The sequence below is a fragment of the Microbacterium trichothecenolyticum genome (assembly GCF_041938625.1).
GTDB classification, from domain to species: domain Bacteria; phylum Actinomycetota; class Actinomycetes; order Actinomycetales; family Microbacteriaceae; genus Microbacterium; species Microbacterium trichothecenolyticum_D.
Window position 1 is genome coordinate 1 of record NZ_CP169427.1, and the last position, 56714, is coordinate 56714.

52 protein-coding genes and 3 tRNA genes (1 of these 55 running past the window's edge) are annotated in these 56714 nt (G+C 69.5%); 26 read left to right on the plus strand and 29 right to left on the minus strand.

What is annotated here, in order from left to right; all coding sequences use genetic code 11:
- The 7 genes from dnaA to ACEYYH_RS00035 all read left to right on the plus strand — a co-directional run bounded on the left by dnaA (position 1) and on the right by ACEYYH_RS00035 (position 10170).
- The gene (dnaA, locus tag ACEYYH_RS00005) at positions 1 to 1452 is read left to right on the plus strand and encodes a chromosomal replication initiator protein DnaA (protein WP_374976282.1); all 1452 of its coding nucleotides are present in this window, start codon (positions 1 to 3) and stop codon (positions 1450 to 1452) included.
- 482 nt (positions 1453 to 1934) lie between these two features.
- Entirely contained in the window at positions 1935 to 3089 is a 1155-nt protein-coding gene (dnaN, locus tag ACEYYH_RS00010) for a DNA polymerase III subunit beta (protein WP_374976283.1), read from the plus strand.
- Between the two features lie 50 nt (positions 3090 to 3139).
- On the plus strand, positions 3140 to 4354 hold the full coding sequence (gene recF, locus ACEYYH_RS00015; protein WP_374976284.1) for a DNA replication/repair protein RecF: 1215 nt from the start codon (positions 3140 to 3142) through the stop codon (positions 4352 to 4354).
- A complete protein-coding gene (locus tag ACEYYH_RS00020; RefSeq protein WP_374976285.1) occupies positions 4347 to 4907 on the plus strand; it encodes a DUF721 domain-containing protein in 561 nt (186 codons plus the stop codon). Before recF ends, ACEYYH_RS00020 begins: the two co-directional genes overlap by 8 nt.
- A 121-nt stretch (positions 4908 to 5028) precedes the next feature.
- Complete coding sequence (gene gyrB / locus ACEYYH_RS00025; RefSeq protein WP_374976286.1) at positions 5029 to 7071, plus strand: DNA topoisomerase (ATP-hydrolyzing) subunit B; 2043 nt, start codon at positions 5029 to 5031, stop codon at positions 7069 to 7071.
- Between the two features lie 52 nt (positions 7072 to 7123).
- Entirely contained in the window at positions 7124 to 9769 is a 2646-nt protein-coding gene (gyrA, locus tag ACEYYH_RS00030; RefSeq protein WP_374976287.1) for a DNA gyrase subunit A, read from the plus strand.
- On the plus strand, positions 9766 to 10170 hold the full coding sequence (locus ACEYYH_RS00035) for a DUF3566 domain-containing protein (RefSeq protein ID WP_116195107.1): 405 nt from the start codon (positions 9766 to 9768) through the stop codon (positions 10168 to 10170). Before gyrA ends, ACEYYH_RS00035 begins: the two co-directional genes overlap by 4 nt.
- Before the next feature lie 63 nt (positions 10171 to 10233).
- Here ACEYYH_RS00035 and ACEYYH_RS00040 read toward each other — a convergent pair whose 3' ends face one another.
- Positions 10234 to 10959 carry a VIT family protein gene (locus ACEYYH_RS00040; RefSeq protein WP_374976288.1) on the minus strand — a complete coding sequence of 242 codons (726 nt, stop codon included), beginning with the start codon at positions 10957 to 10959 and terminating at the stop codon, positions 10234 to 10236.
- A gap of 74 nt (positions 10960 to 11033) precedes the next feature.
- Here ACEYYH_RS00040 and ACEYYH_RS00045 point away from each other — a divergent pair.
- From ACEYYH_RS00045 to ACEYYH_RS00055, 3 genes are all read left to right on the plus strand, one after another.
- A tRNA-Ile gene (locus ACEYYH_RS00045) sits at positions 11034 to 11107 on the plus strand.
- An 11-nt stretch (positions 11108 to 11118) separates the two neighbouring features.
- Positions 11119 to 11191: transfer RNA gene (locus tag ACEYYH_RS00050), tRNA-Ala, on the plus strand.
- Between the two features lie 73 nt (positions 11192 to 11264).
- Positions 11265 to 11696 carry an NUDIX hydrolase gene (locus ACEYYH_RS00055; protein ID WP_374976289.1) on the plus strand — a complete coding sequence of 144 codons (432 nt, stop codon included), beginning with the start codon at positions 11265 to 11267 and terminating at the stop codon, positions 11694 to 11696.
- Between the two features lie 9 nt (positions 11697 to 11705).
- On the opposite strand, the gene ACEYYH_RS00060 is transcribed toward ACEYYH_RS00055, so the two are convergent.
- Positions 11706 to 12203, minus strand: a complete 498-nt coding sequence (locus ACEYYH_RS00060) for an aminoacyl-tRNA deacylase (RefSeq protein WP_374976290.1) — start codon at positions 12201 to 12203, stop codon at positions 11706 to 11708.
- Positions 12196 to 12711: a DNA helicase gene (locus tag ACEYYH_RS00065; RefSeq protein ID WP_116195103.1), complete on the minus strand. Its 516-nt coding sequence runs from the start codon at positions 12709 to 12711 to the stop codon at positions 12196 to 12198. The genes ACEYYH_RS00060 and ACEYYH_RS00065 overlap by 8 nt, the downstream gene beginning before the upstream one ends.
- A gap of 96 nt (positions 12712 to 12807) precedes the next feature.
- Here ACEYYH_RS00065 and ACEYYH_RS00070 point away from each other — a divergent pair, with 96 nt between their 5' ends.
- Both ACEYYH_RS00070 and ACEYYH_RS00075 read left to right on the plus strand, forming a co-directional pair.
- Positions 12808 to 13380, plus strand: coding sequence for a peptidylprolyl isomerase (locus tag ACEYYH_RS00070; RefSeq protein ID WP_374976291.1), 573 nt, complete (start codon positions 12808 to 12810; stop codon positions 13378 to 13380).
- An 88-nt stretch (positions 13381 to 13468) separates the two neighbouring features.
- Entirely contained in the window at positions 13469 to 14362 is an 894-nt protein-coding gene (locus ACEYYH_RS00075; RefSeq protein WP_374976292.1) for a rhomboid family intramembrane serine protease, read from the plus strand.
- Positions 14363 to 14527: 165 nt separating this feature from the next.
- Here ACEYYH_RS00075 and ACEYYH_RS00080 read toward each other — a convergent pair whose 3' ends face one another.
- A complete protein-coding gene (locus tag ACEYYH_RS00080) occupies positions 14528 to 14767 on the minus strand; it encodes a cell division protein CrgA (RefSeq protein ID WP_045301992.1) in 240 nt (79 codons plus the stop codon).
- Between the two features lie 55 nt (positions 14768 to 14822).
- On the opposite strand from ACEYYH_RS00080, the gene ACEYYH_RS00085 reads away from it, so the two are divergent.
- From ACEYYH_RS00085 to ACEYYH_RS00095, 3 genes are read left to right on the plus strand one after another with little or no spacing between them, the layout of a single operon-like run.
- The gene (locus ACEYYH_RS00085; protein WP_374976293.1) at positions 14823 to 15614 is read left to right on the plus strand and encodes a class E sortase; all 792 of its coding nucleotides are present in this window, start codon (positions 14823 to 14825) and stop codon (positions 15612 to 15614) included.
- Positions 15614 to 15802: a hypothetical protein gene (locus ACEYYH_RS00090; protein ID WP_374976294.1), complete on the plus strand. Its 189-nt coding sequence runs from the start codon at positions 15614 to 15616 to the stop codon at positions 15800 to 15802. The genes ACEYYH_RS00085 and ACEYYH_RS00090 overlap by 1 nt, the downstream gene beginning before the upstream one ends.
- Positions 15799 to 16440 (plus strand): anthranilate synthase component II, encoded by a 642-nt coding sequence (locus ACEYYH_RS00095; protein ID WP_374976295.1) that lies wholly within the window; start codon positions 15799 to 15801, stop codon positions 16438 to 16440. Before ACEYYH_RS00090 ends, ACEYYH_RS00095 begins: the two co-directional genes overlap by 4 nt.
- A 24-nt stretch (positions 16441 to 16464) precedes the next feature.
- Here ACEYYH_RS00095 and pknB read toward each other — a convergent pair whose 3' ends face one another.
- The 7 genes from pknB to ACEYYH_RS00130 all read right to left on the minus strand — a co-directional run bounded on the left by pknB (position 16465) and on the right by ACEYYH_RS00130 (position 25497).
- The gene (pknB, locus tag ACEYYH_RS00100) at positions 16465 to 18159 is read right to left on the minus strand and encodes a Stk1 family PASTA domain-containing Ser/Thr kinase (protein WP_374976296.1); all 1695 of its coding nucleotides are present in this window, start codon (positions 18157 to 18159) and stop codon (positions 16465 to 16467) included.
- A 94-nt stretch (positions 18160 to 18253) separates the two neighbouring features.
- The gene (locus tag ACEYYH_RS00105; protein WP_374976297.1) at positions 18254 to 19963 is read right to left on the minus strand and encodes a serine/threonine-protein kinase; all 1710 of its coding nucleotides are present in this window, start codon (positions 19961 to 19963) and stop codon (positions 18254 to 18256) included.
- A complete protein-coding gene (locus ACEYYH_RS00110; protein WP_374976298.1) occupies positions 19960 to 21420 on the minus strand; it encodes a peptidoglycan D,D-transpeptidase FtsI family protein in 1461 nt (486 codons plus the stop codon). The genes ACEYYH_RS00105 and ACEYYH_RS00110 overlap by 4 nt, the downstream gene beginning before the upstream one ends.
- A gap of 143 nt (positions 21421 to 21563) precedes the next feature.
- On the minus strand, positions 21564 to 22958 hold the full coding sequence (locus ACEYYH_RS00115) for an FtsW/RodA/SpoVE family cell cycle protein (protein ID WP_374976299.1): 1395 nt from the start codon (positions 22956 to 22958) through the stop codon (positions 21564 to 21566).
- A complete protein-coding gene (locus tag ACEYYH_RS00120; RefSeq protein WP_374976300.1) occupies positions 22955 to 24193 on the minus strand; it encodes a PP2C family protein-serine/threonine phosphatase in 1239 nt (412 codons plus the stop codon). The genes ACEYYH_RS00115 and ACEYYH_RS00120 overlap by 4 nt, the downstream gene beginning before the upstream one ends.
- 18 nt (positions 24194 to 24211) lie before the next feature.
- Positions 24212 to 24757, minus strand: coding sequence for an FHA domain-containing protein (locus tag ACEYYH_RS00125; protein WP_374976301.1), 546 nt, complete (start codon positions 24755 to 24757; stop codon positions 24212 to 24214).
- Positions 24754 to 25497: an FhaA domain-containing protein gene (locus tag ACEYYH_RS00130; protein ID WP_374976302.1), complete on the minus strand. Its 744-nt coding sequence runs from the start codon at positions 25495 to 25497 to the stop codon at positions 24754 to 24756. The genes ACEYYH_RS00125 and ACEYYH_RS00130 overlap by 4 nt, the downstream gene beginning before the upstream one ends.
- A 157-nt stretch (positions 25498 to 25654) precedes the next feature.
- Between ACEYYH_RS00130 and ACEYYH_RS00135 the strand changes: the two genes are divergently transcribed.
- Positions 25655 to 25738: transfer RNA gene (locus ACEYYH_RS00135), tRNA-Leu, on the plus strand.
- Between the two features lie 62 nt (positions 25739 to 25800).
- Here ACEYYH_RS00135 and ACEYYH_RS00140 read toward each other — a convergent pair.
- The gene (locus tag ACEYYH_RS00140) at positions 25801 to 26292 is read right to left on the minus strand and encodes a GNAT family N-acetyltransferase (RefSeq protein ID WP_374976303.1); all 492 of its coding nucleotides are present in this window, start codon (positions 26290 to 26292) and stop codon (positions 25801 to 25803) included.
- A gap of 45 nt (positions 26293 to 26337) precedes the next feature.
- Positions 26338 to 26970: a GntR family transcriptional regulator gene (locus ACEYYH_RS00145; protein WP_374976304.1), complete on the minus strand. Its 633-nt coding sequence runs from the start codon at positions 26968 to 26970 to the stop codon at positions 26338 to 26340.
- A 388-nt stretch (positions 26971 to 27358) separates the two neighbouring features.
- Between ACEYYH_RS00145 and ACEYYH_RS00150 the strand changes: the two genes are divergently transcribed.
- On the plus strand, positions 27359 to 27565 hold the full coding sequence (locus tag ACEYYH_RS00150) for a cold-shock protein (RefSeq protein ID WP_109208752.1): 207 nt from the start codon (positions 27359 to 27361) through the stop codon (positions 27563 to 27565).
- Between the two features lie 91 nt (positions 27566 to 27656).
- Here the strand turns inward: ACEYYH_RS00150 and ACEYYH_RS00155 are convergent, their stop codons facing one another.
- The 5 genes from ACEYYH_RS00155 to nucS form a co-directional block, all read right to left on the minus strand.
- A complete protein-coding gene (locus ACEYYH_RS00155; RefSeq protein ID WP_374976305.1) occupies positions 27657 to 29771 on the minus strand; it encodes a bifunctional lysylphosphatidylglycerol flippase/synthetase MprF in 2115 nt (704 codons plus the stop codon).
- Positions 29772 to 29855: 84 nt separating this feature from the next.
- Positions 29856 to 31139 carry a hypothetical protein gene (locus tag ACEYYH_RS00160; RefSeq protein WP_374976306.1) on the minus strand — a complete coding sequence of 428 codons (1284 nt, stop codon included), beginning with the start codon at positions 31137 to 31139 and terminating at the stop codon, positions 29856 to 29858.
- Positions 31132 to 31851 (minus strand): HAD hydrolase-like protein, encoded by a 720-nt coding sequence (locus tag ACEYYH_RS00165; RefSeq protein WP_374976307.1) that lies wholly within the window; start codon positions 31849 to 31851, stop codon positions 31132 to 31134. Before ACEYYH_RS00165 ends, ACEYYH_RS00160 begins: the two co-directional genes overlap by 8 nt.
- A gap of 10 nt (positions 31852 to 31861) precedes the next feature.
- Complete coding sequence (locus tag ACEYYH_RS00170; protein ID WP_374976308.1) at positions 31862 to 32428, minus strand: MarR family winged helix-turn-helix transcriptional regulator; 567 nt, start codon at positions 32426 to 32428, stop codon at positions 31862 to 31864.
- A 131-nt stretch (positions 32429 to 32559) separates the two neighbouring features.
- Positions 32560 to 33255 (minus strand): endonuclease NucS, encoded by a 696-nt coding sequence (gene nucS / locus ACEYYH_RS00175; protein ID WP_045302045.1) that lies wholly within the window; start codon positions 33253 to 33255, stop codon positions 32560 to 32562.
- Positions 33256 to 33396: 141 nt separating this feature from the next.
- Between nucS and ACEYYH_RS00180 the strand changes: the two genes are divergently transcribed.
- The gene (locus ACEYYH_RS00180; protein WP_374976309.1) at positions 33397 to 34716 is read left to right on the plus strand and encodes a MinD/ParA family protein; all 1320 of its coding nucleotides are present in this window, start codon (positions 33397 to 33399) and stop codon (positions 34714 to 34716) included.
- A gap of 68 nt (positions 34717 to 34784) precedes the next feature.
- On the opposite strand, the gene ACEYYH_RS00185 is transcribed toward ACEYYH_RS00180, so the two are convergent.
- Positions 34785 to 36014, minus strand: a complete 1230-nt coding sequence (locus ACEYYH_RS00185; protein ID WP_374976310.1) for an MFS transporter — start codon at positions 36012 to 36014, stop codon at positions 34785 to 34787.
- A 62-nt stretch (positions 36015 to 36076) separates the two neighbouring features.
- Between ACEYYH_RS00185 and ACEYYH_RS00190 the strand changes: the two genes are divergently transcribed.
- The 7 genes from ACEYYH_RS00190 to mnhG all read left to right on the plus strand — a co-directional run bounded on the left by ACEYYH_RS00190 (position 36077) and on the right by mnhG (position 43591).
- Positions 36077 to 37144, plus strand: coding sequence for a LacI family DNA-binding transcriptional regulator (locus ACEYYH_RS00190; RefSeq protein WP_374976311.1), 1068 nt, complete (start codon positions 36077 to 36079; stop codon positions 37142 to 37144).
- A gap of 155 nt (positions 37145 to 37299) precedes the next feature.
- Positions 37300 to 40233 carry a Na+/H+ antiporter subunit A gene (locus ACEYYH_RS00195; RefSeq protein WP_374976312.1) on the plus strand — a complete coding sequence of 978 codons (2934 nt, stop codon included), beginning with the start codon at positions 37300 to 37302 and terminating at the stop codon, positions 40231 to 40233.
- Positions 40230 to 40775, plus strand: coding sequence for a Na(+)/H(+) antiporter subunit C (locus tag ACEYYH_RS00200; RefSeq protein ID WP_374976313.1), 546 nt, complete (start codon positions 40230 to 40232; stop codon positions 40773 to 40775). Before ACEYYH_RS00195 ends, ACEYYH_RS00200 begins: the two co-directional genes overlap by 4 nt.
- On the plus strand, positions 40772 to 42355 hold the full coding sequence (locus tag ACEYYH_RS00205) for a Na+/H+ antiporter subunit D (RefSeq protein WP_374976314.1): 1584 nt from the start codon (positions 40772 to 40774) through the stop codon (positions 42353 to 42355). Before ACEYYH_RS00200 ends, ACEYYH_RS00205 begins: the two co-directional genes overlap by 4 nt.
- Positions 42352 to 42972, plus strand: a complete 621-nt coding sequence (locus tag ACEYYH_RS00210; protein ID WP_374976315.1) for a Na+/H+ antiporter subunit E — start codon at positions 42352 to 42354, stop codon at positions 42970 to 42972. Before ACEYYH_RS00205 ends, ACEYYH_RS00210 begins: the two co-directional genes overlap by 4 nt.
- A complete protein-coding gene (locus ACEYYH_RS00215; RefSeq protein WP_220288949.1) occupies positions 42969 to 43235 on the plus strand; it encodes a monovalent cation/H+ antiporter complex subunit F in 267 nt (88 codons plus the stop codon). The genes ACEYYH_RS00210 and ACEYYH_RS00215 overlap by 4 nt, the downstream gene beginning before the upstream one ends.
- The gene (gene mnhG, locus ACEYYH_RS00220) at positions 43235 to 43591 is read left to right on the plus strand and encodes a monovalent cation/H(+) antiporter subunit G (protein WP_116195070.1); all 357 of its coding nucleotides are present in this window, start codon (positions 43235 to 43237) and stop codon (positions 43589 to 43591) included. The genes ACEYYH_RS00215 and mnhG overlap by 1 nt, the downstream gene beginning before the upstream one ends.
- Positions 43592 to 43624: 33 nt before the next feature.
- Here the strand turns inward: mnhG and ACEYYH_RS00225 are convergent, their stop codons facing one another.
- The 9 genes from ACEYYH_RS00225 to ACEYYH_RS00265 all read right to left on the minus strand — a co-directional run bounded on the left by ACEYYH_RS00225 (position 43625) and on the right by ACEYYH_RS00265 (position 55072).
- Complete coding sequence (locus ACEYYH_RS00225; RefSeq protein WP_374976316.1) at positions 43625 to 46279, minus strand: penicillin acylase family protein; 2655 nt, start codon at positions 46277 to 46279, stop codon at positions 43625 to 43627.
- A 194-nt stretch (positions 46280 to 46473) separates the two neighbouring features.
- Complete coding sequence (locus tag ACEYYH_RS00230; RefSeq protein ID WP_374976317.1) at positions 46474 to 48327, minus strand: YhgE/Pip family protein; 1854 nt, start codon at positions 48325 to 48327, stop codon at positions 46474 to 46476.
- Positions 48324 to 49013: a hypothetical protein gene (locus tag ACEYYH_RS00235; protein WP_374976318.1), complete on the minus strand. Its 690-nt coding sequence runs from the start codon at positions 49011 to 49013 to the stop codon at positions 48324 to 48326. The genes ACEYYH_RS00230 and ACEYYH_RS00235 overlap by 4 nt, the downstream gene beginning before the upstream one ends.
- A complete protein-coding gene (locus ACEYYH_RS00240; protein WP_374976319.1) occupies positions 49010 to 49651 on the minus strand; it encodes a TetR/AcrR family transcriptional regulator in 642 nt (213 codons plus the stop codon). Before ACEYYH_RS00240 ends, ACEYYH_RS00235 begins: the two co-directional genes overlap by 4 nt.
- A 52-nt stretch (positions 49652 to 49703) precedes the next feature.
- Positions 49704 to 51146, minus strand: coding sequence for an argininosuccinate synthase (gene argG / locus ACEYYH_RS00245; protein ID WP_374976320.1), 1443 nt, complete (start codon positions 51144 to 51146; stop codon positions 49704 to 49706).
- Between the two features lie 66 nt (positions 51147 to 51212).
- A complete protein-coding gene (locus ACEYYH_RS00250) occupies positions 51213 to 51947 on the minus strand; it encodes a Pr6Pr family membrane protein (RefSeq protein WP_374976321.1) in 735 nt (244 codons plus the stop codon).
- A gap of 254 nt (positions 51948 to 52201) precedes the next feature.
- Entirely contained in the window at positions 52202 to 52957 is a 756-nt protein-coding gene (locus ACEYYH_RS00255) for a Pr6Pr family membrane protein (protein ID WP_374976322.1), read from the minus strand.
- Positions 52958 to 52961: 4 nt separating this feature from the next.
- Positions 52962 to 54401, minus strand: coding sequence for a DUF222 domain-containing protein (locus ACEYYH_RS00260; protein WP_374976323.1), 1440 nt, complete (start codon positions 54399 to 54401; stop codon positions 52962 to 52964).
- Positions 54402 to 54460: 59 nt separating this feature from the next.
- A complete protein-coding gene (locus ACEYYH_RS00265; protein WP_374976324.1) occupies positions 54461 to 55072 on the minus strand; it encodes a nitroreductase family deazaflavin-dependent oxidoreductase in 612 nt (203 codons plus the stop codon).
- Between the two features lie 226 nt (positions 55073 to 55298).
- Between ACEYYH_RS00265 and ACEYYH_RS00270 the strand changes: the two genes are divergently transcribed.
- Positions 55299 to 56690 (plus strand): D-alanyl-D-alanine carboxypeptidase family protein, encoded by a 1392-nt coding sequence (locus ACEYYH_RS00270; protein ID WP_374976325.1) that lies wholly within the window; start codon positions 55299 to 55301, stop codon positions 56688 to 56690.
- Between the two features lie 12 nt (positions 56691 to 56702).
- Here the strand turns inward: ACEYYH_RS00270 and ACEYYH_RS00275 are convergent, their stop codons facing one another.
- A protein-coding gene (locus tag ACEYYH_RS00275; protein ID WP_374976326.1) for a DUF1990 family protein crosses the window boundary here: on the minus strand, positions 56703 to 56714 show its 3' end. The gene runs 498 nt beyond the window's last position; 12 of the gene's 510 nt are visible here — the last part of the coding sequence; its start codon lies off the right edge, out of view; the stop codon is at positions 56703 to 56705.

Genomic DNA, 56714 nt, shown 5'->3' on the forward strand with positions numbered 1-56714 from the left:
ATGACACCGCACGAAGTTCCAGATGTACCGGTCTGGACGGCCGTTCTGGACGAGCTCGTGCGAGACGATCGCATCACCCCGCAGCTGCACGGCTTCATCAGTCTGGCGGTTCCGCAAGGGGTGATGGGTGGAACGCTCTACCTCGACGTTCCCAACGATCTGACCGCGGCCCAGTTCACCAAGCGCATGCGTGCGCCGATCCTGGAGGCGCTCACCCGCGTCGCCCAGGACGTCCAGGATCCCGCGTCGAACTTCCGCGTAGTCGTGAACCCGGATCTCGCGGACGTGCACCTCACGGCGCCCATCCCCGTCCAGTCGGTCGCCGCGCCCGTCGCGCCGGCGATCGGACTGCAGACCGCTTCGCCCGTCGGACGCCCGCCCCTCGACGAGCCGGGGGACGCAGCATCCGTCTCGCGCAGCGATACGCGACTGAACCCGAAGTACACGTTCGACAACTTCGTCATCGGGCAGTCCAACCGCTTCGCGCATGCCGCGGCGGTCGCGGTCGCCGAGGCGCCGGCGAAGGCGTACAACCCGCTCTTCATCTACGGCGACTCGGGTCTCGGCAAGACGCACCTTCTCCACGCGATCGGCGACTACGCGCTGAGCCTCTATGCCGGCATCCGCGTGCGCTACGTGTCGAGCGAGGAATTCACCAACGACTTCATCAACTCGATCGCCAACAACCGCGGCTCGGCGTTCCAGGCTCGGTACCGGGACGTCGACATCCTGCTGATCGACGACATCCAGTTCCTGCAGGGTCGCGCCGAGACGCAGGAAGCCTTCTTCCACACGTTCAATCAGCTGCACGACCACGACAAGCAGGTCGTGATCACGAGCGACGTGCCGCCGAAGCACCTCACCGGCTTCGAGGACCGCATGCGCAGCCGGTTCGAGTGGGGCCTCATCACCGATGTGCAGGCGCCCGACCTCGAGACGCGTATCGCGATCCTGCGCAAGAAGGCGCAGTCCGAGCGGCTCCACATCCCCGACGAGGTCATGGAGTACATCGCGACCGTCGTCTCGAGCAACATCCGCGAGCTCGAGGGCGCGCTCATCCGCGTCTCCGCGTTCGCGAGCCTCAACCGTTCGACGCTCGACATGTCGCTCGCCCAGACGGTGCTGCGCGACATCGTCGATCAGGACGACGCCAACGTCATCTCGCCGACCGACATCATCACGGCGACCGCGGCCTACTTCAAGCTCACCGTCGACGACCTCTACGGCTCGAGCCGGTCCCAGCAGGTCGCACAGGCGCGTCAGATCGCGATGTATCTCTGTCGCGAGCGCACGAGCCTGTCTCTGCCCAAGATCGGGCAGCTCTTCGGCAATCGCGACCACACCACCGTGATGTACGCGTACAAGAAGATCAGCGAGCTCATGAAAGAGCGTCGGTCCATCTACAACCAGGTGACCGAGATCACCGCCCAGCTCGGCCGAAACGGTCGCTGAGCCGTCCTCTGCACCCATCGAGGAGCCCCTGCGTGACGACGCACGGGCTCCTCGTTGCATATGCCCCAAGAAGTTCTTGACACGCGCGCAGAGCAGGGCCATCATTTCGGTTCTTCACAGTGTGGAAAACCTGTGGATAACTCTCCCAAGCTGCGGAAACCGCTGTGAACGAGCGGGGGAGACCTGTGGATGGATTGCGGAGACGGCAGATCTTGTCATTCGTCTTTCCGACTGCTCTCCGGAGCGCCTCCACAACTCACATGCGTGTGGTTTCCGTCTCCCGACTGGCAACGCGACAGTTGTCCACAGTTTCCACAGCCGTTAACACCATGACAAGAAATCTTTGTGATGAAACCCGTCCGATCACCTTTGCGGTGGACAAGCCCCGAGACCAGACGCGGACTGGCAATCTCCGAGGCTGGCACTAGCATGAGAACCCCGAGCCCGCAGTCGAAGGGTTCGCTGCAGCAAAGGGAGCGTTCGTGAAGTTCCACGTCAATCGCGATGTGTTCAGCGAAGCCGTATCGTTCGTCGTCAAACTCCTCCCGCAGCGCAACCCCCAGCCGATCCTCGCGGGCGTGCTGATCGAGGCATCCGCTGACGGCCTTTCGCTCGCCGCGTTCGACTACGAGGCGTCCGCGCGCACCACGATCGAGGCGACCGTCGACGAGCCGGGCACGATCCTCGTCCACGGCCGGCTCCTCTCCGACATCGCGAGCCGTCTGCCCAATGCGCCGATCCAGATCGAGGTCGACGAGGACGGCGGCATCCTGCTCACGTGCGGGTCGGCCCGATTCACTCTGGCGTCCATGCCGGTGCAGGAGTACCCCGCGATCCCCGAGGTCGCAGGTGACTCCGGACTCGTCCCTTCCGAGGACTTCGCCACCGCGATCGCACAGGTCGCGTTCGCCGCATCGCGCGACGACGTCACCCCCGTCCTCACGGGCGTGCAGCTCGAGGTGTCGGGAACGAGCCTCAGCCTCGTGGCCACCGACCGCTACCGCGTCGCGCTGCGTGAGATCCCGTGGGATGGCGGCAGTGCCGCGAGCGACGAGTCGACCACCGCGCTCGTGCCCGCGCGCACCCTCACCGAGGTCGGCAAGACCTTCGCCCACGGCGGCGACATCTCGATCGCGTTCTCGGGTGCGGGCGATCGCGAGATCATCGCCTTCACCGCCGGCAACAAGACCGTGACGTCGCTGCTCATCAAGGGCAACTTCCCACCGGTGCGCCGGCTGTTCCCCGAGCAGACCGAGCACCACGCGGTCGTCAACACCGCCGAGCTCGCCGAGGCGGTGCGCCGCGTGTCGCTCGTCCTCGACCGTTCGGCGCCGCTGCGGTTCACCTTCACCGCCGACAGTGTGTCGATGGATGCCTCGGGCACCGAGCAGGCGCGCGCCACCGAGTCCGTGGACGCGACGCTGCTGGGCGGCGATGAAGTGACCCTGGGTCTCAACCCCCAGTACCTGCTCGAGTCCCTCGGTGCGGTCAAGAGCGAGTTCGTGCGCATCACGTTCACCTCGAGCGAGAACGCGAACAAGCTCAGCCCGGTGCTCATCACGCCGCAGACGTCGGTCGACCGCGCGGGTTCGGAGTCGTTCCGCTACCTGCTGCAGCCCAACCTGCTCCTGCGTTGACGCCGCGGAGCGGCGGGCAGAACGTCGGGGCCGATCATTAGGCTTGTCCGGTGATCGTCGAGCACCTGAGTCTGGTCGACTTCCGCAACTATGCGGCTGCCGACGTCGAGCTCGGGCCCGGTCCGAACGTGTTCGTCGGCCGCAACGGCCAGGGCAAGACCAATCTTGCCGAAGCGATCGGATTCTTCGCGACGCTCGGCTCCCACCGGGTATCGAACGACGCGCCGATGGTGCGGGACGGAGCGGATGCCGCGATCATCCGCGCGCGACTGGCCCACGGCGAGCGTCGGGTTCAGCTCGAGGTGCAGGTGAACCGGCAGGGATCCAACAAGGCTCGCGTGAACGGTGCTCCCGTGAAGCCGGCGGAACTGCCTCGCTACGCGCAGGTCGTGCTCTTCGCACCGGAAGACCTGCAGATCGTGCGCGGCGACCCCTCCGCACGGCGGCGATTCGCCGATCAGCTCCTCGTGCAGCGCGCTCCGCGCATGGCCGGTGTGATCGCGGACTACGATCGTGTGCTCAAGCAGCGCACCGCGCTGCTGAAGTCGGCGAAGGCCCGCGGCATCCGCGGCGACGCCCTCTCGACTCTCGACGTGTGGGACGACAAGCTCGTCTCGCTCGGCACGCAGCTCATCGCCGCGCGCCTCGCTCTCGCCACCGACCTCGCGACTCCGCTCGCGGCCGCGTACACCGCGATCGCGGGGGCCGATCACAACCCTGAGATCGAGTGGGCGCTCTCGGTCGCGGGAGCCGACACCGGCGAAGACGGCGATAGCGGATCCGCATCACCAGGGCCATCGACGTCGACCGCAGGCGAAGGACGGACGGATGCCTCGGCCACACGCATCGCGGACCTCTTCCGTCAGGCGCTCGCGGCGAAGCGCACGTCCGAGCTGGACCGCGGGCTCACGCTGGTCGGACCCCATCGTGACGACCTGCTGCTGCGGATCCGGGGTCTTCCGGTCAAGGGCTACGCGTCCCACGGCGAGTCGTGGTCGGTCGCGCTCTCGCTGCGGCTCGCCTCGGCCGAACTCCTCCGGGCGGACTCGCGCCTCGGCGACCCGGTGCTCATCCTCGACGACGTCTTCGCCGAGCTCGACACCGATCGCCGCGCCCGCCTGGCGCGCCTCGCCGCCGACTACGAGCAGGTCGTGGTGACCGCCGCGGTCGAGGGGGACGTCCCCGCAGAGCTCCGCGCGCGGATGGTGCGGGTCGAGGCCGGCCGGATTCTGGGCCCCGTCGACGCGGAGGCCGCCGATGCCTGACCCGTCGACAGGTTCCGGGACCGAGCAGCCGCGGGACGCAGCATCCGTTCCCCCGAAGCCTGCGCCGCTCGATCGCACGGCCGTCCCGGAGACGATCTCGACCTACCTGCGTCTGCGCGGGCTCGAACCGTCCGCCCGGTCGTACCGCAAGCGGCGCCGGCGCACCGCGGATGACGAGAACATCCCGTTCGCGCCGGGGCGCGACCCGCGCGGGGTCGGCGATGTGCTCGCCGACCTCACCCGCGAGGCCGGCTGGGACCCGCAGCTCGCGCGTGAAGACGTGGTGCGCGCCTGGGATCAGGTGGCCGGCGAAGACACCGCGAAGCACACCCGGCCGGTCGCCTTCTCGGACGGGACACTCACCATCCAGGCCGACTCGACGGCGTGGGCGAAGCAGCTCCAACTGATGCGCGCGCAGATCCTCTCGGAGATCGTGCGCCGGTACCCCGAGGCGGGGGTCGACGCGGTCCGCTTCATCGGGCCGGACGTCCCCTCCTGGAAATGGGGTCCCAGAACGATTCCAGGGCGGGGTCCGCGCGATACCTACGGATAAGCCACGTCGGGAGGCATCTCGGCGGCTTTTATCCCCTTACAGGGGCGTAGAGCGCTGTGATCGGGTCGTTACCCGATAGACTGTGATGGCCCGTGTCGAAGGATTTGGAGCCCTCGCGAAGATGACGTCTGACAACCCCGATAACGTTTCCGAGGAACCCGAAAAGCCCGCTCCGGCTCCCAACGGAACTCCCAGCGACTACGGGGCAGACGCCATCCAGGTGCTCGAGGGCCTCGAGGCCGTCCGCAAGCGCCCCGGCATGTACATCGGCTCGACCGGTGAGCGCGGCCTCCACCACCTCGTCTACGAGATCGTCGACAACTCCGTGGACGAGGCGCTCGCCGGCTTCTGCGACACCATCAGCGTCACGATCCTCCCCGACGGTGGCCTGCGCGTGGTCGACAACGGCCGCGGCATCCCGGTCGACATCCACCGCACCGAGGGCAAGTCGACCGTCGAGGTCGTGCTCACCGTGCTGCACGCGGGCGGCAAGTTCGGCGGCGGCGGGTACGCGGTGTCGGGCGGCCTCCACGGCGTCGGCTCGTCGGTCGTGAACGCACTGTCGACGCGCCTCGAGGTCGAGGTGAAGCGTCAGGGGCACGTCTGGCGGCAGTCCTACCGCGATGGAGGGCAGCCGCAGGCGCCCCTCGCGAAGGGCGAGCCGACCGACGAGACCGGCACGACGATTCAGTTCTGGCCCGACGACACCATTTTCGAGTCGGTGAACTTCGACTACGACACGCTGCGCACGCGCTTCCAGCAGACGGCGTTCCTCAACAAGGGACTGCGCATCACGCTGTCCGACGAGCGCCCCGAGTCGACGTACGTGACGGATGCCGAAGGCGGAGGCTCCGAGGAGCGCCAGCCGTTCGACGACTTCTACTACGAGCGCGGTCTCGTCGACTACGTCGAGTACCTGAACAAGGTGCGTCACGCCGACGTCGTCAACGAGGAGATCATCGAGATCGAGGCGGAGGACACGGTCCGCCACATCTCGCTCGAACTCGCGATGCAGTGGACCTCGAGCTACACCGAGAACGTCTTCACGTTCGCGAACACGATCAACACCCACGAGGGCGGCACCCACGAGGAGGGCTTCCGGGCGGCGCTGACCACGCGCATCAACACCTACGCGCGCGACAAGAACCTCCTCAAGGAGAAGGATGACAACCTCACCGGCGACGACATCCGCGAGGGTCTCACCGCCGTGATCTCGGTCAAGCTCTCCGAGCCGCAGTTCGAGGGGCAGACCAAGACCAAGCTCGGCAACACCGAGGCGAAGGCGTTCGTGCAGAAGGTCGTCGGCGACCAGCTCGCCGACTGGCTCGACCGCAACCCGGTGCAGGCCAAGCGCGTCATCACGAAGGCGATCGATGCCGCGACCGCGCGGATGGCGGCCCGCAAGGCGCGGGAGACCGCGCGTCGCAAGAGCGTCTTCGAGTCGGCAGCGATGCCAGACAAGCTGAAGGACTGCACCAGCAAGGACCCGTCGATCAGCGAGATCTTCCTCGTCGAGGGCGACTCGGCCGGCGGCTCGGCGGTGCAGGGCCGCGACCCGCACACCCAGGCGATCCTGGCGCTGCGCGGCAAGATCCTCAACGTCGAGCGCGCGCGTCTCGACAAGGCGCTGGGCAACCGCGAGGTGCAGGCGATGATCCAGGCCTTCGGCACGGGCATCGGCGAGGACTTCGACATCGACAAGGCGCGCTATCACAAGATCGTGCTGATGGCCGATGCCGACGTCGACGGCCAGCACATCACGACGCTCCTGCTCACCATGCTGTTCCGCTACATGCGCGGGCTGATCGAGGCCGGCTTCGTCTACCTGGCGATGCCGCCGCTGTATCGCCTCAAGTGGACCAACTCGGCGCACGAGTACGTCTACTCCGACAAGGAGCGCGACGCGCTGCTCGCCGACGGTCTCGCGAACGGCAAGCGGATCCCCAAGGAGGGCATCCAGCGGTACAAGGGTCTCGGCGAGATGAACGCCAAGGAGCTGTGGGAGACCACGATGGACCACTCCACGCGGACGCTCCGCCAGGTGACCATCGACGACGCGGCCGCAGCGGATGAGATCTTCTCGGTGCTGATGGGCGAGGACGTCGAGTCGCGCCGCACGTTCATCCAGCGCAACGCCAAGGACGTCCGCTTCCTCGACATCTGACCCACAGGCTGGCTCAGAGACCGCGGTTCACAAAGAAGACGAGATAGAAGACATGGCAGAAGACGAGCGTCCCGACGTGAACGCCGAGCATGACCACGGCCGCATCGACCAGGTGGACCTGCAGCTCGAGATGCAGCGCAGCTACCTGGACTACGCGATGGCCGTCATCATCGGCCGCGCGCTCCCCGACGTGCGCGACGGCCTGAAGCCGGTGCACCGCCGCGTGATCTACGGCATGTACGACGGCGGCTTCCGTCCCGACAAGTCGTTCTCGAAGTGCGCGCGCGTCGTCGGCGAGGTCATGGGTCAGTACCACCCGCACGGTGACACCGCGATCTACGACGCCCTCGTCCGTCTCGTGCAGCCGTGGTCGCTGCGCTACCCGCTCGCGCAGGGTCAGGGCAACTTCGGCTCACCCGGCAACATGGGCGCCGCCGCCCCGCGGTACACCGAGACCAAGATGGCTCAGCTCGCGCTCGAGATGGTGCGCGACATCGAAGAAGAGACCGTCGACTTCCACGACAACTACGACGGCCAGACCCAGGAGCCGTCGGTGCTGCCGGCGCGCTTCCCGAACCTGCTCGTCAACGGTTCGGTGGGCATCGCGGTCGGCATGGCGACCAACATCCCGCCGCACAACCTCCGCGAGGTCGCCGCCGGCGCGCTCTGGGCGCTCGAGCACCCGGAGGCGACGCGCGAAGAGCTGCTCGAGGCGCTCATGGAGCGCATCCCCGGTCCGGACTTCCCGACCGGCGCGCAGATCCTCGGCACCAAGGGCATCCGCGAGGCGTACCGCACGGGTCGCGGCTCGATCACGATGCGCGCCGTCGTGTCGATCGAAGAGATCCAGGGCCGCACCTGCCTCGTGATCACCGAGCTGCCGTACCAGGTCAACCCCGACAACCTCGCGGTGAAGATCGGCGACCTCGCCCGCGACGGCAAGATCACCGGGATCGCCGACATCCGCGACGAGACCTCGGACCGCACCGGTCAGCGCCTCGTGGTGGTGCTGAAGCGGGATGCCGTCGCCAAGGTCGTGCTGAACAACCTGTACAAGCACACCCAGCTGCAGGAGAACTTCGGCGCCAACATGCTGGCGATCGTCGACAACGTGCCTCGCACCCTGTCGCTCGACGGCTTCGTCACGCTGTGGCTCGACCACCAGATCGACGTCATCGTCCGTCGCACCGGCTACCGCCTGCGCAAGGCCGAAGAGCGCATGCACATCCTGCGCGGCTACCTGAAGGCGCTCGACGCGCTCGACGAGGTCATCGCACTCATCCGCCGCTCGCCCAACGCGCAGGAGGCGAACGAGGGTCTGCAGAAGCTCCTCGATGTCGACGAGGCGCAGGCCGACGCGATCCTCCAGCTGCAGCTGCGCCGCCTCGCGGCCCTCGAACGGCAGAAGATCATCGACGAGGCCGCGGAGCTCGAGCTCCAGATCGCCGACTACAAGGAGATCCTGGCGACGCCGCAGCGCCAGCGCGACATCATCCGCGAGGAGCTCACGGCGGTCGTCGACAAGTTCGGCGACGAGCGCCGCACGCACATCCTCCACGGGTTCGACGGCGACATGTCGATGGAAGACCTGATCCCCGAAGAGGAGATGGTCATCTCGGTCACGCGCGCCGGCTACATCAAGCGCACGCGCAGCGACAACTACCGCCAGCAGCACCGCGGCGGCAAGGGCGTCAAGGGCGCGCAGCTGCGCGCCGACGACGTGGTCGAGCACTTCTTCGTCACCACGACGCACCACTGGCTGCTTTTCTTCACGAACAAGGGCCGCGTATACCGCTCGAAGGCGTACGAGGTGCCCGAGGCCGGGCGCGACGCCAAGGGACAGCACGTCGCGAACCTGCTCGCACTGCAGCCCGATGAAGAGATCGCCCAGATCCTCGACATCCGCGACTACTCCGTCGCGACGTACCTCGTGCTCGCGACCCGCAGCGGCCTCGTCAAGAAGACGCGCCTCACCGAGTACGACACCAACCGCCAGGGCGGCATCATCGCCATCAAGCTGCGCGGGCAGGTGCCCGAGGAGGGTGACGAGGCCGAAGCCGGACCCGACGACGAGGTCGTCAGCGCGCTGCTGGTCGACGAGGGCGACGATATCCTCCTCATCAGCCGGCACGGCATGTCGCTGCGCTTCTCGGCGACCGATTCGGCGCTGCGCCCGATGGGCCGCTCGACGTCCGGCGTGAAGGGAATGGACTTCCGCGCCGGCGACAGCCTGCTGTCGGCATCGGTCGCGACCGACGACGGCTATGTCTTCGTCGTGACCGAGGGCGGGTACGCGAAGCGCACCGCGGTCGACCAGTACCGCATGCAGAACCGCGGCGGACTGGGCATCAAGGTGGCCAAGCTGAGCGAGGATCGCGGCGATCTCGCGGGCGGTCTCATCGTCTCCGACGACGACGAGGTCTTGGTGGTTCTTGCCAGCGGCAAGGTGGTACGCTCTGCCGTGGCCGAGGTCCCCGCCAAGGGTAGAGACACGATGGGAGTCGTGTTCGCCCGCTCCAGCGACGACGATCGCATCATCGCGATCGCGCGCAACGGCGAACGAGGCCTCGCAGAAGAATCCGAGGATGCATCCGCCGACGGCGCCGACGCAGCACCGTCGTCCGAGACCCCCGATCAGACCGACAGCCCCGGATCGGATGCCTCGCCCCCGACCCCCGAAGAGAGCACTGACGCATGAGCACGGTAGCCGACAAGCTCGCGAAGAAATCGAGTCACAAGACCAGCGCCAAGCAGGTTCGCCTGCGCCTGGTGTACGTGGACTTCTGGTCCGCAGTGAAGCTGTCCTTCCTCGCCGCGATCGCCATCGCGGTCGTGACAGTGGTGGCATTCGTCATGGTCTTCCTGGTGGTGCAGACCACCGGCCTGATCTCGAAGGCCGACGAGTTCTTCTCGAGCTTCTCCGACGGCAGCATCCTGCTGTCGCAGTTCGTGAGCTTCCCCCAGGTGCTGGCCTTCTCGGCCGTCGTCGCCATCCTGAACCTGGTGGTCGTCACGGTGCTCGGCGCCGTGATCGCGGGCATCTACAACCTCGCGGTCAAGGTGACCGGCGGCCTTCTGGTCGGCTTCACCTCGAACTGACCGACAACGCCGAGCGCCGGTATCCGTGAATCATTCCGGATGCCGGCGCTCGGCGTTTGCGGGCTAGACCACCGTGGTGCCGAGCAAGGTGCCGATGAGCCAGGTGGCGACGAGGGCGAGCGCGCCGCCGAGCACGAGGCGGGTGGCCGCACGTACCTTCGGGGCACCGCCGAGGTGGGCGGAGATCGAGCCGGTCGCGGCCAGTGCGACGAGGACCGCGACGAAGGTCACGGGCACGCGCCACTCGGGCGGCGGGAGCAGGATCGCGAGGAACGGCAGCAGGGCGCCGAGCGTGAACGCGATCGCGGATGAGGTCGCGGCGTGCCACGGGTTCACGAGGTCGTGCTGGTCGATGTGGAGTTCCACCTCGAGGTGCGCCGACAGCGCATCGTGCGCCGTGAGCTCCTGCGCGACCTGACGCGCCGTCGCGTCGGTCAGACCGCGGTCACGGTAGAGCTGTGTCAGCTCCTCGAGCTCCGCGTCGGGCATGTCGCGCAGCTCGCCGCTCTCCTTCGCGATGAGCGCGCGCTCGGAGTCGCGCTGACTGCTCACCGACACGTACTCGCCGAGGGCCATCGAGATGGCGCCGCCGACGAGACCCGCGATCCCAGCGGTGAACAGTGCGCCGGTGTTCGTCGTGGCCCCCGCGACGCCGACGACGAGCGCCGCGACCGAGACGATGCCGTCATTCGCCCCCAGAACGCCCGCTCGCAGCCAGTTCAGTCGCTGTCCGAGGCCGACGCCATGAGGCTCGTCGGGATGAGAGGTCCGTGCCACGAGCCCAGTCAACCAGCCCGATTCGTGAAAACGGGAATCCTCAGGTAAAGTCTTGGAGGTTGCGGAGCGCAAGCGAAGCAGCAGACGGGGCTATAGCTCAGGCGGTTAGAGCGCTTCACTGATAATGAAGAGGTCCCAGGTTCAAGTCCTGGTAGCCCCACCGTAAGCCCCGGGGCCTTAGCTCAGTTGGTAGAGCGCCTGCTTTGCAAGCAGGATGTCAGGAGTTCGAATCTCCTAGGCTCCACAGACACGAAGCCGGTTCCGAGAGGGACCGGCTTCTGCGTTCTCCCCCGAGCCCCGCGCAGTTAGGGTGAAGCATGGACCTGCGCGTCGCGGCGTATGCGGTGATCATGGACGATCACGACCGGCTGCTGCTCGCGCACTGGAACGAGGGTCGTCGCGCCGCGTGGACGCTGCCCGGAGGCGGCCTCGAGCCCGGTGAGGACCCCGAGAGCGCCGCTCGCCGCGAGGTCAGGGAAGAGACCGGGTACCGCGTCGAGATCGACGGGCTCCTCGGCATCCACTCCCGTGTGATCCCGCCGGGGCGCCGGCTCAAGCCCGGTGCGGACCTTCCCCTCCACACGCTGCGCATCGTCTACCGCGCCCGCATCACGGGCGGCAAGCTGCGCAACGAGACCGATGGCTCGACGGACCGCGCCGAGTGGTACCCGCTCGCCGACGTGCGTGCGCTGCAGCGGGTCAAGCTCGTCGACATCGCCCTCGACATGGCAGGGATCGAACTCCCCTGACGAGTGCCGTCAGTCGACGGGCTGCGAGATGTCGGCGACCGTCGCGCCGTAGGCCGCGATGAGCGCGTCGGCGTCGACGAACATGCTGTACCCGGGGGCGCCAGCTCCCATCGCGATGCGCTGACCCACGATCTCGGCGTCGGCGTAGATCGGCCAGTCGTGGGTGCTGCCGAGGGGCACGATCGTTCCCCGCTCGTATCCGGTCGCCGCGAGGGCCCGGGCGGGGTCCGGCAGCTGCAGCTTGTTGACGCCCACGACGGCGCGCAGCTTGGGCCACGAGATCGCGCGGTCTCCCGGGATCAGGGCGAAGAGGTAGGTGTCGTCGCTGCGCTTGACGACGAGAGTCTTCACGATGCCCGACGGCGGGATGCCGAGGATCGCGGCAGCCTCCGGCAGGCTGTTCGCCGCCGGACGCTCCCGGATCTCGACCTCGAGGCCGTGCTCGGCAGCCGCCGCGCGCACGCGGTCGACGCCGGTCAGCGCCTCACCCGTGGTGGGCTCAGGCATCCGGTGCGCGCAGCGGGTCGTCCGCGACCCAGAGCTCGTCGTCCGCGCGGAGCGTCTGCCACGCGGCATACAGCACGCCGACCGCGGCGGCGACGCCGAGGATGATCGCGATGACGCCGCCGGCGCCGATGCCCTTCTTCGCCGGAACCGGCGCGGCCTTCGCCCACGAGGACGGAAGGCTGAGCCCGCGTCCGGAGGCGAGGTGCGAACGCTGCTCGTTCGCAGCGTCCCACACGGACAGCGCGGAGCCGACCACGGCGCCTGCCGCGGGAATGACCGTGCTGTTCACGACCTTCTTGCCCTTGTCGACGTAAGGGGCGGCGTACTTGTCGTAGCTCGCCTGCACCTGCGGCTTGACCTGCTCACGCCCGTAGTGCCCGAGCTGGCGGCTCGCCTCACGGGCGACGGTCGCGGCCTCTCCGACCAGGACCTGCTGGGCCTCCCACAGGTTTCCGGCCTGCTTCTGAAGCTTCTGGAGTTCCTTCTTGCGCTTGCGGCTGAGGCTCACGGTTGCCCTCCCTGTCGTGGGGATGTCGGTCTCTTCATCTTGCCAGACGACCGCTGAGACGGGAGGGGTTGCAGGGAACTCTGAGACAATGTAGGAATGCCGCTTCACACTGCTGTCGCAACGATCCACACCAACTACGGCGACATCGTCGTCAACCTGTTCGGCGACCAGGCTCCTCGCACCGTGCAGAACTTCATCGGCCTCTCGGACGGTTCTCAGGCCTGGACGCACCCGGCGACCGGCAAGCCGGGCGACGGACCGCTCTACAAAGACGTCATCTTCCACCGCATCATCTCGGGCTTCATGATCCAGGGCGGCGACCCGCTCGGTCAGGGCGTGGGCGGCCCGGGCTACAACTTCAACGACGAGATCAACGGCGAGCTCACCTTCACCGCTCCCTACAAGCTCGCCATGGCGAACGCGGGCCTGCGCCGCAACGCGATCACCGGTCAGCCCGAGGGCACCAACGGCTCGCAGTTCTTCATCACGGTCCCCGGCCAGGGCGGCCGCGGTCCGGAGTGGCTGCAGGGCAAGCACACCATCTTCGGCGAGGTCGCCGACGACGCCTCGAAGGCCGTCGTCGACACGATCAGCGAGGTGCCGACGGCTGCCGGCGACCGCCCGATCGAGCCCGTCGTCATCCAGTCGATCGACATCGCCGCGGTCTGAGCGCTCCGCGCCATCCGGCCCGGAGCGGCGACGGCCGCTCCGGGCCATCCGCATCCCTGAGCACAGGCGAGACAGAGACGGAGCCCGCGTGAGCACGCAGGACTTCCAGCGCAACCGAGAGAACTTCTGCTACCGGCATCCCGACCGGCAGAGCTTCGTGCTCTGCCAGCGGTGCCTGCGCACGATCTGCCCGGAGTGCCAGACGCAGGGCGCCGTCGGGGTCATCTGCCCCGAGTGCCTCCGTGACCAGCAGAAGGCGCAGTCGCCCGCGCAGAAGAAGGCCGAGCGGCGGTGGTCGCGTCCCCGTGCGATGTCGGCGTCGTCAGGTCAGCCGGTGGTGACGTACACGATCATCGCGATCACCGTCTTCGTCTATCTGCTCACGCTCATCCCGGGCGGCTTCGGTGACACCGTTCAGGACGCGCTCGCCTACTGGGCGCCGCTGCTCTACCCCGAGTTCCGGGGCACCTTCGAGCCCTGGCGTCTGCTCACCGTCTCCCTCGTGCATTCGGGCATCTGGCATGTGGGACTCAACATGCTCGCTCTGTGGATGATCGGACGCAGCCTCGAGCCCCTTCTCGGCCGCTGGCGATTCCTCACGCTGTACCTGCTGAGCGCCCTCGGCGGCTCGGTCGCGGTCACTCTGCTGTCGTTCACGACACCCGTGGTCGGGGCGTCCGGGGCGATCTTCGGCCTCTTCGGTGCGCTCCTCGTGATCGGCCGGCACATCGGCGCGAACATCGCCGGCATCGCTCTCGTGCTCGGAATCAACCTCGTGATCGGGTTCATTCCCGGATTCAACGTGTCGTGGCAGGCGCACGTCGGCGGACTCGTCGTCGGTCTGCTCGTCGCCTTCATCTACACCCGCACGCGCTCGGTGCGCCAGCGCGGTCTGCAGATCGGCCTGCTGGTCGCCGTCGGAGCGGGGCTGGTGGCGCTGCTGTTCGTTCCGGTGTTCTTCCCGGCCCTCGTCATCCTCTGAACAGAGTTATCCACAGGCTCATCCACACCCTGGGGAGAATCACACGGGTGTAATTCACAGGTGTTAACAGACTTGTTAACAACTCCGGATCGGCCGAGATCCGCAGCATCCGGGCATGGAAAAACCCCGGTCGTCGTAGACCGGGGTTTCTCTTTCGAAGTGTCGCTATCGCCAGCGCGTCGTCATCAGGAAGCCGATGAAGGCGATGCCGAAGCCGATGACGAGGTTCCAGGCCCCGATGTCGGGGATCGGGAACGCCATGCCGCTCAGGTAGAAGACGAGGATCCACACCAGACCGATGAGCATCAGTCCGATCATGATCGGCTTGAACCACACCGGGTTGGGTGCGGCTTCGCCTTCTGCGCGCTCGACGAGCGAGTCGTCGTCTTTGCCGGGTCGTGCCATGCACAAGAGTCTAACTGCCAGCCACGCCACAGCCCGCCCTGATTAGAATCCACCTGTGGATGACGCGCTGCCCGGCTCCAGGCGTGCTGCCCGGGCTCGACCCCCGCGGCGGCGCACGTCGGTCGTCGGCGTCATCGGCGAGGTCCTCATCACCGCCGGCGTCATCGTGCTCCTCTACGTCGTGTGGCAGCTCTGGGTCGGCGACCTCATCTACGGTGCCGAGCGCAACGCCGAGGGCACCGAGCTGTCGCAGGAGTGGCAGGCGCAGTACGAAGAGCAGAACCCCGCCCCCGCTCCGACGACGGATCCCGAGGCCGGTCCGCAGGTCGAGCCCGTCACGGTCGCGCCGCCGGTGATCCCGGAGCCTGCAGACGCCGAGACCTTCGCCATCATGCGGATCCCCCGGTTCGGCGCCGATTACGCCGTGCCGATGGCCGGCGGCGTGACGCGGGCCCGCACCCTCGACCCGATCGGCATCGGCCACTACCCCGGCACGATGATGCCGGGCGAGGCGGGCAACTTCGCCCTCGCCGCACATCGCACGACGTGGGGCAAGCCCTTCAACCGCATCGCCGACCTGCGCGTCGGCGACGCGATCGTGGTCGAGACGCAGGAGGGCTGGTACACGTACCGCTTCCGCACGCTCGAGTACGTCACACCGAACGAGGTCGAGGTGCTCCTTCCGGTCCCCCAGGCGATGGACGTCCCCGCCGGAACCGCATACATCACGCTCACGAGCTGCAGCCCGATGTACGCGATGACCGAGCGCATCGTGGCGTACGGCGTGTTCGAGTCGTTCACACCCCGCTCCGCCGGCGAACCGGTCTCCCTCCAGGCGGTGGCCTGATGTACGCGGGTCTGTGGCGGATCCTCCCCGGCCCCGTGTGGGTGCGGGTGCTGATCCTGCTCGTGCTGATCGCCGCGGTGCTGTACGGACTCCTCTTCTACGTCTTCCCGTGGGTGAGCCAGTTCGTGAACCCGCAGGAGGTCACGGTGACGCTCCCCGCGGCGCCGTCCGGGGTGCCGCTGTCGTGACCGGCCCTTCGTCGTCGGCGCCGATCCTCGTCGTCGACAACCACGACAGTTTCGTGCACACCCTGATCGGGTACCTGCACGAGCTGGGCGCCGATACCGACCTCGTCGAGGCGGACGCCCTCGCCGACCCCGCGCGCGACATCGCAGGCCGGCCCGGCGTCCTCGTCTCCCCCGGACCGGGGACCCCCGCCGACGCCGGCGCGTCGATCGAGGTGGTCCGTGCGGCGGCGGCGGACAGCATCCCTCTCCTGGGTGTCTGTCTCGGCCATCAGGCGATCGGCGAGGCGTTCGGTGCCACGGTCGATCACGCGCCCGAGCTCATGCACGGCATGACGTCGCTCGTGCACCACGACTCCTCGCTCCTGTACGCCGGACTCCCCGACCCGTTCACCGCGACGCGCTACCACTCGCTCGCGATCGTCCCCGCCACGCTCCCCGACGACCTCGTCGTCACGAGCCGTACGGCGAGCGGCGTCATCATGGGCGTCGCGCACCGCACCGCACCGATCCTCGGCGTGCAGTTCCACCCCGAAAGCGTGCTCACCGAGGGCGGCTACCGCCTGCTGGGCAACTGGCTCGCCTCGATCGGATACACGGATGCTGCGTCCCGCGGCGCTGCGCTGAGCCCGCGGCGCTGAGTCCCCAGGTGACGAGCCGCCGGCTCAGGCGCCCGTGCAGTACGTCAGCGTGATCTCGGAGTGCACCGCGACGTCGCCGGGCGTGAGGGACTGCGACGACACGGTGGGCGGGTTCGAGCCCGCGCAGTTCGGGTCCTCCGCGGGGATCACGGTGAGGCCGAGGCCTTCCAACTCCCGCGTCGCGGCGTCGACGGTATAGCCGCGCACGTCGTTGATGGCGACGCGGCCGGAAGCGACCACGAGGTTCACCATCGTGCCGGTGGGCACGCTCGCCCCATCCACGGGGTCGCTCGAGATGACCGTTCCCGCGGCGAGGTCCTTGTCGTTCTGCTGCGTGATCGTGCCCAGCTGCAGGCCCGCCCCGGCGATGGCGGAGGTCGCGGCATCCTGTCCGAGTCCGGTGAGTGTCGGCACCGTCGACATCTGCTGCCCTGTCGACACGTAGACCTTCACCTCCTGATCGGGCGTGACGGACGTCCCCGCCTCGGGATCGGTGCGGATGACGTTGCCCTCCGCGACCTCGGTGCTCTCCTCGTCCACGCGGATCGCGCGGAGGTCGGACTCGGCGAGCGTGTCGTTCGCCCGCTCGTACGTCATGCCCGATACGTCCGGCACCTCGCGCGCGTTGCCCGGAAGCTCGTCGCGTGGCTGGATCGTGAGCACCCAGAACAGCAGCGAGATGAGGAGCACCGCGAGAAGGGCCACGCCCGCCCAGATCCACGCGACCGGCGGTCCCGCCTGCGTGCGCTTCATGGTGGTGTCGGTGCTCAGCTGACGCAGTGAGCGTGCCGTCTCGGCGGCCTGCCGCGGGTTCGGACCGTAGAGCTCGCTCGTGAGGGCGCCGACCTGCCGCTTGGAGGGCTGCCGGCCGTCGACCGTCGCGTCGAGGGCCTCGCGGAAGCCTGCCGCGTCCTGGTAGCGCTGGAACGGGTCCTTGGCGAGGGCGCGCAGGGCGACCGTGTCGAGTGCCCGCGGGACGGTGTCGTTCACCTCGGACGGCGGCACCGGCGCCTCGCTGACGTGCTGGTACGCGACAGCGACGGGCGACTCCCCGCGGAACGGCTGGCGTCCGGTGAGGAGCTCGTAGAGCACGACGCCCGTCGAGTAGACGTCGGCGCGTGCGTCGACGGGCTCGCCCTTGGCCTGCTCGGGCGAGAAGTAGGCGGCGGTGCCCAGGATCTGCGTGGTCTCGGCGACCGTCGACGAAGAGTCCGAGACGGCGCGGGCGATGCCGAAGTCCATCACCTTCACCTGACCGGCATCGGTCACCATGACGTTGCCGGGCTTGATGTCGCGATGCACGACGCCCGCGCGGTGCGAGTACTCGAGCGCCTCGAGGATGCCGTCGACGTAGCGGACGGCGTCCGTCACGGGAACCGGGCCCGCGGCGATGATCTCCTTGAGCAGCCGGCCCTTGACGAGCTCCATCACGATGAACGGGACCGGGCGCACCGTGCCGTCCGGCGCGGTCAGCGAGTCCTCGCCGGCGTCGTAGACCCGCACGATCGTCGGGTGCGCCATGCGCGAGGCCGCCTGCGCCTCCAGGCGGAACCGGGTGCGGAACGCGTTGTCGTCGGCGAGTTCGCGGTCGAGGATCTTGATCGCGACCTCGCGGCCGAGCGTGAGGTCGTACCCGCGGTAGACGCTCGCCATGCCGCCCCGGCCGATCGGCTCATCGATGCGATAGCGCCCCGAAAGCACGCGCGGCTCAGCTGTCACGGTCACTCCCTGCCTGGAACATCAGCCACACTAGCCGAGCCCGAGTGGGTCGCACGTGTCGCGCGACCCGCTCGGAGGACTCACTCAGCCAAGCTCACGGCGTGGGCGTCGGGGTCGGAGCCGCGGCCTCGATCAGAACCGTCGCCTCGCCGGACGCACCCGAGGTGCGGTTGCCCGCCGTGCCGCCGCTGCAGGTGACGGTATACGTGACGATCACCGTCTGACCGGCCGTGTCGCCCGCTGTCACGGTCGCGTTGCGCGCGTTCTGCGGGAAGTTCGGGCCGTTCGCGATCGTGCCGTTCTGGACCGTGAAGGTGTATGAGCTCACCGAACCGGTGCCGGACGGGCAGGTGTACCCGTCCCACATCACCGTCAGGTCTCCGCCGGGCTCGACCGTCGCCGGCGATCCCTGGAAGGTCGGGGTGGCGGGAGTGGGCATCGGGGTCTGACTCGCGTACGTCGTCAGCTCGATGATCGTGCCCTTCGGCACGTTGCCGTTGGGGTTCACGCTGTAGATCTTGCCCACGCTGCCCTCGTCCGGGGCCGCATTGCCCTCGACGCAGCTCGCACCGAGACCGAGCGCGTCGAGCGCGGCCGAGGCGGTGGCGCAGTCCTGCCCGATGTAGTCGTCCGAGACGACGTTCGCCGTGGTGGGCGTCGGCGTGGGGGTATTGGTCGGGGTCGCAGACGGCGAGGCCGAGGTCTTCGTCGGGTCGGGCTCGGGCTCGTTGCCCGAGTTGGCGACGACGGCCCAGATCGTGCCGATCAGCACGAGCAGCAGCAGGGCGATGAGCGCGATCAGCGGCCACGTCCACGGACTGCGCTTCTTCTTCTCCGGCGTCTCTTCGGTGCCCTCTTCGCCCGGCGCCGGCATGAGGCGGGTCGCCGCGGACGTGTCGGAGCCGGAGGTGAGCAGCTGGGTCGCCGCGTCTCCCGCGGCGGCCGCTCCCGCGATGGCCGGGACGGCCGCGGCGGCGGCCGCGAGATCGCCGCGACGCAGCGCGGTCGCGGCGCGCGCGACGGCGGCGGCCGACGCCGGGCGCTCCTCGGGCTTCTTGGCGATCATCGCCATGACGAGGTTCTGCACCGGCTCGGCGACCGTCGCGGGCAGCGCGGGCGGCTGCTCGTTGATCTGCGCCATCGCGATCGCGACCTGCGACTCGCCCGTGAAGGGACGCTTGCCGACGAGGCACTCGTACGCGACGATGCCGAGCGAGTAGATGTCGGTGGCCGGGGATGCCGGGTGCCCCGACGCCTGTTCGGGCGACAGGTACTGCACGGTGCCCATGACCTGGCCGGTCGCGGTCAGCGGCACCTGGTCGGCGATGCGCGCGATGCCGAAGTCGGTGATCTTCACGCGGCCGTCGGGCGTGATGAGGAGGTTCCCGGGCTTGATGTCGCGGTGCACGAGGCCGGCCGCGTGCGCGGCCTGGAGTGCCGCGGACGTCTGAGCCACGATGTCGAGCGTCTTGTCGGTCGAGAGGGACCCGTCGCGTTCGAGGATCGTCGAGAGCGCCTCGCCGGGCACGAGCTCCATCACGAGGAAGGCGCTGCCGTTCTCCTCGCCGTAGTCGAACACGCTGGCGATGCCCTCGTGGTTGACGAGCGCCGCGTGGCGGGCCTCGGCCCGGAAGCGTTCCAGGAAGCCCGGATCGCCCATGTACTCGTCTTTGAGGATCTTGATGGCGACCGTTCGTCCGATGACGTGGTCTGTCGCCTCCCAGACCTCGCCCATGCCGCCGATCGCTATGCGCGAATCGAGTTCGTATCGGCCGCCGAAGGTCACGCCCTGCGTCGGTCTCATCGTCCCAGCACCGCCTCCATGACCTTCTTTGCGATAGGAGCGGCGATGGTGTTGCCGCTGCCCGATTGTCCTTGCCTGCCGCCGTCTTCGACGACCACGGCGACGGCGACCTCGGGGTTGTCGGCAGGTGCGAACCCGGTGAACCAGAGCGTGTACGGCTCATCGCCCGTGTTCTCCGCGGTTCCCGTCTTTCCGGCCACGTCGACCCCGTCTATTCTTGCACCCGACGCGGCGCCGTCACTGACATTGGCGACCATCATCTGGACCAGCTCATCTGCCAGCCCCCTGTCGAGGGCACGTCCGAATTCACTGTCGTCGAAGGTCTTCTGCACAGACAGATCAGGGCCGATCACGCGATCCACCATCCTCGGGTTCATCACGACCCCTTCGTTCGCAATCCCCGCCGACACCATCGCCATCTGCAGCGGCGTCGCCGTCACCTGACCCTGGCCGAAGCCGCTCAGCGCGGTCTGCGCGTCGTCCTGGATCGTGCGGGGATACCCGGACGCCGTCGACAGGAGCGGCAGCTCGAATGACTGGTTGAAGCCGTACTTCTCGGCCTCTTCGCGGATCGCGGTGTCGCCGAGCTCGACGGCGAGCTCCGCGAACGGGATGTTGCAGCTCAGGCGGAGGGCATCGGCGAGCGAGACGGTCTCGCCGGGCCCGCACGTCCCGCCGCTGGCGTTGTGCACGACGCTCGAGGACTGCGGCAGCTGGTAGGTCGCCGGGTTCGGCAGCTGGGAGTCGGGCGTGTAGTCCCCCGACGCGAGCGCGGCCGACGCGGTCACGAGCTTGAAGGTCGAACCCGGCGGATTGAGGTCACCGGCGATCGCGCGGTTCGACAGCGGCTTGCCGGGATCCGCGACGAGCGCGTCGTACGCGGCGTTGACCTCGCTCGTGGCATGTGAGGCCAGCACGTTGGTGTCGTAGCTGGGACTCGTCACCATGGCGAGAACGCGTCCGGTCGACGGCTCGATCGCGATGACGCCGCCCTGCAGGTCGCCGAGAGCCTCGTACGCCGCGCGCTGCACGTCGGCGTCCAGCGAGAGCACGACATTCGAGCCGCGCGGGGGCTGCCCGGTGAAGATGCGCTCGATGCGCGACAGGAACTGCGCGCCCGCCGTGCCGCTGAGCTCCTGGTTCATCGCCTGCTCGATGCCGGTCGCCGAGTTGAGTGCGGGGTTGATGTAGCCGGTGACGGGTGCCCACATGTCGGCATCGGTGTACACACGCTGCCAGCTGTAGAGGTCGCCGGACGGCACCGACGATGCGATGGCCGAGCCGCTCGCGATGATCGATCCGCGCTGCACCTCGTACGAGTCGTAGAGCGATCGGCGATTCTCGGGGTTCGCGGCGAGCTCGTCGGTCTGGATCACCTGGATCCAGCTCGTCGATGCGAAGAGCGCCAGGAACATGAACAGCATCAGGATGCTGAGCCTTCTCAACTCTTTGGTCACGATCGCCCCCTTCGGGCGATACGCGCTCGCAGGCTCCCGCTCTTCAACGCGTGCTCTTTGGTCACAATGCACCTCCCCGCGGGGGAAGGCGCCGACCACTTTCCCGGTCGTTGAGCGAGCGAAGCGAGTCGAAACGCGCCATGTCAGCCGATCACCACCCGCGGCCGGCTGCGGACGGCGTCGGAGATGCGCAGCAGCAGGGCCACGATGATCCAGTTCGCCACGAGGGATGAACCCCCGGCCGCGAGGAACGGCGTGGTGAGGCCCGTGAGCGGGATGAGGCGGGTGACGCCGCCGACCATGATGAACACCTGCAGGGCGATCGTGAACGACAGGCCCGTCGCGAGGAGCTTGCCGAAGTCGTCCTGGCCGGCGAGGCCGATGCGGATGCCACGGCTCGTGAACACCATGTACAGGCACAGGATCGCGAAGACGCCGATGAGCCCGAGCTCCTCGCCGAGAGCCGGGAGGATGTAGTCGCTCTCGGCGACGGGCGTGAGGTACGGCCGCCCCTGCCCGAGCCCGGTGCCCAGGAGGCCGCCGTTCGCCATGCCGAAGATGCCGTTGACGAGCTGGTAGCTGGAGTTGTCCATCAGCTCGGGGTTGAACGCGTCGAGCCAGTTGTTGAAACGCGCGCCGACGTACGGCAGGATCCGCGACGCGAGGAACGCGCCCGACACGGCGAGCACGACGCCGATGAGCACCCAGCTGGTCTTGCCCGTGGCGACGTAGAGCATCGCGACGAACATGCCGAAGATGAGCACGCCGGTGCCGAGGTCGCGCTGCAGCACGATGATGCCGAGCGACACCAGCCAGATCACCAGCAGCGGTCCGAGCTCGCGGGCGCGGGGCCACGTCATGCCCAGGAACCGCGTGCCCGTCGAGGTCAGGCTCTCTCGCGTGCGCACGAGGTAGCCGGCGAAGAACACCGCGAGCGCGATCTTGGCGAGCTCACCGGGCTGGAAGCTGAAGATGCCGAGATCGACCCACACGTCCGCGTTGCCGCCGCCGCTGAGGCCAGGGATCACCGGCAGGATCAGCAGCACGATGCCGACGAACCCGAAGATGTAGGTGTACCTGAACAGCACGCGGTAGTTCTTGAGGAACATCACGACGAGGATCGCCGCGACCAGGGCGATCGCCGCCCATGCGAGCTGCCTGGTCGAGAAGGCGTCCCACCCGTGGCGCTCCCAGTACAGGTCGAGCCGGTAGATCATCGCGAGACCGAGTCCGGTGAGGAGCGTCGCGATCGGGACGACGAACGGGTCGGCCGCTCGGGCGCGCAGGCGCAGCAGGATGTGCAGCGCGATCACCAGTGCGGTGAGGCCGCCGCAGTAGACGAGGAAGGTCCAGTCGATGAAGTCCTGCGCGCCGAGCTGCACGAGCGCGATCGCCGAGCCGTTGATCGCGAACGCGAAGACCAGCAGGGCCAGCTCGCGGTTGCGCTGGGTCTGCGGCACGCGGATGCGGCGCAGGGCCCGCACCACCGCGGTGTCGGTCGAGACCGCGTCGGTGCGCGTGCTCGTGGATGCGTTCATCCGCCGCCTCCCGCCAGGTCGCTGATTCCCGACACGATCTGCCGCGCGTGCGACAGCGAGTTCGCCGAGATGGTCTGCTCCACCGTCGCACGGGCGAAGTTCGACAGCGAATCGAGCGGGATGCCGGTGTCTTCGTACGGGGTCGACAGCGAGATCGGCCCGATGCCCTGCTGTACGCCCTGGTAGATGACGACGGTGTCCTCGTCGGCGCCGACGTAGTACCGCGTCTGCGTCCACTGGTAGCCGAGCCAAGCGGCACCCGCGATGATCACGAGCACCAGCGCGAGGCCCGTGATCCACCCGATGCGGCGCCGGCGCGCGCGGCGGCGGTCCTCTTCGATGAGCTCCTCGAGGAACTCCGGCGCCGGCTCGAAGTGCGTCGGCTCGTTCGCGGCCTGGCGGTTCGGGTGCAGCCAGCTCGAGCGCCGCGGTGCGGCCGCGGGCACTTCGATGCCCACCGGGTTCGACGCGGAGCCCACGATGGTGGGGGTGCCCGAGAAGAGCGGATGCTGCCCGCCGACGTCGACGATGACGATCGTGACGTTGTCGGGGGCGCCGCCGTCGAGCGCCTGCTTGAGCAGGTTGTCGGCGGTGCGGCCGGGGGCGAGCCCGAGTCCCATGGCCTTGGAGGTGTGCGGGTCGTCGACCACGCCCGACAGGCCGTCCGAGCACAGCAGCCAGCGGTCGCCGGGCTGTGTCGGCATGATGAACGTGTCGAGCTCGGGGTCGGTGTCCATGTCGCCGAGCACGCGCATGAGCACCGAACGACGCGGGTGGTAGCGCGCCTCCTCGGGTGTGATGCGGCCCGAGTCGACGAGGCGCTGCACGAACGTGTGGTCGGTGGTGATCTGTGTCAGGGCGCCGTCGCGGAACAGGTAGATGCGCGAGTCGCCGATGTGGGCGATGACGGCGTAGTCGTCCACCATGATCAGCGCGCTGACCGTGGTGCCCATGCCGGCCAGCTCCGGCCGGACGCCGACCGTGTCGATCAGGTCGACGGCGGCGTCCGAGATCGCGTCGCGCAGCGCCCGCTCGGCCTCGGCGGTCGAGTCGAACGGCCGGTCGAGCCCCTCCAGGCGCGAGATCGCGAGGCTCGACGCGACGTCGCCGCCGGCGTGGCCGCCCATGCCGTCGGCGACGACGAACAGGTTCGAGCCGGCGTACCCGGAGTCCTGGTTGTTGGAGCGCACCTTGCCGGTGTGCGAGATCGCGGCGCTCGAGCCCTGGAAGACCATATGCGAGGGGTCCGCCCGCTACTTCCGCAGCTCGAACGTCGTCGCGCCGACCTTGATCGGGGCGCCGAGGTTCACGGGGACCGGGGCTGTCACGCGGGCACCGTCGTGCCACGTGCCGTTCGTCGAGTCGAGATCCTGGATCATCCACTGGTCGCCCCACAGCACCAGACGCGCGTGGTGGCTCGACGTGTAGTCGTCGCGGACGACGAGTCCCGACTCGCTCGAGCGGCCGATGGTGAGCGGCTCGTTCCCCAGCGGGAGCTCGAGTCCGGTCTTCGGTCCGCTCGTGATCACGATGCGCGACGCGGTGGCGGTCGTTGCAGGTCCGCTGGGCTTCGCCGCCGGTGCGGAGGCCGCCGAAACGACGGGCGCGGTGACGGACGACGCGGCGCCGGGGGCGGATGCCGCGGGCGCGGCCGCGGCCGCGGCGGCCGCAGCATCCGGCATCCGCCTCACCTTCACGCCGAAGAGGTCGGCGCGCAGCGAGTACACGACGGCGAAGACGAACGCCCACAGCAGCACCAGGAACCCGATGCGCAGCAGCAGCAGGGTGAGCTCGCTCATGCCAGCGGGCCCCTCTCCTGCGGGTCGAACGCCCGGGTGGCATCGTCGACGGATGCTGCGGGCCGTTGCGCGCTCGCCTGCGCGACGACGCGGAACACGATGTCGGTGCGGCCGATGCGCACGGTGGCGTCGGGCGGGAGCGCCGACTCGGTCACCTTGCGGCCGTCGAGCATGGTGCCGTTGGTCGAGCCGAGGTCGCGCACCATGGCCCGCTCGCCGTCCCACAGGATCTCGACGTGCTTGCGGCTGGTGCCCGAGTCCGCGACCGTGATGTCGGCGTCGCTGCCGCGGCCGATGACCGTGCGCGACTTCGTCAGCGGGATGCGGCGCCCTTCGACGTCGACGACGCCGCGCCACGAGACGCGGCCGCCCTGCGCGGTCGACGACTCGACGCGGAGGGTGCCGGTGGAGAGCTCCTCGTCGCGGCGGATCGCGATCGTCACGGGGCCCGCGAACGAGTACCCCTGGGCCTTGGCGTGGGCATGGACGAGCGTGTCGAGCTCGTGCCGCAGCGCGTCGCCGAGCGACGAGATGCGGTCGTCGTCGGCGGGTGACAGGCGCACCGTGAACGTGTTCGGCGCCAGGATGCGGTCGCGGCTGACGACGGCCGCCTTCTTGTCGAGTTCGCTGCGCAGGGCGGAGGCGATCTCGACAGGCTGGATGCCGCTGCGGAAGGTCTTGGCGAACGCGCTGTTGACTGCGCGCTCCAGACCTTTCTCGAAGCTGTCAAGTAGTCCCACGGAGCTCCTCTTGAGGGGGGTGCCGGTTGCTACATGCTAATTGCACACGCTGTACCCGTCATGGATCGCGCCTCCGACCAGGTGAGTTCGGAAGGGGCCGCGACGCATGATATCCTCGGGAAGTTGAGTTTCGCGGGATCTCCGGATGCCGCGGCTCGCGCGAGTGGCGGAATAGGCAGACGCGCTGGCTTCAGGTGCCAGTGCCCGAAAGGGCGTGGGGGTTCAACTCCCCCCTCGCGCACAGCGCAGAAGAGGACTCCCGAGAGGGGGTCCTCTTCTCTTGTACGCCCACCGCTCCTTCGCTCACGCGCCGTCGAGCGCGGGCGGGAGCGTGAAGACGATCTCCTCGATCTCGCGGCCGATGCCGGGGGCGAAGTCGACGTTTCGCGACACCTCCGTGAAGCCGACCTTGGTGAGCACGGCGATCGAGGCGGCGTTGTGGGCGGCGGCGCGGGCGAAGAGCGGGCGGACGGGCTCGCGCGAGATCAGATGGCGCAGCGCCGCGGTCGCGACGCCCCGGCCCCACGCGTGGCGGGCGATCCAGTAGGTGACCTCGCGGTCGCCGTCGACGGTGAAGGATGCCGCGGTCCCGGCGAAGCCGCCGTTCTCGGTGACCACGAATGAGAGGACGCCGGGCGTGGCGAACTGCCGCGCGATCCACGCGTCGAACGCGGCACGGTCGTCGGGATCCTCGGCGGTGAACGCGGCCATCGCGATCGCCTCACGGTCGCGCATCATCTCGAAGATGGCGTCGAGGTCGTCTTCGTCGACAGGTCGCAGCTCGATGTGGTGCACGGTTTCACGGTAGCCGCGGCATCCGTCACCGAGAAGAGCGGGAGATCAGTTCAGGCCGTGGATGCTGCGCAGCAGCGATTCCGCACGGTCGGCGTCGCGGGCGACGAAGGCGGCGCGGAACTCCTCGTAGGCGGCCGTGCGACCGATCGGGCATTCGATGAATGGCTGCCAGCCCACCATGTCGCGGCGGATGGCGAACTCGTACTCGCGGACGAACTGCCGGAGCGCGAAGTTGCCGCTCGCCCGGATGACGACGGAGAAGAAGGAGTGGCTGGCCACGGCGAGGGCCGCGGCGTCGTTTGCGCGGGACGCCGCGATCACGTCGTCCAGCCGCTCCAGGGCGAGCTCGAGTGCGTCGGCGTCGGCGCGTGCCGAGGCCATGCGCACGGCGAGCCCCATGTTGAAGGCGACGAGCTCCATGGTGTCGTTCTGCTGGTTGGGGTGCGACACCCGCGTGTAGCGGTGCGGCGACACCTCGACCAGGCCGGCGCGCTCCAGTCGCTGCAGCGCCTCGCGCACCGGAGTGCGCGAGACCCCGAGCCATTCCGCCAGTTCCTGGTCGCGCAGCCGCTCGCCAGGGGCCAGGCGGCCGTCGAGGATCGCCTCGCCCAGGCGCGCGTACACCTCGTCTCCGAGGACGGCGCGGCTCGGCTCGAGCGGGACGAAGGGGGCGGTCATGAGTGGCACCAGTGTACGCCGGAGGATTCACGCGCATAGACCCGCTTGAGCGGGCCTTCAGGGGGTCCCCCCGGACTCCGCCCGACTCCGTCAGAAAGTGCGGAAACGCTGAGGATCCGGCCTCGCCCTTGGGCTGATATATCGGTACCATGATCTCTGTCCACGTTTACGACGTGGCCTATCCGGGGGGATCCGTCGACGCCCGGGCTTTCGAGCCAAGCTCAGCCCGGGCGGACGATGGGACATGGATGAGGAGCCCTGCGGTCCACCGGTTGCTCTGCAACATTTGTGTCACCTTCGCAACTGGGTCTCGCCGCGAGCCGTCGTCTTCACTACGTTGGATTGCAATCGCCGCAATCGCGACGAGATCAACGAAGAACGGCAAGTAATGAGCACGCAGGGCACCGTCAAGTGGTTCAACTCGGAGAAGGGATTCGGCTTCATCGCCCCCGATGAAGGCGGCGCAGACGTCTTCGCGCACTACAGCGCAATCCAGTCGGGTGGATACCGCTCCCTCGAGGAGAACCAGCGCGTCGAGTTCGAGATCGCGCAGGGACCCAAGGGCCTCCAGGCCGAAAACATCCGCCCGCTCTGAGCGGCGGACCGATCGCTTCACGCGGTCGAAGCCGCGGTATCCCACTGGTGGGTGCCGCGGCTTCGTCGCGCGCGAGTGACCGGATCGCGGGTCAATCCCGCTCGCCGCGCACGAGTTCGAGACCCGCTCCGGCGAACTGACGCAGCGTCGCGTCGGGCAGGAACGCCCGTGTGAGCGCTCCGCCGATCCGCGTGAGGTCGCTCTCGTCGCGGTACAGCAGGTACAGGGTCTTGTACCGCGGATGGAACTTCTCCTTGAAGCGGTGCAGCGAGCGGAATCCGTACACCGGCTCGAGCGCGTCGGCGAGCTTGTCGCTGAGCGCGGCGATCATGCCGGCGTCCGGCGGGTAGTCGTGGGCGAGGGGCGCGCCCGACAGTGACATGATCTCGGCGCCCTCGTCGGAGAAGAGCCTCGCCGACGAGCCGATCAGGAACTCCATCACGGGGCCGAAGCCGCCCTCGCGCCGGCGCATCAGGTCGAGGGTCCACCCTCGCACCGCTCCTTCTTCGCTTCCGCGGCCTTCCCCGCCGCCCCGGGGCCTGCCGCCATAGACCGGCAGCCACGACAGGAATCCGTCGACGTCGCCGTTCGGCGCGAGCGCCAAGGCGAGGCGCACCTCCGGGTCCTCCGCCTCGACGAGCGTGCCCAGCGTGAACCCCATCTCGGGAAGGCCCTTGTCGCCGACCCACATCTCCGAGATCGCGCGCAGCTGCTGCTGCACGCCCCACGACTCATCCTTGAGGTGGGTCATGCGAAACGTCATCTCCTCGCGCCCCGCCCGGTTGAGCGACGAGCGCACCGAGTTCCACCGCTTGCCGGTGAACTCGAGGCCGGGCAGGTCCACGATCGTGTCGTCCGCGACGACCAGGCTCCGCCACGACGCCGGCACGGCGGCACGGGTGGCCTCGTCGGCGCTGAAGAAGCACGGGATCAGCCCCGCCCGCTCGGCATCGTGGATGAATTCCTGCACGGATGCTGCGCGCGACGCCTCGGGACCGATCGGGTCTGCGAGGGCCAGCGCCACTCCCGCGCGGCGCTGGTAGGCGACGATGCTGTCGGTCGTGCGCGCGTAGCTGTTCCCCTCCCAAGTCGTCATCCACGAGAGCGTTCCGCCGCCGTGGGTGTGCAGCATCCGTTTCACGTCCTCGATGCCGGGAGCGGGCTGCCGACCGATGCGCGACCGGCGCCGCGCGCGGAAGGCGTGGCGCACCCAGATCAGGTAGATGAACATGAGCAGCCACATCACGCCGCTGGCCAGAGACAGCTCGGTCTCGCCGTCGATGGTCGCCTCGACCTGCGCCTCGGAGGCGATGATGATGGCCGCGGCGACGAGCAGCGCGGTCACGATGTTGAAGATCGCGAGGATCACGGCGAGCACCCACGACCAGCGACGACCGCGGCGCAGCCCGTTCGCGATGATCAGGATGATCACGACGTCGATCAAGAAGTCCCAGAAGCCGCCCGAGGCGGGCTCGGTCGGTCCGAACGGGCCGTCGGTCGGCACCAGGATCGTGATGACCTCGACAGCGCCGAGCACGAGCACCGAGATGAAGGCGATGAGCCGCTGCTCGCGCATCGTGGTGTGCTGGACGCGCAGCGACCGGTCGACGAACAGCACGAGCAGCACGGCGAGCAGGTGCTCGAGGTCGGCGAGCGTGCCCCAGAAGATCATCGCGATGAAGACGAAGCCGAGCAGAACGAGCCAGGCGCGCACGCGCCAGGGGCTCCGCAGCAGGCCGACGGCCGCTGCGATGCAGGCCATCGTGCCGCCCGAGGGGCCGACATCCAGTGCCGCGGCCTGGGTCTGCGCCCAGCCCCACGACGCGATCGCGGAGCACCCCCACAGCACGAGAGCCGTCGCGAGGATCGCGAACAGCTGGCCGACCCAGTAGTAGGCGAGGGCCACACGCGAGCCGCGCCGGAACTCGAGGTACGCCATGCCGACGAAGCTCGCGATCGTGAACACATAGACCCACGGCGCGTTGACGAAGAACGTGCCGGTGACCGGCGTCCACCATCGGCCCGCTTCGAAGGCGGGGAGGCCGTACGCGACCGCGTCGAAGAGGTCGGAATCCTCGAACGGCCGCCACAGTCCCTGCCACACGACGCCCGCGACGAGGATCAGCGCGATCATCGTGAGTGTCGCCGGAATCCGCCCCACTCCGGCAAGCACGCGGTTCGGTCTCTGAGTCGCCCCGTCGCTCATGCGTTCAGGGTAGCGGCGGGCTACGCCGGTGTGTCGGACCTGGTGTTTCTCGTCGGTGCGGCGCGTGTCGACTGGCAAGCTCGTTCAGCGACCGGGGGGTGAGGCGGAGCCGGCCTGGCGGGCGAAGTCCGCGAGGGCCTTGGCGTCCTCGGCATCGCGCATCGCCCGGCGCGCGGCGTCGAGCGCGGCCACCGGGTCCTGCGCCTGGCGGGCCCGGGCGAGCTCGCGCTGGGCCGAGAGCAGCCGCGACCGCGCATCGGCTCCGGCACGTGAGCGGGACACGGATGCCTCGGCCTGCGCCAGTGCGCCGCGTGCGGCGGCGAGCGTGCCCGGGAGGGCGGTGCGCGCGCCGCGCAGGCGCTGCTGCGAGGTGCGCGCGTCGCCCAGGGCGAGGTCGAGCCGGCTGCGCAGGCGCGCGATGGCCTCGACCGTGCGGGTGGGGTGGCGGGCAGCATCCGTCTCGATGCGGTTCAGCTCGTCGTCGAAGGCGTGCAGCTCCGCGCCGAGCCGTGCGGCGTCGGGAGCGTCGAGGTGCTCGCGCGTGACGGAGGCCTGGCGCAGCGCCGTGCGCGCCGACGCGACCTCGTCCGGCACGGCCTGCGCAGCCTGCAGCACGAGACGGTGCGTCTCTTCGAGGTTGCGGGCGTCGGCCTCCGCCTGGCGGAGCGCCCGCTCGGCGGCGGCGAGGTCGGGGAGGGCGCTCAGCGACGGGTCGGCGGCGCGGGCCGCGGCGGCGTCGAGGTGGCGTTCCGCGGCGGACACCTGGGACAGCGCGGCGTGCGCCGAGCGTGAGGCATCCCGCCATTCCTCCTCGGCGAAGCGGGACGAGAGCTCGGCGACGAGCGCGGCCGGGTCGCCCATCGACGCGGTCAGCTCAGCGAGGCGGCGGCGGGCGGCGTCGATCTGCCCGGCCGCCGACACGTTCGCGGTGACCCACGCGCCGTGCTCCCGGCGGGCGGCGGCGACCGTCGCGAGAGCCTCGCCCGCGCGGCGCTCGATGCGCGCCGCGACGCGGTGGACCTCGTGGGGGGCGATGGCGGGATCGCTGATCGCGCGGTAGTCCTCGAAGGCGTCGTCACGCACGTGCTGCGCCGTGAGGCGTGCCCGCCGCAGCGACGCCGGGGCGTCGCCGCCGTAGAGGGCGCCCGAGAGGCCGACTTCGAGGTCGAGCTCGCCGACCTCGTCGTCGAGCTTCACGAGCGTCGCACCCGCCTTGGCCCGCTCCTGCTCGGCGCCGGCGCGGGCACGGGGCGAGCGCCGCGCGCGGCGGACGGCCCACGCGATCACCGCGACGACGATCGCCGTCACGCCGAACACGACCAGGGCCGGCACCAGCCACCCCAGGATCGTGGCGGCGAGCTCAGGCATCGGCGACGCCGGCGGTCGTGGTCGTCCCTTCGTCGGCGTACTCGCCGAACAGCAGCAGCGCACGCAGCTGGTCGACGTCGTCGACCACGGCCTGCGCACCCTCTGACTCATGCGGCCAGCTGAAGCCCCACCGCACGAAGATCACGGGAACGCCCTGTTCCGCGCCGCCCTCGACGTCGTGGTGACGGTCGCCGACGAGCACCGGGCGGCTCGTGTCGACCCCCGCCGCGGCGAGGCGGCGCAGCGCTTCGGCGACGATGTCGGACTTCGCGCTGAGCGTCTTCTCGTCCGGGGTCGCACCGACGATCGCGGTGAGCGAGGTGGACAGGTCGAAGTGGTCCATCAGAGCGACGACCTGCACCTCGGGCTTCGAGCTGGCGGTGGCCTGCGGGATGCCGGCGGCCGCGACATCCGTGATCAGCTCACCCATCCCCGGGAACAGCTTGGCGCCGGTCGTGTACCCGTCGGTCTTGTTCAGCCCGCGGTAGAACGCGACGGCCTCGGCCGACTCCTCGGGCGTCATGCCGACGTTCACCTGGAACGACTCGTACATCGGCGGCCCGATCCAGTGCACGAGCTCCGCGCGGGTCGGCGGACGCTTGCCGAAGTGCTCGAGGGCGATCGTGAGGCGGCGGAGGATGCCGTCGGACGCGTCGACGATCGTTCCGTCGACATCCCACAGCACACAGGTCCACGGCGATCGGCTCGGCATGAGGACCAGCCTATGCGGAGGCGGGCCTGCGTTCCGAGACGGGGCGGTGCACGCGGGCCAGGCGAGCCATCATGCGCCGCAGATCCTCGATCTCGGCGGGAGACCAGTCGGCGAGCAGGGTCCTCATGTTGGACTCGGCCGTCGACATGATGCGCTCGCCGATGCGGCGCCCCTCGTCGGTGAGCGCGACGAGCACCCCTCGATCGTCGGCGGGCGCGGCGACGCGCACCACCAGGCCGGCGTTCACGAGGCGTCCGACGATCTTGCTCATGTTGGTCGGCGTCATACCGAGCGCGAGCGACAGTTCGACCGGCCGCATGGCGCCGTTGTACGACAGTTGGTTGACGACGAGGAACATGCCCATGTCGTCCACCGGGAACGACACCCGCGCCATCACGTCGCGCCGCACCCCGGTGCTGTCGGCCCAGTGCACGATCGAGGCGAGCGACAGCCGGAGGTCGAGCGGGTCGGGCGCGATGACCGGGCTCAGGTCTGCCGCGCCATCGCGAGCGAGCGCTTCCCGGCGACTCGCCGAAGGCAGGCGTTCGGCGCGGCCCTTTGTGGCGATTCGCCACATCGCGCGAGAGGGACAGTTCCGGCGACTCGCCAAGACCGTGTTCACGAGCCGGTCCTTTGTGGCGAGTCGCCAAATCGCGCCAGGGGAGGAGACCGCGCCCGTCCGAAGACGAGGAGAGAGTGCTGGGAGGTCTAGAACAGGCGCGGGGCGCCGGACTCGATGCCCTTCATGCCCTCGTAGTCGAGCGTGACGCAACGGATGCCGCGATCCGCGGCGAGCACCTTGGCCTGGGGCTTGATCTCCTGGGCGGCGAAGACGCCGGTGACCGGGGCGAGGTGCGGATCGCGGCCGAGCAGCTCGAGGTAGCGCGTGAGCTGCTCGACGCCGTCGATGTCACCGCGGCGCTTCACCTCGACGGCGATGGTGCCACCTTCGGGGTCGCGCAGCAGGAGGTCGACAGGGCCGATCGCGGTCGGGAACTCGCGGCGCACGAGCGTCAGGTTCTCGCCGATGACGTCGACCTGCTCGGCCAGGAGGCGCTGGAGATCCGCCTCGACGCCGTCCTTCTGCAGTCCCGGATCGATGCCGAGTTCGTGCGACGAGTCGTGGATGACCTCGTAGATGCGCACCAGCAGCGCGTCGCCGGTCTTGGCGTGCGTCACGCGCCAGTGCTCGAGCACGCCGGCGGATGCCGACTCCTCGTCGGGCACCTCGACGTCGAGGCGGCACGGCGGGCTCATCCAGTTGAGCGGTTTGTACGAGCCGCCGTCGGAGTGCACCAGCAGCGAGCCGTCGCCCTTGTGGACGAGCAGGCGGGTGGCGAGGGGCAGGTGGGCGTTGAGCCGCCCGGTGTAGTCGACGGAGCAGCGGGCGATGACAAGACGCACCCGAAGAGCCTAGCCTCCCGCATCAGCTTGCCCGCAGGCTCGTCGGATAGCCTTTGCCCTCGGTGCCCGCGCGCTGTCGTGCGTCCGTGCGACCCCCAGACCCCGGCCCCCACCGCCGCCCCTTCGTCCGGAGAAGAACCGATGAACTCTCGTCACCCCGACGCGACCGTCCATATCCTGTCCAGCACCGTCGCCGAGCTGCACGTCGGCAGCGACGTGGCGGAGGTCGTCGCCCCCGACAGCCTGGCGCTCCGCGACCGCGTGGTCGAGGAGATCCGTCAGCTCGCAGCATCCAACGGCGAACCGGCCCACGCGACGCTCGTCGAGGGCTCGTCCCGCTGGCCTCTTGTGGTGCACCCCGACGGCACCTTCGACGAGGCGTTGGAGGAGGCGGCGGTCGACACGACGGCGGTGCCTGTGGTGGCGGCGCCTGCGCCCGCTCCGGCCCCGGTGTCGGCTCTTCCTGTCACGGCGCCGACCCCGGTGCCCGCGGTGCCGTCGGCGGTCCCGGTCGCCGAGGATCCGGCGCGCCCGACCGTGCAGGACCTGCTCGATTCGCGCACGGGCGGCGGTCGCCCGCGCGCCACGATCGGCTGGCAGGGCGCGGTGCGCCGCGCGACCGGCGGCCTCATCTCGCCCGCGCCCGGCCGTGTCGAGCGGTCCCGCCTCGACCGTGAGAAGCGCGTTCAGCGTCGCCTCGACGCCCCGCGCACGATCGTCGTGCTCAACCCGAAGGGCGGCGCGCACAAGACGACGAGCACCCTGCTGCTCTCCGCGACGTTCGGGACGCTGCGCGGCGGAGCGACCCTCGCGTGGGACAACAACGAGACCCGCGGCACGCTCGGCTGGCGCGCACAGCACGCCCCGCACCACCGCACCGCAGTCGACCTCCTCGAGGACCTCGACGAGGCCTCGAACTTCCGCGGGTCGAGCCTTGCGGCGCTCGACCACTATGTCCGGACGCAGGTCGACGCGCGCTTCGACGTGCTCGCGTCCGACGAGGACGCCGCGGCCTCCTCGACGATCGACGCAGCCGCGTTCGATCGGCTCCACGCGCTGCTGCGCCGCTACTACCGCCTGATGATCGTCGACACCGGCAACAACATGCGCGCGTCGAACTGGGTCGCGGCCGTCGCCGCCGCCGACCAGCTCGTCATCGTGTCGACCGTCCGCGAAGACACGGCGGCCAGCGCCGCGTGGCTGCTCGACGGCCTGCGCGAGAAGGGCTTCGGCCGGAAGATCGACGAGGCCGTCACCGTGCTGACGGCGCCGTCCTCGCGCCCCGACCGCAAGCTCGAAGCGCGCCTCTCGCAGCACTTCGAGCAGGTGACGTCGGCCGTCGTGAACGCGCCGTTCGATCCGTCGCTCGTCGACGGTGGGCCGATCGACTTCGACGCGCTCTCCCCGGAGACCCGGGACGCGTGGCTCACCGTCGCCGCGACGGTGGCCGATCGGCTCTGACCTCAGCTGATCCGGGTCCGGTCACCGCGGACGGCGCGGACGGCGCGGACGGCGCCGACCGCTCCGGCTCAGTGGTGGGCGTGGCCCGCACCGACCTTGGAGCCTGCGATCGGCTTCGCCGCGCCCGAGGCGAGCCCCGACATCGCGATGAGGGCGACGATGATCCACAGGGTCGGCAGGATGCCGATCTCGTGGCTGATCCAGCCGAGGATCGGCGGACCGCAGAGGAACGCGAGGTACCCGATCGTGGCGGCCGCCGAGACGGACGCCGCTGCCTTCCTCGGGTCGTCCGCCGCCGCCGACATGCCGAGGGGGAAGCCGAGCGAGGCGCCGGCGCCCCACAGCGCGATGCCGACGAAGGCGATCGGCAGGTTCGGCGCGAGGATGAACATGACCAGGCCGACGCCCGCCGCGATCGACAGGAGGCGCAGCGACCACACGCGGCCGATGCGATCGACGAGCGGACCGCCGAGGATGCGGAACGTCGTCATCGCCACCGAGAACACCGTCAGCGCGATGGCGCCGACGGCCTCGGTCTGGTCGTGGCCGTCGACCATCGCGATCGTGAGCCAGTCGTTCGCGCTGCCCTCGGCGAAGGCCATGCCCAGCATGATCGCGCCGATCGCGTAGGTGCGAGGGTCGCGCCAGACGGCCAGGACCTCGGCGAACCGCTCGCGGCGCGTGATGCTCGTCGCGGGGTCGTCGTGCATGCTCTCGCGCACGGGGACGGCCCGCAGCGACAGCAGGCCGGCCGCGGCGACGAGCAGTCCGGCGGCGCCGAGATGCCAGCCGACGCCGATGCCGAGGGCCGCCATCGCCACACCGAGCCCGGCGCCCGCGACGGTGCCGAGGCTGAAGAACGCGTGGAACAGCGGCATGAGCGTGCGCTCGAACGCCTGCTCCACCGCGGCCGCCTCGACGTTCATCATGACGTCGGTGGCGCTCATGCCCAGGCCCATGAGCCCGAGTCCGACAGCGGCGGCGACGTACGACTGCGCGAACTCGACGCCGACGCCCGCGACCACGACGCCGAGCGCGAACGTGATGATCGTCGCGAACATGCCGCGCCGTGCGCCCCAGCGCGCGACGATCACGTTGGCGAGCGACAGGCCCAGGATCGACGTCGCACCTGCGACGAACAGGAGGACGCCCACCTGGAGGTCGTTGATGCCCAGGTCCACCTTGACCGCGGGGAGGCGCGACGCCCACGACGCGAAGCCGACGCCCATGATGAGGAAGATCGTGAAGATCGCGGTGCGCCAGGCGACCAGTTGCCGACGGGTGAGCGCGGTGTCCATCCGCACATGCTACCGAATCGATTCGACATCACTCGTTCGGGACGGGCTACGATCGCGACAGCATGAGCCGTCAGGACACCGGCATCCGCCGCGCCACGATCTCGGACGTCGCCCGCGAGGCAGGCGTCTCGCCGTCGACCGCGTCCGTGGTGTTCAGCGGAAAGACCCCGGTGTCGGACGCGACCCGCCGTCGCGTGCTCGACGCGGCAGCCGCGCTCGGCTACACCGGACCCGACCCGCGTGCGGCCTCCCTGCGCCGCGGCCGCTCGGGAATCGTCGGGGTGGTCTTCGAGGAGCATCTGGGCACGGCGTTCCTCGACCCGGTGAAGACCCTCATGATGGACGGTCTCGCCGACGCGGTCACGCCGCTCGGCGCCGGGCTTCTGCTGCTGCGAGACCACGAGCCCACCGGGAGCGGCCCCTCGCTCACCACCGCACCGCTCGACGCCGCGGTGCTCATCGGCTGCAGCGGCCTGCTGCGCGAGTCCCTCGAGACCGTCAAGGCACGAGGCATCCCGGTGGTCGTCATCGAAGGGGATGCCGGAGACGACGTGCCGCGCATCGGGCTCGACAACCGCGAGGCCCAGCGCCAGGCGGCGAGCCACCTGCGCGCGCTGGGGCACCGCGAGGTGGCCGTCGTGACGCTTCCCGCGCGGGTCGACTGGCAGCGCGGCTGGCTGCACGACGACACGGGGATCACCGTCGACGTCACCCGCGAGCGGCTCGCGGGCGCCCTCGACGTCTTCCCCGACGCCGCCGCGTTCGCCGCCGCCGGGAGTTTCATCGACGAGGGGTTCGCGGCCGGCCGCGAGATCTTCGCCGACCCCGAGCGGCGCCCCAGCGCGGTCATCGCGCAGAGCGACCTGCTCGCGGCCGGCGTGATCCGGGCGGCCGAAGAGGCCGGCCTGCGCGTGCCGGAGGACGTGAGCGTCACGGGCTTCGACGGCATCGTCGTCGACGGCCTCGCTCCGTACGAGCTCACCACCCTGGTACAGCCGGCGACCGACAAGGGCCGCGCGGCCGGCGCCGCCGTCGCCGCGATGCTCGAGGGAACCCCCGCGGCGTCGATCCGGTTCACCTGCACCTTCCGCGAGGGCAACACCACGGGACCGGTTCCCGCCTCCGCCTGACACGGGGCTCCGCACTGCTCCCGGGCCGGCGATGTATGCCGTCCGGGCGATCGGGCGCGGCGCGCCCGTTAGGATGGTCACAGACACCCCGATCGCCTGGGCTGTGCGCCGTCCTCCTCTGATGTGCGCGTGCCGACGAACCCGAGGAGGCCCGAATGCTCCTCGTTCTCGGCGCGTTCGCGGTCGTCCCGGTCCTGCTCCCGTGGCTCGTGGCGCGCATCGGCGCCCGCGCCTTCTACGTCGCGGCGATCCTCCCGATCGCCGGATTCCTCTACGCCGCCGTGCTCACGCCGCAGGTGCTCGCGGGTGACATTCCGTTCGAGACATACGCCTGGATCCCGCCGCTCGGCATCAATCTCTCGATGCGGATGGACACGCTGTCGTGGCTCATGACGCTGGTCGTCACCGGCGTCGGCGCCCTCGTGATGATCTACTGCCGCTGGTACTTCCGCGGCAAGACCGAGAATCTCGGCCAGTTCGCGGCGGTGCTGCTCGCGTTCGCGGGAGCGATGTACGGACTCGTCCTCACCGACGACCTCGTCGTGCTCGTGATGTTCTGGGAAGTCACCAGCGTCCTGTCGTACCTCCTCATCGGGTACTACAACAAGCGCGCGGCAAGCCGTCGTGCCGCTCTGCAGGCCCTCCTCGTGACGACGCTCGGCGGACTCGTCATGCTGATCGGCGTCGTGCTGCTCGTGGTCGACGCGGGAACCTCCCGCATCTCGACGATCCTCGCCGAGGCGCCGTCAGGCCCGGTCGTGAACGCGGCGCTCGTGATGATCCTGGTCGGCGCGCTCAGCAAGTCGGCGATCTTCCCCTTCCACTTCTGGCTGCCGGGTGCGATGGCGGCCCCGACGCCGGTGAGCGCCTACCTGCATGCCGCGGCCATGGTCAAGGCAGGCATCTACCTCATCGCCCGATTCGCCCCGGTGTTCGCGATCGCTCCGCCGTGGCGTCCGATCGTGATCTCGCTCGGTGTCTTCACGATGCTGCTCGGCGGCTTCCAGGCGCTGCGCGAGACCGACCTCAAGCGCGTGCTCGCCTTCGGCACGGTGAGCCAGCTGGGCCTCTTGACCGTCGTCCTCGGATATGGGACACGGGATGCTGCGCTCGCAGGTCTCGCGCTGCTCTTGAGTCACGCCCTCTTCAAGTCGGCGCTGTTCCTCGTGGTCGGCGTCCTCGACCGCCAGCTGTCGACCCGCGACCTGACCGAGCTCTCGGGCGTCGGCCGGCAGGCGCCGGTCATGGCGACGTTCTCGATCATCGCCGTCGCGTCGATGGTCGGCATCATCCCGACCATCGGCTTCGTCGCCAAGGAGGGCGCCCTCGCCGCGCTCCTGCACGAGGCGCTGGGCGGCGCCGTGTGGGGGATCGTGGCCCTCGTGGGCGTCGCTCTGGGATCTGTGCTGACGGCGGGATACGGCATCCGTTTCCTCTGGGGCGCGTTCTCGACCAAGCGCGAGGCGAACGGCGACCGTATGCCCGACACGGAGTGGCCCGACCCCCCGATCGGATTCCTCGTGGCGCCGATCGTGCTCTCGGGCCTCACCGTCGTCGCGGGTGCCTTCGCGCCGTGGCTCGACAAGGTCTTCACGCCCTACGCCGACCAGGCGCCGTCGTCGACGCCCGGCGTCGCCCCGCCTGAGCATCCCGCCCACCTCGCGCTGTGGCATGGGCTCGAGCCGGCGCTGTGGATCTCGCTGGCCACGATCGCGATCGGCGTCTTCGTATTCTGGGTGACGCGCGGCTGGCGACCCGCGAAGCGCCTGCTGCCGTTCACCGCGGCCGAGGCGTACAACGGCGCGCTCCGCGTCGTCGCGCGCCTGTCGGTGATCACCACGAGCCTCACGCAGCGCGGCTCGCTGCCCGTCTACGTCGGCACGATCTTCGTCGTGTTCGTCGCCGCCGAGGCGACCGCGCTGTTCGCGAGCGACGACTGGCAGGCGAAGCTCGATGCCTACCAGACCCCGACGCAGCTGCTCGTCGCCCCCATCATGATCGCCGCCGGGCTCATCGCGATCCGCGCGCGCAAGCGATACACCGGCGTCGTGCTGGTGTCGGTGACCGGCCTCGGCATGGTGCTGCTCTTCGCGACCAGCGGCGCACCCGACCTCGCGCTCACCCAGATCCTCGTCGAGACGGTGACCCTCGTCGCGTTCGCGCTGGTGCTGCGCCGCATCCCGTCGCGCCTCGGCGAGCACAACGCCTCGGTCTGGCCCCTCGCCCGCGCGGTCCTCGGCGCGGCGGTCGGCATCACGATGGCGCTCGTCGCCATCGTGGCGACCAGCGCCCGTGTCGAGAAGCCGATCTCGGACGCCTTCCCCGACCTCGCGTACGAGCTCGGCCACGGCAAGAACGTCGTCAACGTCGCCCTCGTCGACCTGCGCGGCTGGGACACCATGGGCGAGCTGTCGGTGCTGATCCTCGCCGCGACGGGCGTGGCGTCCCTCGTCTTCGTCACCCACCGCGCCGACACGCTGTCGCGCGCGATCTCGTCGCTGCCCACCGGCGCGACGCGCACGCGGCGCCCATTGGTCGAGACCGCGGAGGGCGTCCAGCCGCGCGGCGCGGGCGGTGGACGGATGGCGTGGCTCGTCGGCGGCCAGCGCGTGCGGCCCGAGAACCGCTCGATCATGCTCGAGGTGATCGTGCGGATCCTCTTCCACACGATCATCATCGTGTCGCTGTACCTCCTGTTCGCCGGGCACAACCTGCCCGGCGGCGGGTTCGCGGGCGGCCTCGTCGCGGGCATGGCGCTCGTCATGCGCTACGTCGCGGGCGGCCGCTACGAGCTCGGCGCCGCGGCACCCACCGACGCCGGGCGCCTGCTGGGCACGGGCATGACGATCGCCGTCGCGTGCGCGATCGTGCCGGTGTTCCTCGGCGATCAGCCGCTCACGAGCTACTTCTGGGAGATCCACGACGTGCCGCTGCTCGGCCACGTCGAGTTCGTCACGTCGACGCTGTTCGACATCGGCGTCTATCTCGTCGTCATCGGCCTCGTGCTCGACGTGCTGCGCAGCCTTGGCGCGGAGGTCGACCGCCAGGCGCAGGAAGCGCGCGAGCAGCAGGGGGTGACCGTGCCGTGAACGTGTCCCTCGTCCTCATCATCGTGATGGCCGTGCTCTTCGCGTGCGGCGTCTACGCCATGCTCGAGCGCAGCCTCACGCGCGTTCTCATCGGGTTCCTGCTGCTCGGCAACGCGACGAACCTGCTGCTGCTCATCGTCATGGGAGACCCGGGCGTCGCGCCGTTCTTCGGCTCGGCATCCGTCGACGAGATGTCGGACCCGCTCCCGCAGGCCCTCACGCTCACCGCCATCGTCATCACGTTCGCCGTCTCGGCGTTCCTCCTCGCCCTCATCTACCGGTCCTGGCAGCTCGGTCAGGCCGACACCGTTTCGGACGACGAGGCCGATCTCGAGGTGCGCTCCCGCGGCGCCGCCGACGAAGACACCATGGACGAGGAGACCGAGATCGAAGACGCCGACGACGATGCCACCACGGACTTCGTGGGCACCGCGACGGCGCCGATCATGATCCTCGGCGCGCGCGACTTCGCGGGCCTCCGCGACGACGCGCCGGTGGACCGCCCCGACCAGGATCCGCGGGATCGGGGCGATGACGCATGACCGAGATCGCGCCCGCCCTCGTCCCCCTCCTCGTCACGCTTCCGCTGCTCGGCGCCGCCATCGCGCTGATCGCGGGGCGTCACCGCAAGACCCAGGTCATGGTGTCGGTGGTCACGCTCAGCGCGGTCACCGTCATCGCCGCGATCCTGCTGTTCGTCGTCGACACCGGAGACAAGCCGATCGCGGTCTCGGTCGGCGGCTGGCCGATCCCGTTCGGCATCGTGCTCTACGTGGATCGGCTCGCGGCTCTTCTCGTGGTCGTGTCGAGCATCGTGCTGCTCGCGGTGCTCCTGTTCTCCGTCGGCCAGGGTGCCGCGGACGGCGACGACGACACCCCCGTCTCGATCTTCCATCCCTCGTACCTCATCCTCGGCGCGGGCATCTTCAACGCGTTCATCGCGGGGGACCTCTTCAACCTCTACGTCGGGTTCGAGATCCTGCTCGTCGCCTCGTACGTGCTGATCACCCTCGGCTCCACCGAGTCGCGCATCCGCACCGGCGTCGTCTACATCGTCGTCTCGCTGGTGTCGTCGATCCTCTTCCTCGCGGCGATCGCCATGATCTACGGCGCGCTCGGCACGGTGAACATGGTGCAGATCTCCGAGCGCATGGGCGAGCTGCCGCAGGAGACGCAGCTGATCCTGCACCTCATGCTGCTGCTCGCGTTCAGCATCAAGGCCGCGGTGTTCCCGCTGTCGTTCTGGCTGCCGGACTCGTACCCGACCGCGCCTGCCCCGGTCACGGCGGTCTTCGCCGGACTGCTGACCAAGGTCGGCGTGTACGCGATCATCCGCACCGAGACCGAGCTCTTCCTCGACAACGACGTGAACCAGCTGCTCATGTGGGTGGCGCTCGCGACCATGATCGTCGGCGTGCTCGGCGCGGTGGCGCAGGCGGAGCTGAAACGCATCCTGTCGTTCACGCTCGTGAGCCACATCGGCTACATGATCTTCGGGCTCGCGATCGCGACGCCGGCCGCCATCGGCGCGACGATCTACTACATGGTCCACCACATCGTGGTGCAGACGACCCTCTTCCTCGCCGTCGGTCTCGTCGAGCGTCGCGCGGGCTCGACGTCGATCCTCCGGGTGAAGGGCCTCATGAAGGCGGCGCCCGTCATCGCGGTGCTGTACTTCATCCCCGCGGTCAACCTGGGCGGTCTGCCTCCGTTCTCGGGCTTCATCGGCAAGTTCGCGCTGTTCGACGCGGCCGCTCAGGTGGGCACGCCGATCATGATGGTGCTGATGGTGGGCGGCATCCTGACCAGCCTCCTCACGCTCTACGCGCTGATGCGGGCCTGGAACCTGTCGTTCTGGCGCGAGGACGAGGACTCGGCCGAGACCGAGGCCCGCATCTCGTACCTAGGCTCGGCACCCGCCGCCGGCGTCGAGACCGAGCGCCGCGTCATCCCGAGGATCATGACCGCAGCGACGACCGGCATGGTCGCGATCACCGTCGCCCTCACGATCTTCGCCGGGCCGCTGTACGACGTGTGCACCCGCATCGGCGAGGCGCTGCTGCAGCCCGTGTCGCTGACTCAACTCCAGGATGACCTCGCGGGAACGGAGAAGACCCCGTGAGCCCCGACCTGCCCCAGGGCCGGCTTCGCCGCGGGTTCGCGACGGCGTGGCGGCAGCTGCCGTTCTTCGTGTGGCTCATCGCCCTGTGGATGCTGCTGTGGGGCCAGTTCACGTGGCTCGCGTTCCTCACCGGACTCGTCGCCGCTCTCGTCGTGACGCGCGTCTTCCGCCTGCCGCCGGTAGAGCTGTCGGGACGCGTCAACCTGTGGTGGGGACTCGTCTTCGTCGTCGAGTTCATGGTCGCCGTGGTGCAGGGCTCCCTCATGGTGGCGTGGCAGGTGCTGGAATTCCGCCGGCAGCCGGGAGCGGCGATCATCGGGGTGCAGCTGCGCACCGATGACGACCTGATCATGACGCACGTCGGGGTCACCTGCTCGCTCATCCCGGGCTCGCTCATCGTCGAGACCGATCGCGACCGCCGCATCCTGTACCTGCACGTCATCGGCGTTCGCGACGACCGCGACGTCGAGAAGCAGCGTGCGAGCGTGCATCACTGGGAGGAGCGCATCGTGCGCGCCGTGGGTTCGCGCGCACAGCTGCAGGCGATCTGGACGGATGCTGCGACCCGCCCGAGTGCCGCCGGCTCGGCCAGCGGACGAAGAGGAGGTGGCCGATGAACGTGCTGCTGCTCGCGATCTACGTGATATTCGCGGTCGCGGCGCTGCTCACGCTGTGGCGCATCGTCATCGGGCCCTCGATCCTCGACCGGGCCGTGGCATCCGATGTCCTGCTCACGCTCGTGATGTGCGTGCTCGGCGCCGAGATGGCCATCAACCACCACACGCGCACGCTGCCGGTGCTGCTGATCATCGCCGCCGTCGGCGTGTTCGGATCGATCTCGATCGCGCGGTTCGTCGCGAGAAGGGACCAGGACCGCTGATGGACGCCATGCTGGACCTCGCCGCGATGATCCTGATCCTGATCGGCGCGCTGCTCTGCCTCACCGCCGCGATCGGCGTGCTGCGCTTCCGCGATGTGCCGACCCGCCTGCACGCCGCGACCAAGCCCCAGGTGCTCGGGCTGATCCTCATCTGCCTCGCGATCGCGCTGTCGCTGCGGTCGTGGCCGGTGGTCGCCTTCCTGGTGCCGGTCGTGCTGATCCAGCTCGCCACGGCACCGCTCTCGGCTCACATGGTCGGCCGCCAGGCCTACCGCAACGGCACGATCGACGAGGCCGGACTGCACGTCGACGAGCTCGCCGACTCCAAGCGCACCCCGCCCGCCTCCGGCGGCTGACGCGTCAGGCCGGGCCGGCGGGCAGGTCCCGGGTCAGGGCGTGAGCACCAGGGTGTCGGTCGCCGCAGCATCCACGGCGGCGGACGTGTAGGCCCACGGCGTCAGCTCCGCCTTCTGCCACGACTCCACCTGGTCGGTGTAGTTCGTGTGGAAGGCGTGGCCGCTCTGGCCGGTGAGCTGGTTCCAGCGCGAGGCGTCGAAGTCCGACAGGTCGACGATCATGCGCATCGAGGGCACGGTGACGGTCGCGAAGCTCGAGCCGAGGTCCCAGCCGGTCGCGTTGACGACGGACGAGCCGCCGCCGACCGGGAACGGACCACGGTTGAACAGCCACTCGATCGGCGCGATACCGGACTGGCCGAAGCTCTCGTTCTCGAGCGGGAGCGCGTGCAGGTTCCCCCAGTTCCAGCGCGATGGGGTGTCGCCCTGGGCGTCGACGAGTCGCTCGTAGGCGTCGATCGCGGAGCGCTTCAGCATGTCGGTCATGCCGTCCACGCCCAGCTCCTCGTTGGTCCACCACGGCGACGCCTCGTCGTCGAGCAGCGCATCGATCACGAGGAACTGGCGGCCCTGGCCGCTCAGCGGTGCCGCGTTCTCGCGTCCGTCGACGAACACGTTCTCGGCCAGGGTGTCCCACAGCACGTTCGCGTACGCCGCGGCCGCCGAGTCGGCGCTGTTCTGGGCGTCCCATTCCTGCAGCAGGTCGAGTGCGGCGTCCGTCTCGTCGTCGCCCGTGGTGACCTCGGCGTAGGCGGCCGTGAGGCGCATGCCGATGAAGGAATAGTTGTCGGCCTGGATGGCGTTGATGTCGTCCGCGGTGACGGGACCCTTCGCGATCGCCCGCTCGATCAGCTCCGTGATGCGGGCCGCGCGCCAGCCGTAGTCCCAGTCGCGTGTGAGCGGGTACGTGTAGTCCTGCCCGACGATCGCGTTGTTCGCGGTGACAATGTACCCCTCGGTGGGGTTGTACGAGACCGGAAGTTCCTCGAACGGAATATAGCCCTTCCAGGCATACGTCGAGTCCCACCCGGGCTGCGGCATCGAGCCGTCGCCGGCACCGCGGATCGGCAGCTTGCCCGGCGTCTGGTACCCGATGTTGCCGTCGACGTCGGCGTAGATGAGATTCTGCGCCGGCACGTCGAACAGGGCCGCGGCGCCGCGGAAGTCGTCGAAGTCCTTGGCAGTGTTGAGCGCGAAGATGGCGGATGCCGTGGTCCCGGGCTGCAGCGCGGTCCACCGCAGACTCACGGCGGTCTCGCCTGCCGGCGCATCTGCCGGCGGCTCCGTCACCGTGCCGCCCGTCCCCGTGTACGGGGCCTCCGCGATCGAGGTGAAGTCGTCGGTGAGCCCCGACACGATCGGCCCGTTCGCGGTGGACCGCACCTCGAGCTCGACGTCCTCCGAACCGGCGACCTTGAACGTCTCGGTGTGCGTCTGGAGCGGCACGAGCGCGCCGTCGTACCAGTACGAGTCGCCCTCGACCTTCTCGAGGTACAGGTCGGTGACGTCGGTCGTGAGGTTCGTGAAGCCCCACGCGATGCGCTCGTTGTGGCCGATCACGACGCCGGGGAGGCCCGAGAAGCCGAAGCCGGCGACGTCGAACGGGCACTCCTCGCTCACGGTGGAGCACTTGAGCTGGATCTGGTGCCACACGCTCGGCAGCGACGCTCCGAGGTGCGGGTCGTTGGCGAGGAGCGGCATCCCGGTGTCGGTGGCGCTGCCCGACACGACCCACGAGTTCGAGCCGATGCCCTCGCCGGCGTCGCCGACGAGCTCGCCGACGGCCTCGATCACGCTGTCGACCTCGGTCCATTCGATCGCGGCGGTGGCAGCATCCGTGTCTCCCGCAGCGTCGCCGGCCGCATCACCCTCGCCCTCGGCCGCACCCTCTTCCGCAAGGAGGTCGGGAGCCGTGCCGAGCGCCGGCACCGTCGAGATCTTCGGCACGATGACCGGGTTCCGATCGAACGGGTAGCCGGGGTAGAGCTGGTCGATCTCGGCCTCGGTGAAGTCCGGCGCCATGACGGCGCGCTCGGTCTCGCTCTCGATGTTGCTGCGGAGGTCCCAGGCCATCGCCTTCAGCCAGGCCACGGAGTCGGCGGGCGTCCAGGGCTCGATCTGGTAGTCCGGGTTCTGCAGGCCCAGCACGGCGTACTCGAACGACGCGTCGGCGCCCTGGTGGTCGGCGAGGTACGCGTTCACCCCGTCGGCGTAGGCGTCGTAGTAGGCGCGCTCGGTGGCGTCGAGGGCGTCGACCTCCTGCCGGGCGATGTCGTGCCAGCCGAGGGTGCGCAGGAACTTGTCGGTGCCGAGCTGCGACTCGCCGAACATCTCGGAGAGGCGCCCGCTCGTGACGTGCCGGCGGAAGTCCATCTCCCAGAACCGGTCCTGCGCGTGCACGTAGCCCTGGGCGAAGAAGAGGTCACCCGGCGAGTCCGCGGTGATGGTCGGGATGCCGAGCACGTCGCGCTGCACCGTCACCTCGGCCTCGAGCCCGGCCGCCTTGACCGCGCCGCTCAGCTGCGGGAACGAGCGCTGCGCGGTGTACGCGACGAAGCCGACCGCGATGAGGGCGACCACCACGATGCCCGCGAGGATGCTGAACAGGACGATGCCGACCGTCCTCCCCACCGACCGGCGATGCACGGTGTCGTCGACGGCATAGGGGGAGGGCTGGGGCTTCGACATTGAAAAGGCTTTCCGGGCGAGGTGGGGGGAAACGCGGTGCCGGACACCGCGACATTCGGTGCCGCGCGCGTTCGGGTCGCAACGGCACCATTCCGCATGCTAACCCCGGGGTGCGCCGGCCGCCGAATCGCCTCCCCGGCTCCCTCCCGGAACTCTCAGCAGGCCGGGCCTCTTGTCGCGCCGGCAAGCGATCGCTACCCGATGACGCTCGGCTGCAGGTCGCGCAGCGTGCGGAAGTGGGTCATGCGGGTGACGCCGATCGCGGCGATCACGCCCGCGCCGACGAGCCAGGCGAGCAGTACGGCGAGATCGAGCCACACTCGTTCGGGGCTGCCGCCGTACATGACCTGGCGCATCGCGTCGACCACATAGCCCATCGGCAGCACGTGGTGCAGCGCCGCCAGGGGTGCGGGCAGCGTCTGCCACGGGAACGTGCCTCCCGCGGTCACGAGCTGCAGCACCATGAGCACGAGGCCGAGGAACTGTCCGACCGAGCCGAGCCACACGTTGAGTGCGAGCACGATGGCGGCATACGTGGCCGAGGCGAGCAGCAGGATCCCGAGGGTCGCGAGCGGATGCGCGAACGAGAAGCCGAGCGCGAGCGCCAGCACGCCGAACAGGCCGAGCATCTGGACGCCGCCGAGGAGGGCCGGGGTCGCCCAGCCGGCCAGCGTGATGCGGATCGGGGAGTGCAGCGCCGTCACCGCGCGCTTCGAGACGGGCTTCACGATGAGGAACAGCGCGTAGATGCCGATCCAGCCCGCCAGGGCGGCGAAGAACGGCGCGAGGCCGGCGCCGTAGTTCTGCGCCTGCGTGAGCGACGAGCGCTCGACCTCGACGGGCGCCGCGAGGGTGTCGGCCTGGGCTTGGCGTGTGTCGGCGTCGTACGAGGGGAGCTGGGCGGCACCCGCAGCGAGTCCGTCGCGCAGCTGCGTCGCGCCGTCCTCGAGCTGCGTGAGGCCGCTGTCGAGCGTCGCCGCGCCGTCGCGCAGCTGCGCTGCGCCGTCGGCCGCGGTCGCCGCGCCCGAGGCGAGGGTCGCCGAGCCGGCGGCGACGGTGGCCGCTCCCGCCGAGACCTGCTGGGCGCCGGAGTTCAGCCGGTCGACCTGCGCGACCGCTCCCTGCACGCGGCTGTCGACCGCGTCGAGCCGATCGCCCACCGGATCGAGCGTGGCGAGCACCTCGTCGATCTGCGCCTGGTCGAGGCCCGCCTCGCCGAGCTTCGCGGCGATCTCGTCGCGCACCTGGGGCAGTGCCGAGATCGCGGACGCGGCTGCTGCGCCGATGCGATCCGCGATCGCGTCGAGCTGTGCGGTGCCGTCGGCGACCTGGGCCGCGCCGTCGGCGACCTGCGAGGCGCCGTCGGAGAGCTGGGCGGCGCCGTCCCGCAGCCGGGCGGTGCCGTCGGCGAGCTGTGTCGCCCCGTCGGAGAGCTGCGACGCGCCGTCGCCGGCTTGCGCGAGACCGTCGACCAGCTGCGAAGCGCCGGTGGCAGCATCCGTCAACTGGACACGGATGGTGTCGAGGGCGTCGAGCATCGTGAGACCCGCCTCGGCCACGACCTTCTCGGTGATCGTCGCCTGGATGCGCTCGACGGCCTGCGTGCCGATCGTCGAGGCGAGGTAGTTGTTGGCGTCGCTGGTGTGCAGGATGATGTCCGCCGTGCGGGGGTCGCCGGTCGTGATCGAGGCGATGGCCGCGGTGAAGTCGGCGGGCAGCTCGATCGCGAAGTCGTAGTCACCCTCGTCGAGGCCCGCGTCGACGCCCTCGGCGGTGGCGAGGTGCCAGTCGAAGGTGCCGTCCTCGATGAGCTCCCGGGCGACCTCGTCGCCGAGATTGCGGTCGGTGCCGTTGAGCTCGGCGCCGGTGTCGGCGACGACGAGCGCCACCGGCACCTGGTCGAGCTGGCCGTACGGGTCGCGATTGGCCCACAGGTACAGGCCGCCGTAGAGGATCGGCACCACCATGAGCGCGATCAGGGCGATGAGCGACATGCGCGTGGAGCCGAGCCGCCGGAGCTCCGCGAGGATCATCTGGGGGACCTTCATGCCCGGCCGCCCTTCGTGGGGGTCGTGAGCCGGCGTACCCGGGGTCGACCGACGGTGCGGCGCGTTTCGACTCGCTCGTTCCTCGCTCGCTCAACGAGCGAAGTTCGCGCCACCCCCTGCGAGGCCTGCCCCGCGATCACGAGCACCGCGTACCCGCGGCCCGCGACCTCCTCGGCCACGGCCCACCACGCGGCGGGCTCGCCGCCGTGGCGGTCGGGCGAGACCAGCACGATCCCCTCGACGCCCGTGCGCAGCACCGCCAGTTCGCAGAGCGCCCGCACGCGGCCGGCGGGATCGACGTTCGAGACGGGGACGGATGCCTCGTCCCCGAGTCCCTGCTCGTCGAGCCAGCGTCGCACCGCGACGGGATCCGACCGGCGCCCGGCGAACATGAGTTCCTCGGCGGCCACACCGGCGAGCGTGACGTCAGGCTCGGGTTCCGACACCTCGGGAGCGTCGACCAGTGCGATCCGGCGGCGGAGGGCCGAGGCATCCGCCCGCCCGTCCACCTCCACGCGGCCGGTGTCGGGGCGCATGCGGCCCGACGCGATGAGCCCGAGCACCGTCGGTCGCTGCTCGGTCTCGGCGGCGACCAGCGTGGCGCGGCCGGACTCGAAGGCTGCCGAGGTCACCGGCAGCGCATGCTCGCGGCGGCCCTTGCCGACCGCGTCGAGCACGACCCTCACGCGCTCGCCGCCTCAGGGGCCGCGAGGATGTCGGGGTGCTCGTCGAGCAGCGCATCGGCCTGGCGCCACGACAGCCCGGCGATGCTCAGCACGGCGCGCACCGCGAGGTCGCGCGCGGCGGGCGACGAGGCGTCGATGCGCGTGATGACGGTGCGCGCGGTCTCTTCGACGAGACGGGCGAGCGTCGGGGCGGCGACGTCGGTGCGGAGCACCTCGGCGTCCTGCCCGTCGCGCACGATCCGCACGACCGTGCGGCGCAGGGGTGCGAGCGCCGTCGCGGTCTCGTCGAGGTGGGCCTCGTCGAGCGCGATCGCCGCCAGCACCTGCACGTGCGCCGCCTCGTTCCAGAGGGCCGCGGCGAGACGCGCGAGCGCGACCCGTGCGTCGGGGTCGTCGATCGAGGCGGCGACGGCGTTGAAGCGCGCGGCGCCCTGCGCGACGAGTTCGCGCACCAGGGCGTCGCGGTCGTCGAAGTGCCCGTAGAGCGCTCGGCGCGAGAGGCCGGCCTGACGGGCGATGGCGTCGACGGACGCGCGGGGGTCGTGCGCGAGGGCGACGTGAGCCGCGGCGAGGATGCCCGCGCGGTTCTCGAGGGCGTCACGCCGCGGACGGCGCGCAGCATCGATCGGGGAGGTCATGCCTCCAGGTTAGATAACTTGCACAGTCGTGTGCAAGTTATTGCGGCATCAGTCAGTCGGTTCCCAGGTCGAACGCGGACGCCTCGTTCGCAGCATCCGTCGCCTCAGCCAGCTCTTCCTGCGCAGCGCTGAAGCTCTCGGCGCGCTCGGTGATCTCGCCCGCTTCGCCCTGCGTGAGGTGCCCGACGAGCTCGCCCGTCGCGCCGCCGATGAGGCCCTTCGACGCGTAGTACTCGAGGCGCACGCGCGAGTCGGCGATGTCGAGGTTGCGCATGGTGAGCTGGCCGATGCGGTCGGTGGGGCCGAACGCGGCGTCGCCGACGCGCTCCATCGACAGCTTCTCGGGGTGGTACGACAGGCGCGGGCCTGTCGTGTCGAGGATCGTGTAGTCCTCGCCGCGGCGCAGGCGCAGCGTGACCGAGCCGGTGACCGTCGAACCGACCCACTTCTGGATCGATTCGCGCAGCATGAGCGACTGCGGCTCGAGCCAGCGGCCCTCGTACATGAGGCGGCCGAGGCGGCGGCCCTGCTCGTGGTAGGTCGCGAGCGTGTCTTCGTTCAGGATGCCGTTGACGAGGCGCTCGTACGCGGTGAACAGCAGTGCCATGCCCGGCGCCTCGTAGATGCCGCGCGACTTCGCCTCGATGACGCGGTTCTCGATCTGGTCGCTCATGCCGAGGCCGTGGCGTCCGCCGATGCGGTTGGCCTCGAACACGAGCGCGACGGGATCGGCGAACTCGACGCCGTTCAGGGCGACGGGCCGGCCGGCCTCGAAGGTGACCGTCACGTCTTCGGTCTCGATCTCGACCGACGGGTCCCAGAAGCGCACGCCCATGATCGGCTCGACCGTCTCGAGCGAGACGTTCAGGTGTTCGAGGGTCTTCGCCTCGTGCGTCGCGCCCCAGATGTTTGCGTCGGTCGAGTACGCCTTCTCGGCGGAGTCGCGGTAGGGGAAGCCGTGCTCGACGAGCCACTCGCTCATCTCCTGGCGGCCACCGAGCTCGGTGACGAAGTCGGCGTCGAGCCAGGGCTTGTAGATGCGCAGGGCGGGGTTCGCCAGCAGGCCGTAGCGGTAGAACCGCTCGATGTCGTTGCCCTTGTAGGTGGAGCCGTCGCCCCAGATGTCGACGCGGTCCTCCTTCATGGCGCGCACGAGCAGCGTGCCGGTGACGGCGCGGCCGATGGGCGTGGTGTTGAAGTAGGTGCGGCCGCCCGAGCGGATGTGGAACGCGCCGCACGCGAGGGCGCCGAAGCCCTCCTCGACGAGGGCGGGCTTGCAGTCCACCAGCCGCGACACCTCGGCGCCGTACTCGAGGGCGCGGCTCGGGATCGCGTCGATGTCGTCCTCGTCGGGCTGACCCAGGTCGCCGGTATAGGTGCAGGGGATCGCGCCCTTGTCGCGCATCCACGCGACCGCTACGGAGGTGTCAAGTCCTCCCGAGAAGGCGATGCCGACGCGCTCGCCGACGGGCAGGGACTGGAGGACCTTCGACATAGTCCTCCAGTCTAGTTAAGGGGACGGATGCCTCGTTCCGAGGCATCCGTCCCCCCGTGGCGCTGATCAGATCAGCAGCGTGTGGCGTGCGGCCGGTGCGCCGTGACGCGTGGACCGCTTCTCGCGGTACCGGCCGATCAGGATGATGATCGTGCCGATCGCCAGGAAGCCGATGAGGATCACGCCGATGTAGGTGAACGCCGACGAGTAGCCGCCCGCGCCGTGCGGGTCGAGGAACGGGTACGGGTACCACCACGGTGTGGTGCCGTCCGGGTTCGCGACGCGCTCGCCGCGGACCATCGTGTACGTCGTCCATGCCAGCGGGTAGCCGACCAGCACCGCGAGCGACCACCAGGGCAGTGCCCGCCGGCGCGGGGCCAGCAGCAGGTCCAGCACGAAGTAGATCGGCAGGACCACGTGCAGCACCTCGGCCGCGTACTTGTCGAGCATCGCGATCCCCGCGGAGTCGCCGGGCGCGACGGCAGACGGCAGTCCGCGCAGCAGCGCGTTGTAGACCAGCCCGAGCAGCAGCACGGGACCCGTGACCGCCGCCAGGGCCAGCGCGATGCCGAACGGCTCGCGCGAGGAGCCCGGGTGCCGCATCCCCCATGATGCGGCCGCGAACAGTGTGACGATGCTGAGCAGCGTCGACACGATCGTGAACAGGCTGAAGTAGTTCGCCAGCACATCGCCGAGGCCCTGCCCCTGGCGCGCTGCGCGGTCTACGTTGACGATGAACCCCGCGACGACTCCGGAGATCCCGGTGAGTGCCGCGGCGATTCGAAACCATGCCCAGTGCATGTCCTACCCCTTTCGACATCACGCGTGGTGCGTGTCGCTTGTTGCCCCGAGCACAGATGTACTCCCGCGGATACGGGGGTGTATCAAACCTTTGTGTCGGCACCGTGCGGAAAACGCGCGCCCGATACCCGGCGTTGTCAGGAAGCTACAACGTGTCCACCGTTTGGTGGACAACGTCGACAAAAGCCGCGGAAATCCGGGCGTGTCCGCCGTTCGGGGGACACGATTCAGCCTGTGGGAACGGCTGGTGGGAGTCAGTCCGACGCGACGGAGGAGGGGACGGATGCCGCCTCCCCAGCGTCATCCGAGGCCATGGCGGATGCCGCTCGGCGCCGGCCCCACCACACGACGAAGGCCCCGACCGCGACGATCGCGGCTGCGATCCCGATGACGTAGAGGACCACCGAGGGCCAGCCACCGGGGTTGTTCGGGTTGAGGAACGGATACGGGTACCAGAACGGATCAGCGCTGACCGGGTTGGTGACGAGGGGTCCGCGGATCATCGTGTAGATCACCCAGACGATCGGGAATGCGACCACGGCCCAGAGGCTCCGCCACGGCAAAGATCGGCGGAGCGGTCCGAGGAACACGTCGAGGAGCAGGAAGATCGGGCCGATCAGGTGCAGCACCTCGTTCGACCACGGGATCGGTGCGCTGCCCTGCGGCAGCTCGATACCCCGCAGCAGGGTGTTGTAGACGATGCCCGTGATGATCATGTAGGTGCTGACGCACGCCAGTGCGACCGCGAGACCGTGGGGCTCAGCATCCGTTCTCCGCCCCTTGAACAGGTACCACACCGCGATCCAGGCCAGCACGACCGCCGCGGCGGCGTTCGAGAGGATCGTGAAGAAGCTGAAGAAGTTCGCGATCGTCGTCGGGACGTCACGGCCGAGCTCGATGGCCGTGCCGATGGACTTGGTCAGCTGGGCCGATATCGCGGCGACCGTCACCCCCGCCATCGCGAGTCGCACCACCGTCCACACCGTCGCCCATCCCCGCGTGCGCGTCATGCGCTCACCATATCGACTGGGCTGTGTCGCGGGGCCTCCGCGTCACGCAACGACCGCGACGTGCGGAGCCCGGTATCAGTGCGTCACCGCGCCACGGTGGCACACATCCGGACGCGAAAGGCGATGCCGGAGACCGCCGTGCACGCGAGCCCGTCAAGGCAGGGCCGAAGATCAGAACGGTGCGTCGCCGTGGTCCGTCGAACGGAACACGGGTACGGCGCGCTCTGGCTTGACGAGGTACTGGCGGCCGGCGGGAGAGGTCCACAGGATGGCGCCACCCGAACCGGGAACCTGTTCGATCGTCCAGTCGGTGTGATGTCTGACGGTGTGATGGCCTTCGCACAAACGGCCCGAGATTCGTCAGCTCGGTCTTTCCGCCGAGAGCCCAGTCGACGTTGTGGTCGATGTCGCACCGGGAAGCCGGCATCCCGCAGCCGGGCCCCATGCACCGATCCGCCCGCCACTTCACCAGCTTCGCCAGCGCCGGTGGAGGCCGGTACTGATCGCGGCCGACGGACAGGACCACTCCTGTCTCGGGGTGGGTGAGCACCCGCGTCCACCCGGACGCGCCGACGGCGAGCTCCCTGGCCACGGGCAGCGGGATCGGCCCGATCCCTTCGACGACCGGCGGGCCGATGCCTGCGGCCGCGCGGGAGGCATCGGTCTTGTGAAGAAGCGCGAGCACCGGCACGGTGACGAACACCGTCGCCCGCGCACCACGCGCCTGCTCGGGATGCGCCTCGACCGAACCGTCGATGAGGAGGTCGAGCACCACGTCGGCGCGGGCTTGGTCGAGAGTGCGCGTGTCTCCGTCGGTCGCTGTGACGACCTTCGCCATCGCGGTGGCCCGTGCCTGTGCGGCGGTGATCGCGACCATGGGTGCGTAGAGATGCAGCCAACCCATCCCGTCGTCGTCGAGCTCGGCCACGATCCGGCGCTTCGTCACGGCGCGCTCGTACCGTTCGGTGAGCGTCGCCGATCGGACGGTGTCGATGAGCGTCCGGAGCTTGCGGCGGAACGTGCCCACCGGCTCCGCTTCGGCCAGCGCGAGGCCCGGTTCGAGCACCTGCCCGCGGAACTCCGGTTCGAGTTCGTTCACCGCCGCGACGAGGATCTCGGCGTGCCGCTCCGTGACACGGGCGCGCTCCATCGACGTCAGCACCGCGGGATACGAATGCACCAACGCCTCCGCGAAGCCCAGCAGATCGCCCGCCGCGTGCTCGGTGATGCGCAGCGCGGCCGCGAGTTCCAGCTGCACCCCCCGCTCCACGACCTCGGTCAGCACCCTGCCGTTGCGGGTCGCATCGCGGAGGGCCTCGCGCCGCATCGCGTCGATGCGCGCCAGCCGCTGCGCGGCGATCACCGTCATCATGTCGGCGGCTTCGACGACGAGATCGAGTTCGTCCGGAAGCACCGGGTCGGGCAGCTCCGGGTCGATGAACATGCTTCCACTCTAGAACTTACCTCCGACACTGAGGGAGAGACCCAGAGGATCAGACTCGATCAGAAATCGGACCCGGGCGAACGTCGAAGCACGATCGCCCCCGGCATCCGCGCCACGATCGCGCGGAACATCGGCTTCGCGAGATCCGCCGCCTCGGCCGGCTCGATGATGCGGGGCGACGAGGTCGAGTGAGTCGCACCGGACCAGGTGACATCGGCCGATCCCGCCGCGATGACGTTGCGCGCCCAGTTCGTGTTCCGGCCCCACGGCAGGCCGATCAGCACGAGCGCCGGATCCACGGACGGCACGATCGCGACCGGAGTGGTGTACTCGGCGCCGCTCTTGCGCCCACGATGGTGCACAACCGCCCACAGCGGAAGCCAGCGGCGTCCAGCGAGGGCGATCGCGATCGACTCGGTCGCCTTCACGAGGAGGCGAGGCGGACCCGAGAAGCCGGCTCCCGCGCGCCTGCGGGCGAGTCCTCGCAGCCCGCGGCCACCCGCCAGCACGTCGCCGAAGTGGAACGAGATCGTCACGGCCATCGCCACCGCCCCGACGGCGGCGCCCACGGCTTCGCCACGCGATCGGATTCCGCGACGCAACAGCAGCGCCCCCGCGATCGCGTTGGCCGCGCTCCATGCCACGTTCACGCGCGGGGACGACAACCCCACACCTGGTGGATCGGCGAACGGACTGGGAAACGGTCGTCCCTGCACACCGCTCACGCCGTGCGGCACGGCGTTGACGAGCAACGCGGCGCCGACGGCACTCCTGACGACCGACCTGATCGACACAGGCCCACCCTACGACGGTGATCTGCGGCGAGACGAGGGCCGCAGCATCCGTTCTCCATATCGAGGAAGAGAAAGGTGGTGAGACGGGGAGTCTCAATGCTGCATGATGGGGTCAGCATCTCGACGGGAGCCTTCCATTTCGACGCAGCCGCCTACGGACGAGTTCTCCGATTTCACCGAGCTGATCAGCCAGGAGCAGATGTTCGGCGACCTGCCGAGCCGCGAGGCGGATCCGGCGGCCCGGCGTCGTCGCCGGCGTATCGGACTCATCGTCACCGCGATCGTGCTCGTGGTTCTGGTCGGCGTCCCCGGCGGCTACGTGTGGTGGGCGCTGACGGCACCGGTGAGCGCGCCGGTCGTCGAGACGCACGAGCCGCCGGTCACGGTGCCCGCGGCGGCCGCGGTCTCACTCCCGTCCACCGGCGCCGCGGCGATCGCGGTCGCCGGCGGCGACGAGTACCTCGGGGCGGAGGCGAGCGGCATCTGGATGACGAGCGGCACGGGCGAGCCGCGCTCGATCGCGAGCATCACGAAGATCATCACGGCGCTCGTGATCCTCGACCGCCATCCACTGGCGGATGCTGCGGACCCGGGGCCGACCATCACCTTCAGCAAGGCCGACCACGACCTCTACGACCAGTACTACGTGCGGGGCGCCACGATCGCGGCGATGCCCACGGGCAGTTCGATGTCGCTGCACGATGCGATCGCGACGATGCTCATCCCGTCGGCGAGCAACTACGCGGAGGCTGTATCGACCTGGGCGTTCGGATCGCAGGGCGCCTTCCGGGGTGCCGCGCAGCGGTGGCTCGCGGCGAACGGACTCACCGGCACGACGATCGTCGAGCCCACGGGCCTCGACGCGCGCAACACCAGCACGCCCGCCGACCTCATCGCGCTCGGCAAGATCGCCGCCGCGAATCCGGTGGTCGCAAGCATCGCCGCGACGTCGTCCCTCTCGCTGCCGGGTCCTGGCCGCATGGTGAACACCAACGACCTGCTCGGGAGCAACGGGATCACCGGCCTCAAGACGGGCAACCTCGGCGAGGGCACGTACAACCTGCTGTTCACCGCATCCGTCCCCGTCGGTACCGCGCAGCCGCTCGCCGTGACCGGAGTGATCCTCGGCGGAATGACGCGCGCGAACGTGAACGCCGACGTGATGAGGCTGATCGACAGCATCCGTGCCGGGTTCCACGAGGTGCCGCTCGCCCAGCGAGATCAGCAGGTCGGCACGATCACGACCCCGTGGGGCTCATCGGCGCAGGTCGTCGTCTCCGACTACGTGACGATCTTCACGTGGTCCGACACCCCGATCTCGGTGGAGATGACGACCACCACGCCGAAGACCTACACGGACGGCGAAGAGGTCGGGAGCATCACGTGGACCGCAGGGCCGAACACGGTGACGGTTCCGATCGAGATCGAGGGCACCATCGTCCCGCCGACGGACACGTGGCGCCTCACGAATCCGGGCGAGCTCGGCGGGGAGTAGGGTCGGCGTGGGTCAGCGGGCGGC

Excerpts from the sequence above, each read along its gene's own strand:
- ACEYYH_RS00180 (WP_374976309.1), top strand. The coding sequence starts at position 33,397 with ATGAACTCTCGTCACCCCGACGCGACCGTCCATATCCTGTCCAGCACC.
- ACEYYH_RS00170 (WP_374976308.1), bottom strand. The coding sequence starts at position 32,428 with ATGTGGCGAATCGCCACAAAGGGCCGCGCCGAACGCCTGCCTTCGGCG.
- argG (WP_374976320.1), bottom strand. The coding sequence starts at position 51,146 with ATGTCGAAGGTCCTCCAGTCCCTGCCCGTCGGCGAGCGCGTCGGCATC.
- dnaA (WP_374976282.1), top strand. The coding sequence starts at position 1 with ATGACACCGCACGAAGTTCCAGATGTACCGGTCTGGACGGCCGTTCTG.
- ACEYYH_RS00260 (WP_374976323.1), bottom strand. The coding sequence starts at position 54,401 with ATGTTCATCGACCCGGAGCTGCCCGACCCGGTGCTTCCGGACGAACTC.
- ACEYYH_RS00190 (WP_374976311.1), top strand. The coding sequence starts at position 36,077 with ATGAGCCGTCAGGACACCGGCATCCGCCGCGCCACGATCTCGGACGTC.
- ACEYYH_RS00195 (WP_374976312.1), top strand. The coding sequence starts at position 37,300 with ATGCTCCTCGTTCTCGGCGCGTTCGCGGTCGTCCCGGTCCTGCTCCCG.
- ACEYYH_RS00090 (WP_374976294.1), top strand. The coding sequence starts at position 15,614 with ATGTACGCGGGTCTGTGGCGGATCCTCCCCGGCCCCGTGTGGGTGCGG.
- ACEYYH_RS00115 (WP_374976299.1), bottom strand. The coding sequence starts at position 22,958 with ATGAACGCATCCACGAGCACGCGCACCGACGCGGTCTCGACCGACACC.
- ACEYYH_RS00020 (WP_374976285.1), top strand. The coding sequence starts at position 4,347 with ATGCCTGACCCGTCGACAGGTTCCGGGACCGAGCAGCCGCGGGACGCA.
- ACEYYH_RS00230 (WP_374976317.1), bottom strand. The coding sequence starts at position 48,327 with ATGAAGGTCCCCCAGATGATCCTCGCGGAGCTCCGGCGGCTCGGCTCC.
- ACEYYH_RS00215 (WP_220288949.1), top strand. The coding sequence starts at position 42,969 with ATGAACGTGCTGCTGCTCGCGATCTACGTGATATTCGCGGTCGCGGCG.
- ACEYYH_RS00155 (WP_374976305.1), bottom strand. The coding sequence starts at position 29,771 with ATGAGCGACGGGGCGACTCAGAGACCGAACCGCGTGCTTGCCGGAGTG.
- ACEYYH_RS00160 (WP_374976306.1), bottom strand. The coding sequence starts at position 31,139 with ATGCCTGAGCTCGCCGCCACGATCCTGGGGTGGCTGGTGCCGGCCCTG.
- ACEYYH_RS00060 (WP_374976290.1), bottom strand. The coding sequence starts at position 12,203 with ATGCCTGAGCCCACCACGGGTGAGGCGCTGACCGGCGTCGACCGCGTG.
- ACEYYH_RS00250 (WP_374976321.1), bottom strand. The coding sequence starts at position 51,947 with ATGCACTGGGCATGGTTTCGAATCGCCGCGGCACTCACCGGGATCTCC.
- ACEYYH_RS00150 (WP_109208752.1), top strand. The coding sequence starts at position 27,359 with ATGAGCACGCAGGGCACCGTCAAGTGGTTCAACTCGGAGAAGGGATTC.
- ACEYYH_RS00035 (WP_116195107.1), top strand. The coding sequence starts at position 9,766 with ATGAGCACGGTAGCCGACAAGCTCGCGAAGAAATCGAGTCACAAGACC.
- ACEYYH_RS00055 (WP_374976289.1), top strand. The coding sequence starts at position 11,265 with ATGGACCTGCGCGTCGCGGCGTATGCGGTGATCATGGACGATCACGAC.
- ACEYYH_RS00070 (WP_374976291.1), top strand. The coding sequence starts at position 12,808 with ATGCCGCTTCACACTGCTGTCGCAACGATCCACACCAACTACGGCGAC.
- gyrA (WP_374976287.1), top strand. The coding sequence starts at position 7,124 with ATGGCAGAAGACGAGCGTCCCGACGTGAACGCCGAGCATGACCACGGC.
- ACEYYH_RS00145 (WP_374976304.1), bottom strand. The coding sequence starts at position 26,970 with ATGACCGCCCCCTTCGTCCCGCTCGAGCCGAGCCGCGCCGTCCTCGGA.
- ACEYYH_RS00125 (WP_374976301.1), bottom strand. The coding sequence starts at position 24,757 with ATGAGCGAGCTCACCCTGCTGCTGCTGCGCATCGGGTTCCTGGTGCTG.
- ACEYYH_RS00165 (WP_374976307.1), bottom strand. The coding sequence starts at position 31,851 with ATGCCGAGCCGATCGCCGTGGACCTGTGTGCTGTGGGATGTCGACGGA.
- gyrB (WP_374976286.1), top strand. The coding sequence starts at position 5,029 with ATGACGTCTGACAACCCCGATAACGTTTCCGAGGAACCCGAAAAGCCC.
- ACEYYH_RS00105 (WP_374976297.1), bottom strand. The coding sequence starts at position 19,963 with ATGAGACCGACGCAGGGCGTGACCTTCGGCGGCCGATACGAACTCGAT.
- ACEYYH_RS00240 (WP_374976319.1), bottom strand. The coding sequence starts at position 49,651 with ATGACCTCCCCGATCGATGCTGCGCGCCGTCCGCGGCGTGACGCCCTC.
- ACEYYH_RS00120 (WP_374976300.1), bottom strand. The coding sequence starts at position 24,193 with ATGGTCTTCCAGGGCTCGAGCGCCGCGATCTCGCACACCGGCAAGGTG.
- ACEYYH_RS00270 (WP_374976325.1), top strand. The coding sequence starts at position 55,299 with ATGATGGGGTCAGCATCTCGACGGGAGCCTTCCATTTCGACGCAGCCG.
- ACEYYH_RS00080 (WP_045301992.1), bottom strand. The coding sequence starts at position 14,767 with ATGGCACGACCCGGCAAAGACGACGACTCGCTCGTCGAGCGCGCAGAA.
- ACEYYH_RS00225 (WP_374976316.1), bottom strand. The coding sequence starts at position 46,279 with ATGTCGAAGCCCCAGCCCTCCCCCTATGCCGTCGACGACACCGTGCAT.
- ACEYYH_RS00255 (WP_374976322.1), bottom strand. The coding sequence starts at position 52,957 with ATGACGCGCACGCGGGGATGGGCGACGGTGTGGACGGTGGTGCGACTC.
- ACEYYH_RS00185 (WP_374976310.1), bottom strand. The coding sequence starts at position 36,014 with ATGGACACCGCGCTCACCCGTCGGCAACTGGTCGCCTGGCGCACCGCG.
- mnhG (WP_116195070.1), top strand. The coding sequence starts at position 43,235 with ATGGACGCCATGCTGGACCTCGCCGCGATGATCCTGATCCTGATCGGC.
- ACEYYH_RS00205 (WP_374976314.1), top strand. The coding sequence starts at position 40,772 with ATGACCGAGATCGCGCCCGCCCTCGTCCCCCTCCTCGTCACGCTTCCG.